This is a genomic window from Kiritimatiellia bacterium (assembly GCA_018001225.1).
Taxonomy (GTDB): Bacteria; Verrucomicrobiota; Kiritimatiellia; order CAIQIC01; family JAGNIJ01; genus JAGNIJ01.
Window position 1 is genome coordinate 1 of the sequence record JAGNIJ010000025.1, and the last position, 57,671, is coordinate 57,671.

The 57,671-nt window shown below is 67.6% G+C and carries 36 protein-coding genes (1 of these 36 running past the window's edge); 8 read left to right on the forward strand and 28 right to left on the reverse strand.

The annotated features are described in order from the left end of the window. The coding region (locus tag KA248_09625; protein ID MBP7830162.1) for an SGNH/GDSL hydrolase family protein at positions 1 to 489 on the forward strand (489 nt) is incomplete at its 5' end. Here the strand turns inward: KA248_09625 and KA248_09630 are convergent. From KA248_09630 to KA248_09705, 16 genes are all read right to left on the reverse strand, one after another. After that, on the reverse strand, positions 459 to 1,622 hold the full coding sequence (locus tag KA248_09630) for a glycosyltransferase family 4 protein (GenBank protein ID MBP7830163.1): 1,164 nt from the start codon (positions 1,620 to 1,622) through the stop codon (positions 459 to 461). The two genes, KA248_09625 and KA248_09630, sit on opposite strands and share 31 nt — an antisense overlap. Before the next feature lie 15 nt (positions 1,623 to 1,637). Continuing rightward, positions 1,638 to 3,167, reverse strand: coding sequence for a hypothetical protein (locus KA248_09635; GenBank protein ID MBP7830164.1), 1,530 nt, complete (start codon positions 3,165 to 3,167; stop codon positions 1,638 to 1,640). Positions 3,168 to 3,187: 20 nt separating this feature from the next. Continuing rightward, entirely contained in the window at positions 3,188 to 5,113 is a 1,926-nt protein-coding gene (gene asnB / locus KA248_09640) for an asparagine synthase (glutamine-hydrolyzing) (protein ID MBP7830165.1), read from the reverse strand. 41 nt (positions 5,114 to 5,154) lie between these two features. After that, on the reverse strand, positions 5,155 to 6,636 hold the full coding sequence (locus KA248_09645) for an oligosaccharide flippase family protein (GenBank protein MBP7830166.1): 1,482 nt from the start codon (positions 6,634 to 6,636) through the stop codon (positions 5,155 to 5,157). Then, on the reverse strand, positions 6,633 to 7,907 hold the full coding sequence (locus KA248_09650; protein MBP7830167.1) for a glycosyltransferase: 1,275 nt from the start codon (positions 7,905 to 7,907) through the stop codon (positions 6,633 to 6,635). The genes KA248_09645 and KA248_09650 overlap by 4 nt, the downstream gene beginning before the upstream one ends. A 1-nt stretch (position 7,908) precedes the next feature. Continuing rightward, entirely contained in the window at positions 7,909 to 8,778 is an 870-nt protein-coding gene (locus tag KA248_09655) for an NAD(P)-dependent oxidoreductase (protein MBP7830168.1), read from the reverse strand. Further along, entirely contained in the window at positions 8,775 to 10,649 is a 1,875-nt protein-coding gene (gene asnB, locus KA248_09660) for an asparagine synthase (glutamine-hydrolyzing) (protein MBP7830169.1), read from the reverse strand. The genes KA248_09655 and asnB (KA248_09660) overlap by 4 nt, the downstream gene beginning before the upstream one ends. Before the next feature lie 17 nt (positions 10,650 to 10,666). Then, a complete protein-coding gene (locus KA248_09665; protein MBP7830170.1) occupies positions 10,667 to 11,662 on the reverse strand; it encodes an NAD-dependent epimerase/dehydratase family protein in 996 nt (331 codons plus the stop codon). Positions 11,663 to 11,692: 30 nt separating this feature from the next. Next, positions 11,693 to 12,805, reverse strand: coding sequence for a DegT/DnrJ/EryC1/StrS family aminotransferase (locus tag KA248_09670; protein ID MBP7830171.1), 1,113 nt, complete (start codon positions 12,803 to 12,805; stop codon positions 11,693 to 11,695). A gap of 2 nt (positions 12,806 to 12,807) precedes the next feature. Further along, the gene (locus KA248_09675; GenBank protein ID MBP7830172.1) at positions 12,808 to 14,460 is read right to left on the reverse strand and encodes a Gfo/Idh/MocA family oxidoreductase; all 1,653 of its coding nucleotides are present in this window, start codon (positions 14,458 to 14,460) and stop codon (positions 12,808 to 12,810) included. Between the two features lie 107 nt (positions 14,461 to 14,567). Continuing rightward, on the reverse strand, positions 14,568 to 15,071 hold the full coding sequence (locus KA248_09680; GenBank protein MBP7830173.1) for a hypothetical protein: 504 nt from the start codon (positions 15,069 to 15,071) through the stop codon (positions 14,568 to 14,570). Positions 15,072 to 15,312: 241 nt separating this feature from the next. After that, the gene (locus tag KA248_09685; GenBank protein MBP7830174.1) at positions 15,313 to 16,290 is read right to left on the reverse strand and encodes a hypothetical protein; all 978 of its coding nucleotides are present in this window, start codon (positions 16,288 to 16,290) and stop codon (positions 15,313 to 15,315) included. A gap of 65 nt (positions 16,291 to 16,355) precedes the next feature. Further along, entirely contained in the window at positions 16,356 to 20,495 is a 4,140-nt protein-coding gene (locus tag KA248_09690) for a hypothetical protein (GenBank protein MBP7830175.1), read from the reverse strand. A 180-nt stretch (positions 20,496 to 20,675) separates the two neighbouring features. Next, entirely contained in the window at positions 20,676 to 24,860 is a 4,185-nt protein-coding gene (locus KA248_09695) for a hypothetical protein (protein ID MBP7830176.1), read from the reverse strand. A 200-nt stretch (positions 24,861 to 25,060) separates the two neighbouring features. Further along, entirely contained in the window at positions 25,061 to 25,948 is an 888-nt protein-coding gene (locus KA248_09700; protein MBP7830177.1) for a hypothetical protein, read from the reverse strand. Positions 25,949 to 26,075: 127 nt separating this feature from the next. Continuing rightward, entirely contained in the window at positions 26,076 to 28,598 is a 2,523-nt protein-coding gene (locus tag KA248_09705; protein ID MBP7830178.1) for a hypothetical protein, read from the reverse strand. A gap of 131 nt (positions 28,599 to 28,729) precedes the next feature. On the opposite strand from KA248_09705, the gene KA248_09710 reads away from it, so the two are divergent. Next, positions 28,730 to 30,739 (forward strand): hypothetical protein, encoded by a 2,010-nt coding sequence (locus KA248_09710; GenBank protein ID MBP7830179.1) that lies wholly within the window; start codon positions 28,730 to 28,732, stop codon positions 30,737 to 30,739. A gap of 107 nt (positions 30,740 to 30,846) precedes the next feature. Here the strand turns inward: KA248_09710 and argS are convergent, their stop codons facing one another. After that, complete coding sequence (argS, locus tag KA248_09715; GenBank protein MBP7830180.1) at positions 30,847 to 32,577, reverse strand: arginine--tRNA ligase; 1,731 nt, start codon at positions 32,575 to 32,577, stop codon at positions 30,847 to 30,849. Positions 32,578 to 32,743: 166 nt separating this feature from the next. Between argS and KA248_09720 the strand changes: the two genes are divergently transcribed. Both KA248_09720 and KA248_09725 read left to right on the forward strand, forming a co-directional pair. Beyond that, a complete protein-coding gene (locus KA248_09720) occupies positions 32,744 to 33,034 on the forward strand; it encodes a DUF2934 domain-containing protein (GenBank protein MBP7830181.1) in 291 nt (96 codons plus the stop codon). A 172-nt stretch (positions 33,035 to 33,206) separates the two neighbouring features. Further along, entirely contained in the window at positions 33,207 to 34,463 is a 1,257-nt protein-coding gene (locus KA248_09725; protein ID MBP7830182.1) for a hypothetical protein, read from the forward strand. On the opposite strand, the gene KA248_09730 is transcribed toward KA248_09725, so the two are convergent. The 4 genes from KA248_09730 to KA248_09745 all read right to left on the reverse strand — a co-directional run bounded on the left by KA248_09730 (position 34,464) and on the right by KA248_09745 (position 45,230). Then, positions 34,464 to 35,372, reverse strand: a complete 909-nt coding sequence (locus KA248_09730; protein ID MBP7830183.1) for a class I SAM-dependent methyltransferase — start codon at positions 35,370 to 35,372, stop codon at positions 34,464 to 34,466. Positions 35,373 to 35,439: 67 nt separating this feature from the next. Beyond that, positions 35,440 to 39,624 carry a hypothetical protein gene (locus tag KA248_09735; GenBank protein MBP7830184.1) on the reverse strand — a complete coding sequence of 1,395 codons (4,185 nt, stop codon included), beginning with the start codon at positions 39,622 to 39,624 and terminating at the stop codon, positions 35,440 to 35,442. Positions 39,625 to 39,910: 286 nt separating this feature from the next. Then, a complete protein-coding gene (locus KA248_09740; GenBank protein ID MBP7830185.1) occupies positions 39,911 to 40,369 on the reverse strand; it encodes a transposase in 459 nt (152 codons plus the stop codon). A 157-nt stretch (positions 40,370 to 40,526) separates the two neighbouring features. Continuing rightward, positions 40,527 to 45,230: a hypothetical protein gene (locus tag KA248_09745; GenBank protein ID MBP7830186.1), complete on the reverse strand. Its 4,704-nt coding sequence runs from the start codon at positions 45,228 to 45,230 to the stop codon at positions 40,527 to 40,529. A gap of 250 nt (positions 45,231 to 45,480) precedes the next feature. Between KA248_09745 and KA248_09750 the strand changes: the two genes are divergently transcribed. The 3 genes from KA248_09750 to KA248_09760 all read left to right on the forward strand — a co-directional run bounded on the left by KA248_09750 (position 45,481) and on the right by KA248_09760 (position 48,365). Next, positions 45,481 to 47,154, forward strand: coding sequence for a nucleoside kinase (locus KA248_09750; GenBank protein MBP7830187.1), 1,674 nt, complete (start codon positions 45,481 to 45,483; stop codon positions 47,152 to 47,154). Positions 47,155 to 47,287: 133 nt separating this feature from the next. Continuing rightward, a complete protein-coding gene (locus KA248_09755) occupies positions 47,288 to 47,926 on the forward strand; it encodes an HAD-IA family hydrolase (protein MBP7830188.1) in 639 nt (212 codons plus the stop codon). A gap of 13 nt (positions 47,927 to 47,939) precedes the next feature. Then, positions 47,940 to 48,365, forward strand: coding sequence for a protease inhibitor I42 family protein (locus tag KA248_09760; GenBank protein MBP7830189.1), 426 nt, complete (start codon positions 47,940 to 47,942; stop codon positions 48,363 to 48,365). 10 nt (positions 48,366 to 48,375) lie between these two features. Here the strand turns inward: KA248_09760 and KA248_09765 are convergent, their stop codons facing one another. From KA248_09765 to KA248_09795, 7 genes are all read right to left on the reverse strand, one after another. Then, positions 48,376 to 50,001 carry an Rne/Rng family ribonuclease gene (locus tag KA248_09765; protein MBP7830190.1) on the reverse strand — a complete coding sequence of 542 codons (1,626 nt, stop codon included), beginning with the start codon at positions 49,999 to 50,001 and terminating at the stop codon, positions 48,376 to 48,378. A 12-nt stretch (positions 50,002 to 50,013) separates the two neighbouring features. Then, positions 50,014 to 51,126 (reverse strand): rod shape-determining protein RodA, encoded by a 1,113-nt coding sequence (rodA, locus tag KA248_09770; protein MBP7830191.1) that lies wholly within the window; start codon positions 51,124 to 51,126, stop codon positions 50,014 to 50,016. Positions 51,127 to 51,131: 5 nt separating this feature from the next. Next, positions 51,132 to 52,946, reverse strand: a complete 1,815-nt coding sequence (mrdA, locus tag KA248_09775) for a penicillin-binding protein 2 (GenBank protein ID MBP7830192.1) — start codon at positions 52,944 to 52,946, stop codon at positions 51,132 to 51,134. Next, positions 52,946 to 53,449 carry a rod shape-determining protein MreD gene (mreD, locus tag KA248_09780; protein MBP7830193.1) on the reverse strand — a complete coding sequence of 168 codons (504 nt, stop codon included), beginning with the start codon at positions 53,447 to 53,449 and terminating at the stop codon, positions 52,946 to 52,948. The genes mrdA and mreD overlap by 1 nt, the downstream gene beginning before the upstream one ends. Further along, complete coding sequence (gene mreC / locus KA248_09785; GenBank protein ID MBP7830194.1) at positions 53,446 to 54,261, reverse strand: rod shape-determining protein MreC; 816 nt, start codon at positions 54,259 to 54,261, stop codon at positions 53,446 to 53,448. Before mreC ends, mreD begins: the two co-directional genes overlap by 4 nt. Positions 54,262 to 54,389: 128 nt before the next feature. Beyond that, complete coding sequence (locus KA248_09790; GenBank protein MBP7830195.1) at positions 54,390 to 55,424, reverse strand: rod shape-determining protein; 1,035 nt, start codon at positions 55,422 to 55,424, stop codon at positions 54,390 to 54,392. 160 nt (positions 55,425 to 55,584) lie between these two features. After that, positions 55,585 to 56,343 (reverse strand): PIG-L family deacetylase, encoded by a 759-nt coding sequence (locus KA248_09795; GenBank protein MBP7830196.1) that lies wholly within the window; start codon positions 56,341 to 56,343, stop codon positions 55,585 to 55,587. A 99-nt stretch (positions 56,344 to 56,442) separates the two neighbouring features. On the opposite strand from KA248_09795, the gene KA248_09800 reads away from it, so the two are divergent. Further along, positions 56,443 to 57,671 carry the 5' portion of a hypothetical protein gene (locus KA248_09800; protein ID MBP7830197.1) on the forward strand. Its footprint extends 46 nt past the window's final position, so only the first 1,229 of its 1,275 coding nucleotides appear in the window; the start codon lies at positions 56,443 to 56,445; its stop codon lies beyond the right edge, outside the window.

Here is a 57,671-nt window from a genome sequence, read left to right on the forward strand (position 1 = left end):
GCGGCCGCGGCCCCGGCGGGCGGCGGGGGGACGCGGGAAGAGGGAGCGGGCGGAACGACCGTGTTCGAGGGGACGATCGACGAGCGCGAGGCTCGCTGGCTGGCGCAACTGGCGTGGTCCTTCAGCCCGGACTGGAGCGGGCTGGACCGGATCGCCGCGCGGGCGCGGCGGGAGGGGTTCCGGCCGGTGCTGGTCTGGCTGCCCGTCACGCCCGAGTACCGCCGGTTCCATGACGAGCGGTATCCCGAACAGACGCACGCCGACCTGCAGCGCCGGGCGGCGGAACGCGGCCGGGCCCTGGGATTCGAGGTGGTGGACCTTACGGAGAGCCTGGCCGCGCCGGGCCTGTTCCGGGATCCCTACCACCTCAACGATGCGGGCCGGGCGGAGGCCACGCCGGCGCTGGCCGGGCGGTTGCGCGCCCTGCTCCCGGCCACGACGGGGGAGGCCGCCGCCGGTCAGCCGCGCGCGGCTTCCATCTCGCGGTAGATCCGGAGCATCTGCTCCACGTAGGACTCCTGCGAGAACAGTCGGCGGGCCCGCTCGCGGGCGAGCCGGCCCATCTCCGCGCGGCGGGCGGGATCGCGGGCCAGGGCTTCCAGCGCGTCCACGGCCGCCTCCGGGTGATGCAGATCGAAGATGAAGCCGGTCCGGCCGGACTCGATCATTTCCGGGATGCCGCCGGCATCGGACGCGATCACCGGCCTCCCGTAGGCCATGGCCTCCATCACCGCGCGCGGCAGGGCCTCGGTGTGCGAGGGAAACAGCAGCACGTCCGACGCCGCGTAGAGCGGCGCCATGTCGGTGACGTAGCCGGGCAGGAGGAGCCGGTCTTCGAGCCCGTCTTCCCGGATGCGGCGCCGGTAGTCCTCGACGTAGGGCGCGGGGCCCTCCCCCGCGTAGGTGGCGACCAGGTCCACGCCGCGCCGCGAAGCGGCGCGGCAAATAGCCAGGAACTCCTCGGCGCCCTTCTCGATCGTCACCCGGCCGGCATGGAGGACGCGCAGCGGGCCGCCCGCCGGCCGGGGCGGCGGCTCGGACGGCATGCGGATGAAATTATAGACCACGTCGGAGCGTTTCTCCGGCAGGCCGTATTTCTTCTGCACGGCGTGCGACACGTAGACCACCCGGTCGGCCCACCGGCGCGCGTTCCGGCGGCGCATTTCCACCCACAGCTGGCTGACCCACAGCCGCGGACTCGGCGCCCGCTTTTCCACCGAGCGATGGCGCTCCTCGCGCACGTGCCAGAGGATCGGGCAGCGCGCCGCCCGCGCCGCCAGCGCCGCATGGCCGCAGAACGTGGAATGGAGGTGGACGATCGGCCGGCCCAGTTCCTCCATCGCGCGGGAGGCGCCGCGGAAGAACCGCCAGCGCGAGGCCGCGGCGCGCGCGAGTTTGCCCGGCCCGCCCTTCTGCAGCGGGGCCTTCTTTAGTCCGAAGTGCTCCAGGGGAAACACGTAGCGGGGAATACCCTGCGCCTCGAGCACCTCCTCCAGCGGCCCGTGCTGGGGCAGCAGGACGGCAAACTCGACGCCGTGCTCGCGCAGCGCCAGGGCATGGTTGAGCATGCTCCGGGCCGCGCCGTAGAGCAGGGCATTGTGCATGGCCAGGAGAACACGCATCGGAAAGCGCCGGGTTCAGACCCGGCCCGAGTAGGAGATGAACCCGCGCCGGGCGCGCCGATCTTCCAAGGTCGGCGTCAGGGACGGCTCCGGGGCGGGCGGCGGAGGGGGCTCGGGCCAGAACATACCCGCGAGGCTCCACAAGGGCAGCATCAACACCCCGATGTAGAAGGCCTCCACCAGCATCCCCGCCATGATAATGACCACCAGGCCGGCGATGATCGCCAACTGCTGGCCGGCGTCGAAGTCGCCCGGGGGGCGCCGGATGCTGTCCCGCCACAACGAACGTATGACGAAGGCCCAGAAGGCAAAGTAGATGAGCCCGCTAAGGGGGCCGAACTCGCCCCAGAGCGTGAACAGGGAGCTCTGCGGCTTGCCCACGGCGGACGAGTCCGCACGGAAGCCGCCCGTGCGGTGGGCCTGGATCACGTACGGCAGGACATACTTGTTGGCCAGGGGCCGGAAGCTCAACAGGCCGACCGCGCTGCAGAAATTGCCCGGCCCGGCGCCGAGGACGGCCAGCGGCACCTCCTCCGGGAGCCGGAAGAGCAGGGTCCGCACCATCTCCCCCTTCCCGGAGTACTTGACGGAACGCCAGACCGAGGAGGCCTTGATTTCGCTGACGCCGATCATCGCCATGTACGACCAGCTGGCCAGGCCGAACAGCAGCATCGTCGCGCCGAGCCCGATGCGCAGGCGGGCGGGATACTTCGGGTAGAAGAAGAACGGGATCGCCGCGAAGGGCACGAAGAAAAGCGCGTGCTTGGTGTCGGTGAGGAAAATCAGGTTGTACGCGATCAGCAGGGCCGCCCCCGCCGCCAGGCTCATCCGGCGCAGCGGCAGCGGCCTCCGCTTCGACCCGAACCATCCGACGATCATGAAAAGGATCATCACCGAAAGGTAGCCGACGTAGTGCGCGTTGCCGACGGTGCCGGTGGAGTTGTCCGGGTGGAAGCGAAGCCCCAAGCCCTTCTGCCAGTAGATGTTGATGAAGAACTGCGCCAGGGCAAACAGGACCAGCATGGCGAACCACCGCCGCTTCTCGCGATCGCTCCAGGGCCCGATGGCGCGCGTGTAGTACCAGAAGATGTAGAACTTGCCGTAGGTCAGCGTCGCCCGGATCGCGTTCATCGTCGGCACATGGTTGATCCGCCAGCTCAACACGGCCAGGGACACGTACAGGAGGGGGAAGAGCGTGGCCCGCTTCGGCAACTGGCGGTGGACGGCCTTCATGACGATGATGGCCAGCGGCACCGCCAGGATGATCTCGTCCAGCATGCCCACCATCGGGACGGGCAGCGGGTAGAAGCCCAGCAGGATGCCGTTGGCCATCAGCCCGTAGTACAGGAACATGACCACGAGGAACTGCTTGGGGTGCTCCAGGAAATAGACCCCCGTCAGGAACAGGAGGACAAGGACGGCCCAGAACAGCGCGGGCGGAAAACCCAGGATGCCGGACACCCAGATCGAGGCCAGCAGGCCGATCACGAAGCCGACGACGGCCATGAACGCCAGCGGTATTCGAAGCGTGGTATCGCGAGCCATGATGTAATTCCGCCGGGATATTATGCGACCGCGCCGGCGGCCACAAGCCTGCCGGTGCCGCCGCCGTCCGGGCGCCCGGGCGCCCGGAACGGGTCGGAGGCCAGCCAGCTTTTCAACACGCACAGGAGCCACAGGCGCTCGCCGTGGTCGCCCTGCCCGCTGTCATGGGCCGCCAGCATGGCGCGTACGGCCTCCGGGCGAACCAGTTCGTCGAACGCCGCCAGCGGCGCCTGGAGCACGGGTCTCGCAAAGGAGCGGTCCTCCCGGATCCACCGCGAGAGGGGCACGCTGAACCCGCCCTTCGGGCGCCGGAGAATCTCCGGGGGCAGCAGCTTCTCCGCGGCCTTCCGGAGCACCCGCTTCCCCACACCCTCGCTCCAGTGCACCGAGGGGTGAAGAGTCCAGGCCTGCTCGGCGACCGCGCGGTCCAGGTACGGGACGCGGCCCTCCAGGCTGAACGCGCTGGTCGCCCGGTCCACCTTGGTCAGCATCTCGTCCGGCAGCAGGGTCATCATCTCGAAACGCAGCTTGCGATCCAGTTCCGTGGGCAGGCCGGCGTCGTACGCGGCCGCGAGGCCCGCGCCCCACGCCGCATCCGCCGCGCCGAGCAGCGCCGGCTGCAGCAGTGCGCGTTTCTCGAAATCCCGGAAGCGGCTGCAACTGGTCAGGAACCGGTCGAACTCCGCGCGGCGGGCCAGGTCGGCGCGCCGCCAGGCCCGCTGCCGCCGACCGCGGTTCCGCCAGATCGCGTCCTCCCCGCCGCCGCGCAGCACCCGCTCCGCCCGCCCCAGCCACCGGCGGTACCCGTCCTCGATATAGCGCGTGTTGTACCCCGCGAAGAGCTCATCCGCGCCGTCGCCGGACAGCACGACCTTCACGTGCTGCCGGGTGAGCCGGGAAAGGTGGTACAGCGGCATGAAGGAGGCGATCGCGAAGGGCTCGTCGGTGGCCTTCACCATGGCGGGCACCCATTCGGCCATGTCCGTGCGCGCCCGGACCGTGTGATGCTCCGTCCCGAGCCGCTCGACCATCAGTTTCTGGTACGGGGATTCGTCCACCTCCGGCGAATCCTCGAACGTGACGGAGAACGTCTGCAGCCGGCCGCCGGTGTGCCGCGCCGCCAGGGTGGCGATCACGCTGGAGTCCACGCCGCCGCTCAAGAAACACCCGACGGGCACGTCGGCCACCAGGTGCGTGCGCACCGCGGCCTCGAGGCGCTGCAGGACCTCCTCCGCCGCCTCTTCCACCGGCCGCACGACCGGCCGTTCGCGCGGCAGCTCGTAGTAGCGGCGCACGGCGACCTGCCCGTGGCGCGCCGTCAGCGCATGCCCCGGCGGCAGCTTGCGGATCTCCCGGTAGATCGTTTCCGGCGCGGGCACCTTGGCCAGCGACAGGTAGTTCCACAGGGCCCCGGCGTCCAGCCGGCGGGGCACGTCCGGGCAGGCCAGCACGGCCTTGAGTTCCGATCCGAAGACCAGGCCGTGCGGGAGCACGGCATAGTGCAGCGGCTTGATGCCGAACCGGTCCCGGGCGAGCAGCATCTGCCGGCGCGGCCCGTCCCAGAGCGCGAAGGCGAACATCCCGTCCAGCCGGTCCAGCACCGCCTCGCCCCACTCCTCGTAGCCGTGCAGGATCGTCTCCACGTCCGTGCCGGACTTGAACACGTGCCCGCGCCGGCGCAGGTCCTCGCGCAGGGCCGTGAAGTTGTAGATCTCCCCGTTGCACACGAGCCACAGGGTGCCGTCCTCGTTGGACATCGGCTGGTGCCCCGCCGGAGAGAGGTCGATGATGCTCAACCGGCGGAAGCCGAGGCCCGCCGGCCCGTCGAGGTGCAGGCCGGAGTCGTCCGGCCCGCGGTGGGCCAGCGTGCCGGTCATCCGCGACAGCACGTCCCGGCCCGGGACCCGGGCGGGATCAAAGTAGAGAAGGCCGGCGATGCCGCACATGCGATAACCTGTCGAAAGGGATGGGAGGGGTCCGCCTGCGTTCACGCCGGGCGCGCCGCGGCGGCCTGCCGCTCGGCGCGGCCGGCCGCCAGCCACCGGCAGGCCACGAGCGCCAGCACGACGGCCAAAAGCACGCGCACGGCGATGGGGCCCGGGCTCCACGAGAACGGCAGGTAGCGATCGGTCAGCAGATTCATGCCGAACGACGCGAGGATCAGCCCCGCCGGCCGGGCGTAGTGGAACGCGAGGGGGTAAAGCCGGTGGGCCAGGAAGGTCTTGGTGACGGTCAGGATCAGGCGGCCGATCACCATGGCGTACGCGGCGCCCATCAGGCCGAAGGGCCGGACGAGCAGCGCCATGGCCGCCACGGTGCCCGCCACGCCCGCCGCGTAACTGATCACGGCCATCGGGGTCTTCTTGGAAATGTCGATGCCGATGCCCGTGATCCAGGACAGGGAGTCGATGATCAGCGCAAGGACCATCGGCAACACCAGGAACTGCGATTCCAGATACTTCGCGGAGACCAGCACCAGCAACAGGGGGCGGGCCAGGGCCACCAGCAGGTAGCCGGCCAGGCACAGGCCCGCCGTGTAGCAGAGCAGCACGGCGTCATAGGTCTGCGACGCCTTGGCGTCCTTGTAGATCGCGAACGCGAACGGGCCCCAGGCCGTCTGGAATCCCTGGATGGGAAGCTGGATGAGCATGGCCAGTTTCGCCCCCGCCGCGTACAGGCCCATGGCCTCCAGGCTCAACCGGTTGACGATGAAATAGCGGTCGATCATCGGCATGAGGCAGCCCGACACGCCCAGCAGCATGTAGGGCCAGCCGAACTGAAACATGGGAAAGAGGTGGCGATAGTGGGCCGGCCGGACGAACCAAGAGCGGCAGAAGAAAAGGCCGACCGCCGCGAAAATGACCCGGCTGGCGAGCTGGGCGTAAAACACGCCCAGGATCCCCCGCCGCAGGATCACCACGAACACGAGCGTCAGTGCCACGGTCAGCGCCACCGAGCCGATCGACACGAAGAGAAAACGCCAGCGGTTGAACGTCCACTTCAGGATGTTCTGCCCGTAGTTGAGCAGCACCTGGAACGGGAGGGACAGCGCGACGACGCGAAACGCCGGGGCCTGATCCCCGGAGGAAAACAGCGCCTGCATCAGCGGGCCGGCGAACAGGTACAGGCCCGCCGTGCAGGCCGCGATCAGGGCCAGTTCGAACAATAGGGACTGCGAGATGACCTCCCGCCGCTCGCGCTCATCCTCCTGCTCGTAGAAGAAGCGGGCGACGGCGCTGTCCTGCCCCATCGTCATCAGGGGGACGAACACCGTGCCCAGGACGGCGAGGGCGTCCACGACGCCGAATTCCGTGCGGGAAAAAAGCCGCGCGAGGATGGGGACCGTGAAGATCGAGAGAAGCCGGGCCACGGCCGTCGCGCCGCCGTACAGGACCGAGTCCTTCAACAGGAACTGCAGGCGCCCGCGAAGGGACGACTGCAAGACGAGGCCGGCACCGCGCCGCGTCATGGCGCGGCCTCCCCGGCGCCGGGCTCCAGGAGTTTCAGCCAGTAGGCTTCGGTCTCGGCCAGGAAATGCTCCACGCTGTGTTCCTCGGTGGCCAGGCGGCGGCTTTCCGCCTGCATGCGGTCATGCTGTTCCGGCAGGGACAGGTAGCGGGCGATGGCCCGGGCCACGCCCTCGGCCGAGTCGGGCCGGGCCAGGAACCCGTTCACGCCGTCTTCCACGAAGCGGGCGGTCTGCCCGACGTCGCGAGCGACGACCGCGTTGCCGCAGGCCATCGCCTCCAGCATGGCCAGCGATGTGAAGTTCTCGTAATCCTGGGTCGAGACGAACAGCCGGCTTTTCGCGAAGACCGCGGGCATGTTCCCGGACGAGGCCAGCGCCACGCGATCCCGGAGGCCGGTTTCCTCCAGGCGCACGCGCACCGCGGGCTCCAGGTCCCCCCGGCCGTACATCGCAAACGTCCAGCCTCGCGCCAGGTCGCCGTGCTGCTCCAGGAGAAGGCGCACCGCCTCGATGAACAGGAGGGGCTGCTTCACCCCGGTCAGGCGCCCCGCGAAGATCACGAGCCGATCCTTCCGCTCCGCCGCCGCGCAGCGAGACAGGTCCACGAAGCAATAGCGCGACGCATGGATCCGCGTGCGCCCCGGAAACAGCTTCAACCGCTCCGCCACGCTCTTGAACAGCTCGTACCAGGACAGCACCCCGTCCGGCCGGAGCCCTCGCAGCAGCGGCATGTAGCACGCGATATCCTCCTCCGCGCCGCGCGGGTCCATCAGGCTGTGCGCCAGGCGGCAGTCCACGATCGACAGGCTGATGCGGGGCCGGAGCGCGGCCGGCAGGCGGGCCAGGGCGCGGAGAAACGGCGGGTGAAACCGGCGGAGCAGGGCGATATGAATCAGGTCGAAGCGCAACGCGGCCCGGAAGCACTGGACGATCAGCAGCAGGTGCTCGATCCGGCGCGCGCACTTGAACGCGAATTCGAGGAGCCACGCGCCCGGCCGGCGCCATAGCGAGCGCAGGCTCCGGGCCGGACGGCCGCGGACGCCGCCCAGGGAGCGCAGCACCAGGAGCCGCGCCGCGGAGCGCGGGCGGCCGACGGCCTGCAGGTGTCCCAGGGTGAACCGGTCGGTCACCAGCCAGACGTCCAGCGGGCCCGATCTCTGCTGGAACGCGTCGTACGTGTCGGAGAACTGCCGCTCGGCCCCGCCCCCGCCGGTCATGTCCCCGGCCATCAGAAAGAGGCCTACGCGCGGCTTCTGGTCCCGCGCCCGCATGTCAGTCCGCGGCCTTTCGGGCCGCCACCGTGCGGGCCAGGCCTTCCGCCAGGGGAACGAACGGCCGCGAACCGAGCCGGCCGCGGAGCCGCGCCCCGTCCCCCAGGAGACGGGCCGGCGCGCCCTCGGCGGCCCGCACGTTCGGGGCCCGGCCCATCAGCCGGCCCAGGTGGGACACGATCTCGGCCAGGGTCGCCTCGTCCTCCCCGCACAGGTTGAAGCATTCGTCTCCCGCGCCGTCCTCCAGGGCCACCAGGCCCCGGATCCGGTCCACGGCATCGTCCACGTACAACGGCGTCAGGCGCAGGCCCTCGCCCCCGGCCAGAACGATCTCCCGGCCCTCGTCGAGGCGGGCCATCATGTCCGGCACCAGCATGCGCCGCTGGCCGGGGCCGTACACCGAGAACAGCCGCATCCGGATGACATGGAAAAAGGAAGCGTAGCGGGACGCCAGCAGTTCGGCGCTGTACTTCGTGGCGGCATAGAAGGAATCCGGGCAGCAGGGATACTGCTCGTCGACCCGCCCCGCGGCGGGGGCGTACACGTTGCCCGTGGAGGCCAGCAGGAAACGCCGCGCGCCATGAAGGCGCGCCCATTCCAGCAGTTCGGCGGCCGCCGCGACGTTGACGGCGAAGAGATCCCGCGCCCCGTCGGGAAAGTCCCGGTATCGGAAGGATTGCGCCAGGTGGACGACCGTATCGGCCCGTTCGCGCGGGAGCCGCTCCGTCCAGCCGGGCCGGGCCAGGTCGAACCCGGCCTCCAGCGTAACCGCGACCACCGGCCGCTCCCCCCGCGCGCGCAGGTCGGCCACCAGGCGGGTCCCGATGAACCCGTCGGCGCCGGTGACCACGATGGCTTCCGGCCCGCTCATTTCGGAAGAAAACAATCCAGCCAAGCCTCGAAACACAGCAACGACCAGATGAGCAGCCGGCGGTTCTGCCGGCCCTCCAGGTGCTCCGTCACCAGCGCCTGCACCTTGTCGCGGGCCAGGTAGTCGTAAACCCGCGTGCCCGGCGAGAACAGGCGGCGCCGCACGTAGTCCATGCTCTCCCCCTTGAACCAGCTGGCATCCGGCGCCGAGAAGCCCTGCTTGACGCCCTCGGCGGTCGAATCCGGCACGTAGCGCTTCATCACGTCGCGCAGCAGGAGCTTGCCGTCGCGCGTCTTGTCGAAGTAGCGCGCCGTCTTGTACCCGGGTTCGTTTTCGTTCAGCCGCACGACTTCGCGCAGGTTGCCCAGCTTCAGGTTCACGGGCAGGCGCATCGCGAAATCCACCAGGTCGTTGTCCAGGAAGGGAAGCCGCGTCTCCAGCCCGTGCGCCATGCTCAACTTGTCCTCCACGAGCAGCAGGCCGTGCAGGAACGTCTTGATCTCGAAGTACATGGAACAATTGACGTAGTCCTCGGGCCGGGCCAGCGCGGACGGGCGCCGGCTGAAGACATCGCGGAAGATGTCCCGTGTCCACACGTGCTGCACGTCGGGCCAGACCGGATCGAATACCTCGCGGATGTCCTTGTTGGGGATCAGCCGCTGCCAGTACCGGTAGTACTTGTCGATGTAGTGCTCGAAGTCGTCGTTGACGGCGGCCCGGTAATAGCGCCACGGGTAGCCGCCGAAGAGCTCGTCCCCGCCCCCCCCGGAAAGGACCACCTTGACGAACCGGCCCGCCAGCTTGGCGGCATAGTAGTTGGGATAGCTCTGGCCCACGCGGGGGTCTTCCAGGTGCCACATCAGCTTCGGGAAGATGCGCTCCATGTCGCCCGCCTTCAGGACCATCTCGTAGTGCTCGGTGCGCAACAGGTAGGACAGGTGTTCCGCCTTCGCCCGCTCGTCGAAGGACAGCTCGATGCCGGAGGCCGACCGGAGATCGAACCCGCACGTGAACGTCTTCAGGTACGGGAGCTGCTCCGCGGCGATGGCCGTGACCGAACCCGAATCCATGCCCCCGCTAAGATAGGAGCCCACGTCCACGTCGCTGACGAGTTGGCGACGCACGGCCTGCCGGAACAGGCGGTCCAACTCCTCCTCGTACGCCCGCTTGTCGGCCGGGCGTTCCGGCTCCTCGAAGGAGAAATCCCAGTAGCGCCGCGGCCGGCCGGCGCCCCCCGCCGTCACCCGCAGGCTCATGCCCGGCGGCAACAGGCGGACCCCGGCGAACCACGTCCGGTCCGTGAACAGGTTCTGAAAAGTGAAATACTCCAGCAGCGCTTCGCGATCGAGCTCCGTCCGGCAGGCGGGATGGGCCAGAAGCGGCTTCACCTCCGAGCCGAACAGGAACACGCCGGGCCGGAGGCTGTAGTAGAGCGGCTTGATGCCGAAGCGGTCGCGCGCCAGGAACAGCTCCCGCCGCACCCGGTCCCAGATCGCCAGCGCAAACATGCCGTTGAACTTCAGCAGGGCGTCCTCGCCCCACTCCGCGTACGCCTGCAAGGCCACTTCCGCATCGGTGCGCGATTGGAAAGTCCGCCCCGCGGCCTGCAGTTCCCGGCGCAAGGCCTCAAAGTTATAGATCTCGCCGTTGTATGTCAGGGTGTAGCGGCCGTCCGCCGTGGTCATCGGCTCCCGGCCCGCGTCCGTCAGGTCGATGATCGCGAGGCGGCGGTGCCCCAGGCCCGCCGGCCCGTCGGTATAGACCCCCTCCCCGTCCGGACCGCGGTGCGCCATGCGCGCCACCATCCGGGCCAAAACCTCCGGCGAGGCCGGCGCGCCGTCCAGATTGCAGAATCCCGTTATACCGCACATGCTCTTGCCGCCCCCGCCTACCGGCCGGCCGCGCCGCGCCGCGCCTCGACCTCGGCCATGTGGGCCTGGCGCCACTCGATGAGCGACTGGAGGCCCTCCTCCAGGTCGATCTTCCACTCGAAGCCCAGCTTCTCGCGCGCGGCTTTCTCACAGCCGACCCGGTTGGTCACGAAGTACTCCGTCGCCGGCTTGAAGTTGATCCCCAGCGACTCCTTGCCCGTCAGCTTCAGCAACACCTCGATCAGTTCCTTCACCGAGGTCTTCACGCCCCGCCCAACGTTGAAGAACCCGATCGGGCACTCGGACGCCATCGCGCACAGGTTCGCCCGCGCCACGTCCGCGACGTGGATGAAATCGTAGGCCTGCGACCCGTCGCCGAACACCAGCGGCGGCTCGTTGCGGTCGATGCAGTCCAGCGCCTTCATCATCACCGCGATGTACGCGCCCTTGTAGTCCTGGCGCGGCCCGTAGACGTTCATGTAGCGCAGCCCCACGCCCTTGACCCCGTAGCGCTTGTGGTGGGCCTTCAGCATCGCCTCGCCGGCGATCTTCGTCGCGCCGTAGAAGGTCCAGCAGTTGAACGGGTGGCTCTCCGTCATCGGCTCCTCGAGGGCGTCCCCGTACACGCTCGCGCTGGAGGAGTAGACCAGCCGCTGGATAGTATGCCGGCGACAGGCCTCGATCACGTTGAACGTCCCGCGGATGTTCACGTCGAAGGCCGACTGCGGATACTCGTGGCAGTGCAGCAGCCACAGGGCCGCCAGGTGGAACACGCCGTCCACGCCCTTCATCGCCGTGTCCAGGATGTCCGGCTGACAGATGTCCCCGCCGAGCGGAAACACGCTGCAGCGCGGGTCCTTCAGCGCCCCGGCCAGGTTCTCCATCCGGCCGCGCACGAAGTTGTCGTACACGACTACTTCCTTCACGTCGGTCTGCAGGAGCTGGTCCACGATGTGGCTGCCGATCAGCCCCGCCCCGCCGATCACCATGATCTTCTTGCCCTTGATGTCCATGCTGTCCTCCGATCTTCTTTCCGGCGCGGCCTAGGCCGACAGGAATTCCTTGATGCTGTCCACCACGTACGCCGCCTGGGCGTCCGCCAGTTCGGGATAGATGGGCAGCGCCACGGTCTCGAGCGCGGCCTTTTCGCTTTCGGGGAAATCGCCCTTCTTGTGTCCGAGATACGCGAAGCACTCCTGAAGATGCATCGGAACAGGGTAGTAGACCTCCGTGCCGATCCCCTTGTCCTTCAAGAAGTTCTGCAAATCGTCGCGGCGAGGCACGCGGAGGACGTACTGGTTGAAGATGTGACGGTTGGCGACGACCTTCGGCAGCTTGACCTTGGCCGCTAGGCCCGCGGCGGCGAACAGTTTGTCGTACCGCTTCGCGTTGGCCTGCCGGCCCGCCGTCCACGCGTCGAGGTGGCGCAGCTTGACCAGTACGACCGCCGCCTGCAGGGCGTCCAGCCGGAAGTTGCCGCCGATGATCTTGTGGAAGTACTTCGGCTTCGAGCCGTGCGCCCGAAGGATCCCGAGCTTGTCCGCCCGCGCCGCGTCGTTCGTCGTCACGATGCCGCCGTCGCCGAAGCAGCCCAGGTTCTTCGAGGGAAAGAACGAGAAGCAGCCGTAGTGCCCGATCGAGCCCGCGCGCCGGCCCTTGTTCTCCGAGCCGATCGCCTGCGCAGCGTCCTCGATGACGACCAGGTGGCGGCGGGCGGCGATCTCCATGATCGGGTCCATGTCCGCCATCTGCCCGTACAGATGCACCGGCATGATCGCGCGCGTCTTCGCGGTGATCTTCGCCTCGATCTGCGCCGGGTCGATGTTATACGTCTCGGGATCGATGTCCACGAACACCGGCCGCGCACCCGTCCGGGCGATCGAGCCCGCGGTGGCGAAGAAGGTGTAGGGCGTTGTGATCACCTCGTCGCCCGACCCGATGCCCTCGGCCATCAGGGCGATGAGCAGCGCGTCCGTGCCCGAGGTCACGCCGACCGCGCGGGCGCAGGCGCAGTAGGCCGCGATGGCCTTCTCGCATTCCTGGACCTTCGGCCCGAGGATGAAATACTGCGACTCGACGACTTCGCGCAGGACAGGCTCGATCTCGGCCTTGATCCCGGCGTACTGCGCTTTGAGGTCCAACAGGGGAACGTTCATCGTCATTTTCCTTTCTTGAACTCGTCGTACGTTTTTTCGCCCTTGGCCAACTCCGCCGGCAACGGGGCTTCTTCATCCAGGTCGAGGCACTTCAGCACGCCGGGCTCGACTTCCTTGTAGCGATAGCCGCTCTCGGGGCAGCGCATCACGCCGTCCTGATCCGGCGCGCCGAGCCGGTGGCCGTGGCGGCTCATCCAGCTCTTCTGCCGCGCGGGATTGCCCATGACGAGCGCGTAGTCCGGCACGTCCTTCGTCACCACCGAACCCGCGGCGACGAAGGCGTAGCGGCCGACGGTCACGCCGCAGACGATCGTCGCGTTGGCGCCGACGCTGCAGCCGCGCCGGAAGTGCGTCTTCTCGTAGAGGGCGTGGCGGTTGACCTGCGAGCGGGGGTTGGTGACGTTCGTCAGCACGCAGGACGGGCCGAGAAACACGTCGTCCTCGATCACCGTGCCGGTGTAGACCGACACGTTGTTCTGGATCTTGACGTTGTTCCCCATGACCACGCCGTCCGCGATGTGGACGTTCTGGCCCAGGATGCAGCGCTGGCCGATCTTGACCCTCGGCAGGACGTGGCTGAAGTGCCAGATCTTCGTGCCCGCCCCGATCTCGCAGGGCGGGTCCACGCAGGCGGTCTCGTGAACGAAGTACTCGCGCGCGGGGCCGGCCGCGGCGGCCTGGGCCACCGTCCCGCCGCCGGAGGCCAGCGACCGCTGGCAGGCGTCCAGCACGGTCAGCACGCGTAACCCCTCCGCCCCGTCCGTCACCGGCGCGGCGCGGGAGTCGAGGCAGGCGATGAACTGGCGGCACTCCTCCTTCAGCGGCTCGGAGGCGTCGAGGGGAACCACCTCGGCCTCGGCCTTGACCGCCGTCGGCACGCGGTCCTTCCACTCGACCTTGTGCGGGTACAGGACCAGCTTGTTCTTGGCCGTGTCGTCGAAGACGGCCATCTTCTGCGAGCCGACGACGACCAGCCGCTGCTCCTTGAAGGGGTGCAGCCAGTTGACGAAGATGTGCGCGCGCACGCCGCTCGGGAACGCGAACTCGCTGGTCGTGACGTCCATCACCAGCGGGTTCAGATAGCCCCCGCCCTGGCAGGCGACGGACATCGGCATCTCGCCGAGCAGCGCGAGCATCACCGAGATGTCGTGGGGCGCAAAGCTCCACAGGATGTTCTCCTCCGTGCGGATCTTCCCGATGTTCAACCGGTTCGAGTAGAGGTACTGGATCTGGCCGAGGTCGCCCGACGAGATCAGCCGGCCCAGCGCGATCACGGCGGGGTGATAGCGCAGGATGTGGCCGACCATCAGCACGCGGCCGAGCCGGCCCGCGAGGTCCACCAGCGCGCGGCCCTCTTCCACCTTGATGGCGAGCGGCTTCTCCACGAAGACATCCTTGCCGGCCTCCAGCGCGGTCCGGGCCATGCCGTAGTGCGTCACCGCCGGCGTGGCCAGGGCCACGGCCCGGATTCCGGGATCGGCGAGAACATGGCCGAAATCCTGCGTGAACCGCACGTCCGGGAACTTGGCCTTCCACTCCTTCTCCACCGCCGGGCTGGTGTCGCAGATCGTATGCAACGCCCCCAGTTCGTGGAAGTTGCGGGCCAGGTTCTTACCCCAGTACCCCATGCCGACTACCGCGATGTGCTTGTTCATGTCATCTCCCCGGACCGACGGTTCTTGTCTGTCCATTCCTGTAGCGACGTTTCTGCTAAACGCCGGGCGGCTCGCAGAGCCGCCGCTACAATTTTCGCCCGCTGTAGTTACTTCAGAAGCATCTTCAATATCGAGCTGTCCCACAGCCTTTGCGCCCGGCCGCGGAAGGCGCGGATCTTCGCGACCCGTTCGCGCAGGAAGGTCCAGTCGGTCGCATCCTCCGCCGAGCCGGCCGCGGCCTCCCGCATTTCCTCCTCGGCCTCGGCGAGCACATGGTCGCCGCTTTCCATCTTCCTCCCGATCACGTCCAGCAGGGCCCGGCGGATGATGTGGCCGAAATGCGGCAGCGCCTCGTAGAAATCCTTGCGCTCGCCCTTGATCCAGACCTTGCGCAGCGCGCCCCACTGCTCGAGCTGGCGGACGGTCATGCTCGCGCTGCCCTTGCTGATGCCGAGGGACTGCGTGAGGTCGTCGAGCGACTGCGGCTGGCGGCTGAAATAGATGTGGGTGAAGACCTGGCCCAGGGCGCGCCCGACGCCGAGCGTCTGGGTCATCTGCCCCGCCGCCTCGATGAAGCGCCGGCGCAGCTGCTGTGGAGTGGAAGCGCTCATGAAGAAAAGAATTGAACCGCAGCGGACAAGGAGGTTCGCAGGGGAATTGAAAACGAACTTGGAGGAAAAGGCGCCAAGCCCGGCCATCCGGTTTTTGCCCTCCGTGATCCTCCGCGACCTCTGCGGTTACACTTTCCGGGCGGACTTCGTCCCGGTCACGTCCCGGGGCGAACGTTCAATATGTATTGAACGTATCAAAACGGCGGGAGGGCGCAAGCGTTATTTTCCGCGGCCGCCGCGGCTACTCCGCGTGCAGGAATGACACCAGGATATCCGGTTGCGCGGCGACATCGGTGCGGATACGCAGGAAGGCGTCCCCGGAAACGACGGCGCCCGCGACCGGCCGGAGCGTAATCACATAGGCCGCATCCCCATCCGGCGCCGCGGAGGCCTCCAGGGGCGGCGGGGCGATCACCTCCAGCACGCGGAACGCCCGGTACGACGATTGCACGACCACCCTCAACTCCCCCGTGATCACCCCGTCGGCGGGCAGCGCCAGTTCACGGGGCTCGACACGCAGCGGAAGCTCCACGTCCGCGGAGACGGGAATCTCGAGCTCCCGCTGCATGGGGTCGTCCGTTTGCACCCGCACGGTCCCGCTCAACGCGCCGGCCGGGAGCGGCGGCACGGTGCTCACGACGATCCGGTAGCCCGGTCCGGACTCGTTGGGGCCGGCCGCGGCCTGGAGCCAGGCGTCGGAGCTCTGCGCGCCGTGCACCTGGAGAGGCCAGCTCGTGTTGAACGTCAGGACCACGCTCTGCGTGACGGCGGCGTCCACGGGGATCGTCCCGAACGCCACTCGCTCGGGTTCCAGTTGAAGGGCCTGGCGCGCCTCGCCCCGGAAGCGCAGCGTCAGCGCCTCCCCGGGAAAGTCGGGCAGCTCCGCCGCAAAATCCCTCGTCACCTCGTCCTTCAAGCCGGCGGGCGAGAAGCCGAGATTCACCTGGGCCCTCGCCCCCGGCGCCACGACCAGTTCCTGCACGAGGGTCGGGCCCGCCGCCCTACCCGAATCCACGATGCGGACACTCACCGGCTCGTTGGTCCGGTTTTCCAGGGTGAAGACGTGATAGACCGTCGACCGGTTGTCCACCCACCCGAAGAAGTACTCCGGCGCCGCGCAGCCCAGGGGGCCGGCCGAGGTCGCGAGGGGCTCGGCGCCGACGGAAGGAGCCGCCAGGATCGCGAGAAATAACAGCGATGCGACGCGAAGAGCTTTCATGGCGCGGCTCCCGGGCGGGCCATCCCGGGGCGCGCACGGGCGCCCCGGGATCCTTCTACTCCGCCCTACGGCGCGATTTCCGCCTGGACCCGGTAGAAGTACGGCGTCGGGTTCGTGGCGGTGGTGTCGTTGTACGTGTTCACCGGCGGATCGGCGTCGATGCCGCTGTCCAGCTCGGAGAACCCGGCGACCAGGTCGGTGGCACGGTCCAGCCGGTAGACGCGGCCCGCCAGCGACGGCCAACTGACCTGCAGGCCCACGGCCGGCACGCCGGCGGGACTGACCTTCCAGAAGGCCTCCGGGTTGTTCGGATCAAGGCCGGCGATGTAGGTCTCCATGACCGTGTTGACCCCGTTGGCGGACATGGCCCCGGCGTTGGCGTTGGTCGGCCCGAGGAAATGCTCGGTCTCCCAATCGTTCGGGATGCCGTCGCCGTCGATGTCCGGATCGTCCGGGTTGCCCTCGCGCGTGATGGTGACCGAGTCGCTGATCGGCGTCGTGCCGGTCGACGCGCGGGTCACCCGCATGTCGCCCAGGTAGAGGTTGTATTCCCAACCCCCGCCGGATCGCCAGTTCCAGGATTTGAACTTGCTGATGGACGTCCCGGCGTGAGCCAGCACGCCGGTCCGCACCGTGGCGCCCACCGTGAGGCGGTACGTGTCGGCGCCGGTCAACTCGAACGTGATATTCAAGCCGTCGCCGGTCCACGGGATGGCGGTATGACGGCTGGCTATGCTGTCGTTGATGACATAGTTCGTCCCGCCGCCTATGAACATGAATTCGAACCGGTTTCCGTTGGTGGAGTTCTGCAGGGCAAAGCCCACGGAGCCCTCGGGGCTGGAGCTGATCCAGTTGTTGTCCCAGCGCAGGCTGAACGAATCGCCCACGGCCAATGCGCTGTTGAAGTTCCGGATGGCGTCCGACGCCGAGTCGGTGTGCGCCCACATGCCCCAGCCCACGGCGTCCACGCTCATATTGGTCCCGTCGGCCAGCGTCGAGCGGAAGTGGCCGGCGTTGGCGCCGGCGGTCAGCGACCAGGCCCCGAGGCCCGAGCCGCCGTTCGAGTTGTTGGTCCAGCCGGCGTTGTAGGACGCGTTGGTCGGGTTGTCCCAGGCCACGGTCTCCAGCGCGGAGGAGGTGTAGGCCCCGCTGACGGCGATGACGTTGGCGCCGGTGGCCAGCGGAATGTCCGCGATGCTCCACGCGCCGGCCGTGGGAACGCTGCCCGTGGCGCCGGTCGCCTGGTTGGTCCAACTCAACTGGCCGGCCAGGTTGCCGTACGCCTTGCCCTTGAGCGTGTAGGTGGTCACGCCATTCGTCACCTGGAGGTCCGCCGGCGGATTGGTGATGGCCAGGTCGTAGCAGTTCACGTAGGCCCAGTAATCGGCCGTGTTGTTGTTGGCCCAGAACTCGTTGGTGGCCGCATCGAACGCCACGACGGCATAGCGGACGGTCGAGCAGGCCGGGTACGCGCCGAGGTTGCAGGTCCACCAGTTGCGGTTGTTGGCCGGCCCGGCGTTGCTGCCGCCGTACGTCAGGCCCTTGTTGGTCCACGCGCCGCCGTTGACCTGGTACGCCACGGAGCCGGTGACCGCCAGGAAGAGCGGGGCGGTTTCCACGTACACCACGATGGCGTCGCTGGGCGTGATGTACCCGTTGCCCGGGGTGTGGTTCACGTTATGCAGGGTCACGCTGGGGCAGTTCACTTCCGCCAGGTAGTTGGCGTCGTTATTGCTGTCCCACTCCTCCCGGCTTTCCGAATCGCGCACGACGACGGAATACCGGATCGTCTTGCAGGCGGCGAACTGGCCGAGGTTGCAGGTCCAGGTGTCGTTGTTGCCGGCCGCGGCACCCTTGACCAGGGCCTTGTTGCTCCAGGTCACGCCGCCGTCGGCGGAGTAGACCACGTCGCCCGTCACGCCCACGTTGGTGGGATAGGACTCGGTGTAGACCACGATGCTCGAGGAGGACTCGATCGCCCCATTGGTCGGGCTGTGGCTCGTGTTGCCCACCCACTGGACATCCGACTCGTCGTCGTCCTGCCCGTGTTCCTCCAGCTTGAGCATCTGGACGAACGCCGTCGCGGGGTTGGCGTTGCCGTCGGCCGGCATGTTGATGTAGATGCCGTTGTTGATCAGCTCCTGGCCCGTCTTGCCCGGAGCGGCCCAGAGGTAGGCGTCGGGATCGTCGGCGCAGAGGTTCTTGATGTTGTAGTAGCGGGTCGGGTCCAGGTAGATCGCCGTCACCTCGGCGAGGTTGAACGTGCCGGACTGTCCCGTCCACGGCGTCAGGTTGACGAACGAGAGCACGACGTTCTGGTGCGCGGGATCCCAGCCGCGCTTCGTTCCCTCGTACTTCAGCACGGAGAAGATCTGCTCGTGAGTGCCCGCCCCGCCGGTGCGGTTGAGGTACCACTGGTCGTGCAGGCGGGAGGCGATGTTGCGCTGGCGGCCCTTGTTCACGCGGCTGTAGGCGCCCTGCAGGACGTTGTCCCGGTTGTGCCACAGCGTCAGCATATTGTGCCAGATCAGGATATTGGGGATCCACCGGTCGAACTGGTTGCGGAACTGCGAGAAGCCCCAGTGGTCCGTGTAGCCCAGTTCCTGGCCCTGGTACATCTGCGGCGCCCCGTCCACCACCGCGCCCACCGCGTAACGCGAAAACGCGTACCACTTGTCGGCCGGAGCGCTCTGGTCGTGGTTGATCAGCCCGCGCATGATGCCCGCATAGCCGTAGTCGGTCTTGTTGCCGTCAATGACCCCCCGCATGCCGGACGTGTTGCCGCCGCTGCCCAGCACCTGCCAGACCCAGTTCTGGTTGATGATGTCCACGTGCCGCCCGGCGCGCTTGGACACATTGCCGCCGTCCAGCGACTCGGCCATGAAGATGAAGTCCCACTTGCTCTGCCGGGTCTTGTTGATGATGTACTCCCACGCCTGCGGAGGCAGCCCCTGCGCGTAGTCGCAGCGGAAGCCGCCCAGCGCGCCGCCGGATTTCTCGATCCAGTACTTCCCGAAGTAGGCGAAGTACTCCACCATGCGCTTGACGTCCGCACCGGACTGGTTGGCGTCCCACCCCAGGTCCGTGTCCGTCTGCGGGTTGTACAGGGCGGGATACGTGCCCCAGAACAGGTCCGCCACGTCCGGCCACTTGCCGAAATCGCTTCGCTCCGCGGGCGCCGGGCCGATCTGGCTCGAGGAGGTCGCCGGCAGCCAGTACTGGAACAGGCTCTGATTATAGGAATATTCGCCGCACGGCAGGTCGGTGGACACGTAGCGAGAATACCACTGCGGCAGCGTGTCCTTGATCTTGGCCGCCGGATTGCCCGCCGGGTTGGCGGGATTGGCGGGGTCGCGGCCGATCTCGGCGTCCCACGAGGTATGGTTGAAGATCGTGTCGAAGAAGAAATCAAGGCCCTGGGCCTTGGCCGCCGCCGCGAAATTCGAGAAGGCCACCATCGAGGCGGCGCGGGTGTTGCCCCGGCTATGATGAGGCGCCACTTCCCACATATTCTGGATCGAGTACGGGCTGCCGGGCTCGCTGGACACGCAGTAGTGGTCGCCGATGGGGTGGATCGGCTGGATCCACAGCGTGTTCACGCCGATCGCGGTGAAGTGGCTCAAGTTGGCATAGTTGGTCGGATTGAGGAAGTCCTCGAACGTGCTGCGGGTCCCCTCACTGTCGCCGGAGGCGTTGATGACGTTCGCCTGCAGTTCGTAGAGGATGACGTCGCGCGCCTTCTTCGGGGAGGCCACGACGGCCGTGTCCCGCACGCCGGCCCAGCGCCAGTTCGCGTCGCCGGAAACCTTGTAGCGGCAGTTCAGGCGGTAAGCGCCGGTCTTGTTGACGGTCAGCGAGGCGTACCACTTGCCGCCCTCGCCCGCGGTCATGGAGGTCGCGACGAAGTAATTGGTACCGGCCGGATCGGGCCCGGGATCGCTCACGGAATCCTGGTCGCCCATCGACGCGCGGTCGCGGCGACTGACGTTGTGCCAGATCTGCGCCTTGGTCACGTTGGCCTCGTTCGGCCAGAAGTCCACGTACACCGTCTCCGAGTCCGTCGGCTCGTTGATGTAATAGTGCAGCGTCAGGTAATCGCCGTTGGCGCCGTTGACGGACATGTACGGCGCGGCCAGCGCGCCCGAGGCGATGCAGAGGATCGCCGCGACCAGGATCCACGGAATTCGTTTTGCACTTCTACTCATTGCGGTCTCCTTGATTGTAAGATCGCGATATAGTTAACCGTTTTACCAAAATCTGTATAGAGCTTTTTTTCCTCCGCCGACAGAGCGGCGGAACTACCACAGTCCATCGGTTGCGTTGCTGTAGCTCCGGCGCTCCGCCGCCGGAGATGTTGAGCATATTACATTCTAATTAACAAGTGGTTACGGCGAAAGCAACTTAACCCGATAGTGCCGCCCCCCGCTCGCCGGCAGCGGCAGGTTATGCGTGGCCGACCGGTTGGTCTCCACGCCCTCCGCCGCCGTCTCGGTCACTTCCTGGAATTGCACGAACCCGCCTTCCGCGTCCAGCAGGTTGGTCGAAACCTGCAGGCTGTACACCCGGCCGCCCACGCTGATCCAGTTGATCTGCGGATACTGGCCGTTGAGCACAAGGCCATTGCGGAGGATGAGGCCGGAGTCCGGGTCCGTCGGATCGGTCCCCAACCGGTACTCCTGCTCGTTGGTGAACCCGTCCTCGTCATCGTCATACCCCGGCGCCGCCTCGGGATCGCCGGCCGACGGCCAGTACTGCTCCTGCCACCAGTCCGGCAGCCCGTCGCCGTTGCCGTCCGACGCGCGCACGATCCGCACCGTGTCGCCGGTGACGACCACCAGGGACTGCACCTCCTGCACCCGCAGGTCGGTCACGTAGAAGTTGCGGCCCTCGTTGTTCTCGCCGTTCACCCCGGAATTGTAGTTCCACATCCGGAACCGCCGGATCACGCTGTCCGCCTGGCTGATCAGCGTCCCGGTGAACGTGCTCGTCGCGCTCCCGTACGGATGCACGGTAAGGACATAGCCGGTGGTGTTGGTCATCCGCAAGACGACATCCAAGCCGTTCGAGGTCCACCCCAGGCCCGTGTTCCGGTCGCCCGAGCCGTCGGCCAGCGTGTAGTTGGCCTGCCCGCCCGCGAAGAGGAACCGCAGCAGATCGTTGCCCGCGTTGTTCTGGAACGCGATACCCACGCTCGAGCCGTACGGCCCCGTGCCGTCCACGCCGCCGTTCTGAAAGCGAACGGAGAAGGCCTCCCCCACGGCCACGGCGTTGCTCAAGAGACGCGCACCTTCGGCCATCTGCTGGCTGTTGGCCCAGAGGCCCCACGCGTAATTGCCGATCGCCAGCGTCGGGTTGCCCGTCTTCGTGGCGCGGAAGTGCCCGGCATTCGCGCCCTCGGTGTAGTTTGTCCAGAACCCGAAGCCCGCACCCCCGTTGTCCCCCGTTTCCCACGAGGGATCGTAAGCCGGCGCGTCCGCCGCATCCGAGGCCTTCGTCACGACCTGGCCGGAGACGTTGCTGCCGATAACGGCGATCAGGTTCGTCCCTTCGCCCACCGGGATGGAGGCGATCGTCCAGTACGTCGCGGCCGCCAGGGTTCCCGTGCCGCCGGTCAGGGCGTTGGTCCAGCGCAGGTGCCCGGCGATCCCGTCGCCCGCCGTGCCGGAGAGGCTGGCCACGGCCGTCGTGACCGTGAGCGAATCGCCCGGCGGATTGGTGATCACGACGCCCGACGGTAGGCCGGGGCAATCGTTGACGTTGAAGTGCCAGTCGGACTTGCTGTTGTTGTCCCAGGTTCCCGCGCCGTCGTTGAACGCCACGTCGATCTGGTACGTCCCCGCCGGCGGGTTGTACGTGTACACCCAGGTGTTGGCGTTGGACTGCGTCATGGCCGGGTTGGGCAGGATCACGCCCTGCCAACCGTTGTACCCGATGTGAATCTTGACGCTCGCCGCGTCCTTCAATTCGCCCGCGTTGGGATGGTACACGATCCGGACCGGGTTGCAGCCCGTCGGGGTCGGCGGCGCGGTCTCGGCCGTGCCCGGTCCCGTCGGCGCGTCGCAGTCGCGGATCGCCGTGTACCAGTTCGCGCCGCCGTTGCTGTCCGTCACCGTGCCGGCGGTATTCTGGAACCACACGAGGGCGCTGGGGGCATTGTCCGGCACGCCGTTGGTGTATACCCAGAGATCGTTCCCGGCGCTGGTCATCAGCCGGTTGCTCCAGGTCGCGCCGCCGTCAAAGCTGATCTGCTGGTACACGGGGCTGACGCCCTGCAGCACGCCGCCCGTGGCGTTGTACGTCACCGCCAGCGGCGCGCAGTCCCGCGGATCGGCCGAGAACGACGCGGAGGACACCGGCCCGCCCTGCCCGTCGTCCTCGACGAACACCTGCTGGATCTCGGACTTGTGGACGTTGCCGCGGCCATCGTACGCCTCGATGTAGTAGTCCAGCAATTTGCCCCGGAAGTTCGGCACGCTGGCGGAGGTGATCTTGGCGAAATAGTAGTCCGCGATATGCGGCGCGGTGATGAAGTAATCGATCTGCCCGTTGGCCGCCGCCGCGTTGAGCGCCTCGCGTGTGTTGGGCAGCACGCGCTTGGTCATCGGCACGGTGATCCACGAGCCGACGTCGGCTCCGCCCGCGTACGTCTCGTTCTGGTTGTTGGCCATCGAGTTCGCGCCGTCGTTGTCCAGGCGCACCTTGACCGCGATGTTGGTGATGCCGGAGACGTCGTAGGCGTGCGTCCAGATGTAGAACTCGGAGCCCATCTTCTTGAGGGACCGGGTGTCGCTCGGGATGCTGTTGAACCAGCCGAAGGTGTACCAGCCGGGATTGTAGGGGAACCGCTGCGGCTTCAGCACCGTCGGCGCCGTGAGGTCGTTGGTCAGCCGCGCGTTGACGTAGGTCTGCAGCAGGGCGATCGCGCGCGCCGAGGCCAGCGACTGCTTGACCTCGTCGTCGTTGCCGAGCCCGCCGTAGTAGTTGAACCCCGAGTCCAGCCCGCCCAGGTACGCGTGCCACGCGCGCTCGACGATGTTCGGCGACGTGTAGGAACCGTCCCAGTCGTAGATGCACTGGATCTTCCACGGCTCGACCGTCCCGCCCTCGCCCTCCCAGATCTGCTCCGCCGTCTCGCACCAGTTCGCGCCGGACATCACCGGCGCCCAGCTCCAGAACTTCAGCGCGAAGCCCGGCGTCTCTATGTCGATCTTCGTGCCCGGAACGCAGGCCGCGAGGTTGGCGTCGTTCACCGGCGGCTCGATCCACTTCAGGAAATACGGCGAGCCGTAGTCGCTCTCCGGGAAGATCCACGCGCCGTCCTCGACGTGCACGGTGTCCGCCGCCGCGCCGTGCGCGTTGACGAAGTCCTGCGGCGTGCTCTGGTGATACCCCGAGCTGCCGGACTCGTTGAAAAACTGCGGCGTCGCCTCCATCCAGGAAGAGTTTCCGCCGCCCCACGCGTTGTCGCCGTCCGTGGACGGCATGACGATCACCGGCCGGTTCGGGTCCGTGGCATGGGGCGAAATATACGACTGGATCTTGCCGATGCCCTCGTTGGCGTAGCCGTACCGGTAACTCAACTCGTCGTCCGACGGCACCACGATCAGGCTTTTCTCTGCGCCGGTCGAGGGATTGACGTACTTGACCTTGTGAAGCTGGTAGGCGAACGGCGAGACGTTCAGCGATTTCTCGCCCACGTTGCCCCCGCCGAACCACCAGCCGGTGGCCGGCGACGGGCCGAGGCGGTCCGCCCGGTTGGGCGGGCTGGAATAGATGTTGTAGGCGCCTTCCGGGTTGCCTTTCTGCGAACCGTCCACGGTCACCGTCAGGTACGTGGGGCACGTCCGGCTCAAGTGGTGGCTGGCCACGATGGACCACTCGTAGCCCTCGTCCACCAGCACGTCCACGATGTGGCGCGAGAAGGCCATCTCGGTCGGGAAAAAGCCCTTGGAGTGATCGCTCAAGTTGCTGTTCTTGTTCCAGGCCTTCCACCAGGCCTGCTTGAAAATCTGGAGCTCCTTGCGAAACACCTCCTTGGGCATCAGCGGCGCGAGGGAGTGATGGTAGGTGAAGCCGACGAGATCGAGCCGGCGGGAACCGGCGGGCGTGTACCACCCGCTGGCCTGGCGGTTGCCGTCCCACCAGCCGCTGCCGTACCCGAGCTGCCCGGCCGCGCCGAGGTTGCGCACGTTGTCGATCAGCGAGCCCGAATAGCTGATCGCAAAGCCGCCCGCGCTGTTGATATTCGCCAGCGAGTCTCGAGGCCGGCCCTGGTAGGCCGCCTTGCGGTCGTCCCATCCGAAGATATCGGTGAGATTGTTCTCGGGATGCCCGACGCTCGTGCCGTACTTCTGGCCGTCCTTCAGCACGATCGAGTCCCACGCGTACTGGATGCGCTCCGTCTGCGAGCCGTTGCCGTTCCACTCCGGCCAGTAGATCGGCTGGTGGTTGTGCCAGAAGCGGCTGACGTACACGTTGCCGTTCCCGAGGGCCGGCGCGGCCACGACCAGTAAAAGGGCCGCCATGGACCAGCAGAGAGTAATCTGTTTCGCGGCGCGCATGCTCTTCATTGTACCTCCGGCAGCAACTAGTTAAAACGGACGGCCAGAAAGTTCCTTCCCCGGCTACACAAGTAAAGCGTTACACCGGGGCGAGGAACTTGTTAAGGGCGGGTGCTGATATTGCGACGCCGAAAGTGCACGCATGCAAGTACAGCGGGGGCTACGACCCCGCTGCTGACCAGCAGGCTCGTAGCGCCTGCTGTACCCACTTATTGCCGGCGCACCCGCCAGACTTGGAAATCGCCGGCCGGCGCGTTGGTGTGGAAATTCTCCGGCGGCGTGGACGGCAGATTGCCGGCCACGGCCGCGAACTCGCCGGTGCGCAGGCTCCCGGACGCCGACAACTCGTAGAGCGGCGCGGCGACGTTCAGCCAGCGGCTCGCCACGCTCGGCCAGGCCAGTCGCAGCTTCCCGCCGTCCATCGACTGGAGCCGGGTTACGCGCAGGTACGAGGCGCCGTCCGTGGGATCGGTCCCGGCGCGGTACTCGTCAAGGTTGGGCACGTCATCGTCGTCGTTGTGCGCGTCCGGGTCGAGCGCCGTGCGGCTGCCGGTATAGGCCAGTTCATACCAATCCGGCTGGCCGTCGCTGTCCGTGTCCCCGTTCAGGCTGGTCAGCGCCAGGTCCTCGATCGGCAACTCGCGCAGCCCCCAGCCCGCGTCGGCGGTGAATCCGGCGTAATCCGTGGCGTTCGCGGCGTCCACGATCACCTGGTCCACGGGAATGAAGCCGCCCGGGTTGGACACCTCCACGCCGCCGCTGCCCGCGGCGGCGCCCTGAACGACGGCGCGGTCCAGCGATTCGGCCCCGCTCACGTCGCAGGCATACTTCCCGCCCGGCTCGAACTCCAGGTCGCCGGCGAACGCCAGCGCGCCCACCGCGCCGGGCGCCGCGCCCGGCGCCAGCGTGCCGGTCACCGTGGTTTGCGGGGACCGCACCGTGCCGGCCCCGCCCAGCGCGGCCGGGGCCGCGACCGTCACGCCGTCCGCCTGCCATTCCCCGTTGACCCACAACTGGCCGCCCTGGATTTGCGTTTCGGAGGCCAGGGCGGTTGTCGTCGCTACCAGCACGGCCACCATCAAGGATTGCTTTTTCATATTCGTCGCCCCTTTTTGGAGTGCGGCGGGAAGTCCCGATCGCGAAGCGTATCGGGACGTCACGCCGCTCTCACAGCGGGGTCGCGCACCGACGCGGCGTCGGTACTTGCCCCCGCACTCCCAAGGTTCACAGTCCCGTGTTCAGCGCCCGGTTTTCTTCCGTCCTCTGCTCCTCGGAAACCTCACTCCGAAGCTGCTCCACCGGCCGGCGTTGCAGATCCTCCAGGCAAGCCGGATCGTTGCGCCGGACCTTGATCGTCCAGGAAACCTTGAGGTCCGCGTCGCCGCCGATCGCGAACCGGTTGCCGGCCGCCTCCTGGGCGATCCACACCGAAGCGCGGCCACCCACCGGCGTCAGGCTGTAGATCTCCGAACCGGCGAGGTTGAGCGCCGCATAATAGTCCGGTAACTCGACCACGGCCTCGCCGTTCACCAACTGCGTGTTGCCGGCATACACGTTCCAGACCTCGGGCCCCTCCAGACAGAAGTGCCGCAGGATCTTGTTCTCCGGATCGAGGGGATGCGGGATCGTGAAGGCTTTCACACCCCAGGAAGTGTTGTCCCCAAAAAGCGCATTCGTAAAAATCTGAATTCCTCCATCCAGATAGAGATTGCCACGAACACGCGTGCTGTTTGCATAAACATTGGTGACATTGTATCCGATCGCCACCGCATGCGCGGGGGAGCCCGCATTGGCGCCCGCACCGATCGCCACGCACTCCCAATACCCGTTGGCTCCCGCGCCGACCGCCACACCCCGGGTGTCGCCCCGGGCGCCATACCCCACAACCGCGCCGTAATTGGCGGCATTGGCAAAGGCGCCCAGCGTGGCGCCGCAATTGTTGCCGGCGGCCCCGGCGCCGACCACGGCGCCCGTCTGGCCGGCGAAAGCGTCGTACCCGACGGCGGCCCCGTAGTCGCCGCCGTTGGCCTGGTAGCCCACCGCGGCGCCCCGGGAAAGGGCGTTGGCCGTATAGCCCACGGCGGCGCCATTCGTGAAGCCCTTGGCATTAAAACCCATGGCCGCACCGCCGTTATGTCCGTTCGCTTCGTAGCCCAGCGCCGCACCGGTGTCGGCGCCATCAGCCTGGTAGCCCACCGCCACCCCCTCATTGTACCCCATGGCTCCAAGCCCCACCGCCACGCCGTATCCTTCGGCATGGGTCGTATCTCCCACCGCCACCCCGTTCGTCATGGCCACGGCAAACTGGCCCACCGCCGTGCCATAGCTGATCGCGTTGGCCTGGTGTCCCACCGCGACACTGTAGTGGGATCGGGCAGCATATCCGATCGCGACACCGTTCTCGCTGGACGCGTTTTCCCCCACCGCGACACCGAAATACCAGCCGGTTGCATTGTTGCCCACCGCGACGCCGCTCCAGTAGCCGTTGGCCGCGTTTCCCAGCGCCGAACCCAGGTACCCGTTGGCGTCGGCACCGATCTCCACGTCCGTGCCGCCGCGTATCGTCAGCATGGAACGAACTCCGCTGCCCCGGTTTTCGTTCGTCGCCACACTCAACGTGGCATTGTTCATGGCCAGCGAACCGCTCATCGTGTCGCCGGTTTTGCGCACGAAACTCGTCGCGCCGTTCAGGCTTCCCGCGCCCAGCAGGTTGTTCCAGCCCCCGCTGCCGAAGGTGGCGCGGTACAGCACGGCCGTGCCGCCGTCGAGATAGAGCTTCCCGCGGAGAGCCGCGGAGTTGTCCACCTCGTTGGTGATCCGGTTGCCGACCGCGATGCGGTTCCTTCCGTTCAGCGTGTCGGCATGGACCCCGATGGCGATGTTGGTGTTGAAGCCTTTGGCGACATAGCCGACGGCGATGCCGCTGGCATGGCCGCGCGCCATGTTTCCAACGGCTACGCCATCTTCCTGTCCCAAGGCGGCGCCTCCAACGGCCACGCCTTGTGAATAAGCATTGGCATTGTTTCCGACGGCGGCTCCGCCCACTTCAGCGTGGGCGGCCCCGCCGAGGGCCGCGCCGAAGTGACTGGCGTCCGCGTTGGAACCCACGGCGACGCCTTCGTTGGTGCCTTGGGCGTTGTTTCCGATGGCCACGCTGTACGCACTGCCTTGGGCGTTCCGGCCGATGGCCACCCCGTACCGGCTGCCGTTGGCCGAGTAGCCCAGCGCCGCGCCGTAATCGGATGCATGGGCGGCACTGCCGACGGCCGCGCCCCAGTTGGTGCCCTTGGCGCCGTTGCCTACAGCCGTGCCGTAGTAGTTGCCGTTGGCCGTCCACCCCACCGCCGCGCCTTGGTTGGCGCCGTCGGCCTGATAGCCCATCCCCGCGCCGCTCCACTGGCCCTTGGCCTGGACGCCGACCGCCGCGCCTTCGTAGGCGCCGTTGGCCGAGCCGCCCAGCGCCGCGCCGGAGGAATATCCATCGGCCCCCGTGCCGATCTGTACGTCCTGTCCGCCGACGACGGTGATCGCGGGCCGCAAACCCGAAATCCCGTCGACCGTGTTGCTGACCACGACGACGCCGTCCGACCGGACGCTCGCTTTCTGGTTGGTCTGCGAATCCGTCACGACGAATCCGCTGGTCCCGTCGTCACTGTCCAGCACGGCCCGGATGTCCGCCCCGAGGGCGGAGAGCACCGGAAGAAAAAGACACACGGGCAGTAAATGCCTTCGGTTGGTCGCATGCATGAGATCCTCCTTTGTTCCTCCAAGCAGAATGCGCGTCGTTCCCCCGTGCCGGTCAGGCTATCCCGTTTACCCGTCCCCCGCAATCTCTTTCGGCTGGATTCTCCGGGCCTTTTGGAAGAACGTCGGGCAGGATGAAATGGACCTTCGGCACCCGCCCGCTTGTCGCCTGGATCGCGCTGGCCGGAACGCTGGCCGCGATGATCCTGCTGGCCTGGACGCCGGGCATCAGCTTCCAGGAGGACCTCGGCCGCCACCTCCTGCTGGGCCGGATCATCCTCGAACAGCGCGCCGTGCCCCGGGCCAACCTGCTGACCTACACGCACCCCGACTTCCCGTTCGTCAATCACCACTGGCTCTCGGAAGTCCTTTTCCACCTCGGCCACCGCGCCGTCGGCTTGAACGGCCTGATCGTGCTCAAGATGATCCTGATGGCCGCCGCGCTGGCCCTGGCCTTCGGCGCCGTGCCGCCCGACGACCGGCGGCCGGGGGAAGGGCTGTCCTGGCGCTGGGCCCTGTACTGGCTGGCGGGCCTGCTGGCCGCGGTGATCCTGGGCTTCCGCGCGCACATCCGGCCGGAACTGGTCTCGTTCCTGTTGGTCGCCCTGTATCTACGGCTCTTCGAGCGCCTGCGGAAAAGCGGCGGAACCTGGCCGCGCGTGGCGCTCGTCGGGCTGATGCTGATCTGGGCCAATGCGCACATCTACTTCATGTTCGGCCTGGGCATGGCCGCCGCATTCGCCGTCGAGCGGGGCCTGCTGGAACGCCACGCGCGCGGCTGGGCGCGCGAGGGGGCCTGGCTGGCGGCGCTGGTCGCGGCCGCCTGCATCAATCCGAACGGCCCGCGCGGTCTGCTCTATCCCCTGCACATCTTCGCCAACTACGGGCTGCCGGTCACCGAGAACGCCGCTCCGCTGGAATACTGGCAGAGCGTGCTGAATCCCATGCTGATGGCCCTGCCCGTGTTCAGCGCGTTCGTGCTGGCCGCGCTTCCCTCCACGGCCTGGCGCTCCCGGGAGCAGGCGGCGCAGCGGCGGGCCAACCGCTGGATCGCCCTCGCCGCGCTGGCCGGGGCGTGGGCCATGGCCCGCAACACGCCCCTGCTGGCCCTGGCCGGCCTGCCCGTGATCGGCGAGGCGCTGCGCCGGAAACCCGACCCGGAGGCCGCCCTGGCGAGCCCCGGCGGACGCATGGCCTGGGCGCGGATCATCCTCGGCGCGGCCGCGGCCGTCCCGGCGCTTCTGCTGAACCTCGGCCTGCTGCACGGCGTGGTCAACGGCTGGTATGCCCGGATATTCCCCTCGCCCATCGCCCCGACGCCGTTCGGGTTCGACGACGAATCGCGGTACGCGCGATTGCGCCAACGGCACGACGCCGGCGCGCTGCCCGGCCCGGTCTTCACGGACTACAACATCGGGAGTCTCGTGGAGTACCAGATCCATCCCGAGCCCGGCTACGTGGACAACCGGCCGGAGGCCTTTCCCGCCGCCTTCTGGCGCGCGGAATACCTGCCCGCGCTGGCCCTCGGCCCGGACTGGGATCGCATCGCCGCCGCGCGCGGATTCAACAGCGTGATCGTCTCGCCCGCGGGGGTGAAGGATCCGTTCATCCGGGAACTCCTGCGCCGGGGCAGCGAATGGCGGCTGACGCACCTGGACGAGCTCTGCGCGGTCTTCGTGCGAACCGATCGCGCGGGCGACGCCGCGTTCGACCCCGCGGCGTTCGATCGCGAAATCGCGCGGAGCCTGGAGAGCCTGCCGGATCTTCCCTGGTGGCGCCGGCCCGCGGAAACCGACGCCCTCGTGTACCGGCTGTACGGCTTGCTCTGCATCGGCGAAGGAAGCCGCGCCTGGCCGCACCTGCGGGAACTGCACCGGCTCTATCCGGACTACCAGGTCGTTCACGAATTGATGCGCGTAACCGCTCCGCAATGGGAACAGGCATTGATGGACGACCTCCTCGCCCGCCGCGCCCGCTGGCCCCTCGCGGCCAAGCAGGCGCTGGACTGGGGAACTGTCCTGCTGGCGCGGGACGAGGCGCGACAGGCCGAGCGGGTTTTTCGCCGCGGCCTCCGGTTCTTCCCGCTTTCCCCCGCCCTGCGCGACGCGGTGAAGGCACTGGAGGACCAGCGGTACGAAATGTAGCGCCGCACGGCGTGCGGCGGAGGGCCAAAGGACTCGTCAACGTCCAACAACCAACGCCCAATGATTGGAAGTTGGACGTTGAGCATTGGATGTTGGGCGTTCAGTCGTTAAATCCGTTCCGGCGTCTCGATGCCGAGCAGGGACAGCCCCTGGCGCAGGGTCTTCATGGTCAGCTCGCACAGCCGTACGCGGCTTTCGCGCGCGCCCTCCTCGGCCTTGAGGAAGGGCACATTCTGGTAGAACGTGCTGTAGGTCTGCGCCAGGTCGTAGAGGTAGTCCGCCAACAGGTTCGGCTTGAAAACCTCGGCCGCGTGGATCACGGCCTCCGGGAACCGCAACAGGCGCACGGCCAGCCGCCGCTCGATCGGCTCGGTCAACCGTATCGGGTGCGCCGCCGGATCCTGGCCCGGGAACCGCTCGCGGTATTTGTCCAGCACGCTCGCGATGCGCGCGCAGGCGTACTGGAGGTACGGCGCCGAGTTGCCGTCCAGCGCGAGCGCCTTCTCCCACGTGAAGGTCACGAGGCTCTGCGGGTTCTGGCTCAAGTCCGCGTACTTCACCGCGCCGATCCCGACCGCGCGCGCGACCTCCCACTGCTGCTCGACCGGCATCTCGGGACTCGCGACCCTGACCACCGCCAGCGCCCGCGTCTGCGCCTCGTCCAGCAGCCGCTCGAGCTTGATGACGTTCCCCTGCCGCGTGGAGAACGTCCCCTCCGGCAGCCGCATCAGCCCGAACCAGACATGGACCAGCCGCGTCGCGACTCCCATTTTTTTTGCGACGGTGAAGATCTGGCGAAAATGAAGCTGCTGGCGCTCGTCCGTCACGTAGATGACCGCGTCGGGGGCGAATTCCTCCGCGCGCGCGAGGACCGTGGCCAGGTCCGTCGTGGCGTAGTTGTAGGCCCCGTCGCTTTTCCGGACGATGCACACGGGCATTTTTTCTTCGTCCAGGAACACGACGAGCGCTCCCTCGCTCTCGCGGGCCAGGCCCATCTGCTGTAACCGCTCGATGACGCCCGGCAGCCGGTCGTTGTAATGGCTCTCGCCGCGCACGAGGTCGAAGGACACGCCCAGCCGCTCGTAGATCCGGTTGAACTCCCGCAGGCTGTGCTCGACGAATGACTGCCAGAGCTTCCGGTTCTCCGGGTCGCCCTGCTGGAGCTTCACCAGTTCCGCGCGCGCGGCATCGAGCCAGGCCGGCTCCTCCTTCGACCGCTCATAGCTCTTCACGTAAATCCGCTCGAGTTCCTCGATCGGCGAGGATTCGTAGGCCGCCGGGTCGGCGAAGTGCCGGAAGCCCATGATCAGCAGTCCGAACTGCGTACCCCAGTCGCCGAGGTGGTTGTCGGCGATCACGCGCCAGCCGAGGAACCGGTGCAGCCGGTCGAGCGCGTTGCCGATCACCGTGGACCGGATGTGCCCGATGTGCATCGGCTTGGCCACGTTGGGGCTGGAGTAGTCGATCACGACCGTCCGCCCGCGGCCCGGCCCGGGAACGCCGAGGCGGGGATCGCCCGCGAGCTGCTCCAGCCGGCGGGCCATCCAGTCCGTGTTCAGGAAAAGGTTCACGAACCCGGGGCCGGCGACCTCGGTCTTCTCCACGGCTTCCGGCCGGGTAGCGGCGGCCAGGACGGCGGCGATCTCGCGGGGCGGCTTCTTCAGCGCCTTGGCCAGCGACATGGCGGCGTTGCACTGGTAGTCCCCGAACTGCTCGTCGGCGGTCGGGACAACCCCCAGCGAAAGGCCTTCCGGCAACGCTCCGGGGAAGGCCGCCCCGAAGGCGTTCCGCGCCCAGTCCGACAGCAACTGTTCGATTGTCAGGGGATCATTTTGCATGAGGGTACCCGTTGCCGCGCGGAAGGCCGCATCGGAACTGCGAATCCATCAAAAGGTTGCGCCTTTCCGCGAAAAAAACGTTTGATTCCTTCTTGCATTCCCTTTTCATCGCGCTACAGTCCGCCGCGAATCCGGTATCAAACCTTAAAAAACAGGAGGAGTTAAAATGGCACCGGCGAAGAAGAAAAGCGAGAAAGAAGCGACCCCGAAGGCCCCCCGGGCCCGCAAGGCGGCGGTTCCGACGGCGAGCAAAGTGGCCGCCGGCGTGGCAGCCCCCCGCACAAAGCGCGCGGCGGCAAAGTCCGCGGCCCCCGCCGTCACGGCGGAAGAGCGCCAGAGAATGATCGAGCTGGAGGCCTATTTCGTGGCGGAAAAAGACGGCTTCCGCGGCGATTCCAAGAACTACTGGATCACCGCCGAGGCGATCGTCACCGCGCGCTTGGCCGGGAAGAAGTAAACCCTCCGCCCAGTCGGCAGCGCGAACGGCCCCGACCCGCGTCGGGGCCGTTTTTTTCTGCAAAAAAAATGTGTTTACAGCACGGGCTGAAACGTGTAAGCCTTCCACTCATGAGGTAATGCTGCAGGAGAGGCGGCACTTCCATTCAACCATCCAAGAGGAGGAGCGTGTGATGAAGAGTCTGTTTGGACCGGTTCGCGTGACCGTCAGCATCGTGGCTATGCTGCTTTGCCTGGGCGCGTTTTCCGCCGCGGGTCTGACCCTTTACCCGATCCCCACGCCGATCCTTCTCCTGGGCTACAGCAACGTCGAGGCCCCGCTCCAATACGTGCAGTACACCCCGCGCGATACCCGGACGTGGACCTTCCGCCACCCCGGCGCCATGTCCATGCGAGTCCGTTTCGCCTCCATCAATTTCTCCACGCCCGACGAGGGCAGCTATCCCGAGAAGCGGTCGACCATCGAAATCCTCAACGGCCAGGGGGCCGTGGTTCAAACGCTGACCGCCGACGCCAACGCGTCCTTCTATAGCGCGTCCGTCCCCGGCGACATAATCCAGGTGCGCTACACCAACAAGTCCAACGGCGGACTCGGCAAGTCCCCGGGCTGGACGAACCCCGACACCTTCGCCATCCTGGGCTACTCGTACCTTCGCTTCCTGTCCGCCAAGGAAGGCAGCGGCCCGGTGCTGAATTACTCCGTCTTCACCCCGACGGCCGGCACCGCGTACGACGTCAGCCGGCACAGCCAGTTCCAGGTGCCGGTCACGGTGAAGAAGCCTTACACCTTCAACGACTACTCGACGACCAAGGTGGACCTGTTCCTGAACGGCCAGTTCCTCGGCAGCTCCATGGGATACCGCCCCGCCTGGGATCCCTGGAACATCTACTTCAGCGCCCAGTTGGACATGCAGCAGATGATCCAGCTCGCCGCGGGCGCTTCCACGGCGACCACGGCCAGCGCGTCCACGCTGATCATCCGGGAAACCCGCTATGACGCCAACGATGCCGCCACCCCGTGGAAGACCCAGTACCAGTACATGAACTTCCCGCTGACCTTCTCCGACCCGCGGGCCACCCATTACGCCAACATCACCGGCCAGGGCGTCTCCGGCGTCGGCAACTTCGCCCGCAAGGTGGTCAATCTCCCGGTGGCCGGCATGGTATCCGTCTGGGTGTACTCGCAATCCGGCGGCGGCAGCCCGTTCGTGGACTGCGACTTCCAGGTGATGGACATCAACGGCGTCATCCTGGCCTCGGGCAACGAGGGCCAGGTCAACCATCATTCCGAAGGGGTGAGCCTGATGCTCCGTCCGGGGATCTACATCTTCGATCTCTGGCGCAACACCGGCTCCTGCGTGGGGTACGCCGGCGGCAACGGGCACATGTACATCAAGTGCGACCCGGCGGCGACGGTCACGAACTACTGATCAGAACGGCGCGGCGGTCCCGATCTTGCCGCCGAGGGCGGCCTCGGCGATCGAGCGGCCATCCGCGAGGACGGGGGTGCGCCGCGGACGCCAGGGGCGGCGGCGCGCCCGGACGATGAGGTTGTAGCCCTTGGTGAACCCGAGGAGCGTGTCCATCCCGGCGGCGAACTGGAAGACCGGGTAGAGCCGCGAGTACCGGCGAAAGGCCTTCTCCATCTTGCGGAAATCCTGCTCGTCGATCACGTTGCCTTTCCGCCCGGGATCCTGCCCGCGGTTCATCCGCCGCACGGCCAACTGGATCCCCGTGTCGAGCGACTCGACGAAGAATCGGCTGTACGTGCGCGCCTCCTGCACGTCGAAGCCGTCCTTGAGCAGGTCGAACAGGGCGGGCTCGCTGTAGCCGGGCCGAAGATGGCCGTGGGCCTCGTCCGTCAGGCCCAGCAGGCGGCGGACGGGGCGGAGGATCGAGCGCTTTTTCAGGTGGGGCACGTTGACCAGGAGCCGGCCCGCGGGCTTGAGCACGCGGTGGCACTCGGCGATGAGCCCGGCGTCGTCCGGCACGTGCTCCAGCATGTCGATGATCACGACGCCGTCGAACTGGCCGTCCCCGTACGGCAGCTTGCCGTCCTGGAGCAGGCTGACGCGGTCGCCGACGAGGCGGCGGATCGACTCCACGGTTTTCTCGTCAAGGTCCGCGCTGTGCCAGGTTCCGCCGAGGCGGCGGAGGTGGTAGCTGATGACCCCGTTGTCGCCGCCGAGGTCCAGCCAGGTCTGGTTGACCGGCACCTTGGCGCCGATCATCTGGGCGATCTCGGCCAGCTTGGCCTGTTTCAGCAGCGACTTTTCGAACAGCTTGAGATGCCAGTCGTCCGGGGCCGGGGCTTCGGGTTCTGGCGTCGGATCGTTCATGTCGCTTTTATACCGGGCCGGGCCGCCGCGGTCCAGCCGGCTTTCCCGCCCGCGCCGGGTCCGGCGCCTACTCCGTCTCCACCCGGTACAACCACGGCCCGGCGCCGGCGGCCGTCTGGTCCGTGTGCACGTTCAACGGGGGCGTGGCGGGCAGATTGGTGAACACGCCCTCGAATACCCCCTGCAAATTGGCGGACCGGGAAAGGTCGTACTGCTTGCCGGCGACGCTGGACCACCGGACCACGGATCCCGAAACCTGAACCCGGACCCCTACCAGTTCGAACACCGAGAGCGCGTCGAGCGGGTCGGTGCCGGCCCGGATTTCCTCGCCGTCGCTCGACCGGTCCCCGTCGCTGTCGGCCCGGACCGGGCTGGTGCCGATCGCCAGTTCGTTGGTGTCCTTCAACCCGTCGCCGTCGCTGTCGGCGTCCGGATGGGCCCGCTCGTAGGCGCCCATGTCCCAGGCGGCCGCCCCGTCGTGGTTGCCGTCGAGCGGGCGCGGCACACCGTCGAGGTCCACGGCCACGGCCGGCAGGTTGGTGCCGGTGTCCACGCAAGGCGATCCGGCTTGCAAATGATAATCACCCGCGTCCGCGGCGGCGAACAGGGGATCGAGATCTATGTTGCCCGCGCCGGGCGGCAACGGATCCGCGCAGGTGAACAGGAAAGTTCCGCTGTTCCAGTTGCTGGAGCTGGTCGTGCCGATGTTGCCGAACACGATGGAATTCCGCACGCTAGCGACCCCATCCCAGTACATCCCTCCCCCGTAGACCGCGCGATTGCTGACGATCGTGCACTGCTCCACCACCGTGTTCCAGCCGTACACGCCGCCGCCGAAGGCATTGCCGCAGGTTACGGAGTTATCGCGAATCAGGCAGTTTCGGATAATGGCATTCAACGCATAAATGCCGCCGCCGCGCGACGCGCTGCCCGAGCAGGCGGTGTTGCTGACGACGATGCAGTTCTGAAGCAGGCCGGCGGTCATCTTGACCCCGGCGCCCTCGCCCAGGGCGTCGGTCTTCCCGCGCATGATGGTGAACCCGTCCACCACGGCCTGCGCGTGAGTGATCAACACGCACTGCACCTTGTTCGACGCGTCCATGATGGTGACCTCCGGCCCGTTCACGCCGCGCAGCGTGACGGAGTTTGTGACGCGCACGCTGTTCGTGATCACGTAGATTCCGTTGGTCACGAGGACCAGGGTTCCGGTACCGGCGACGCTCAACGCCGCGTGGATGCTGGTGGCCGCCATCGCCCACGTGGAATACGGCGGGGTGTGGCTGCCGCCCGGCGAAACGTACAACACCAGGGGCTCCACGCGGATGTATTGCGGCCGCGTGAAGACGGCGGTCTCGCCGGCCGTGTTGCTCACGGCCAGTTGCACGGTGTAGTACTGCGCCGAGGAGTAGGTCGTGGTGGCCGAGTGGCGCCCCGCCCCGGAAAGATCCGCGACTCCGTCCCCGTCGAAGTCCCAGCCGTAATAGTTGATGTTGGTTTCCAGGCCATCGGCAAAGCCGTTGAAAACAACCGTCAGCGGCGCGCGTCCGGCGGTGGGCGCGCCCTGGAATGTGCAGGTCAGCGCGTCGCTGCGGTACTCGTAGCAGCCGACGTCCACGAGGGTGTTGAACAGGCGCGGGCTCCCGTCGAGATCGGCCGCCCCCGCCATCCACGCCAAGTTGGTCCCCGCATCGCGGCAGGGCGAGGCGGCCGTCAGCCGGTAGTCGTTGGTGGCGACAAACTGCGGGTTGTTGGTGAAGTTCCCGGTCCCGCCGGGCAGGGGCGTGGAGCAGGTGTGCGTCGCGGCGATGGACAGGTAGTTCGGGTCGAAGCTGGCGGTGTTGAAGAGCACGATGCAGTTGACGACCGTGCCGCCCTGGATCCCGCCGGCGTTGCTGTAGGCGCTGTTGCGGACCACGGTGCAGTTCTCGATCACGGCGCCGGACGCGGCGCTGACGCCGCCGCCCTGCGCGGCGCTTGTGCTTGGCGCCCGGTTTCCGACGACGAGGCAGTTGCGCAGCGTGCCGCCGGTCATCCGCACGCCGCCCCCGGCCGAACCCCCGGCCGTCGCGCGGTTGCTGATGACCCAACAGTTCTGGACCAGGCCGGCGGACATGTACACCCCGCCGCCGGAGGTGGCCACGCTGTTGGTGATCATGAACCCCGAGACCACCGCGCCCGTGCTGGACAGGCTAAAGGCCCGTACGGCCCCGTTCCCGTTGAAGACGGTCACCGTCGGCCCGTTCACCGACTGGAACAAAACACTGTTGGAGATGACCACTTGCGCGGTCAGCACGTACACCCCGTTGGAAACCAGCACGGTGCTGCCGTCCCGCGTCGCCGCCGTCGTGTCGGCCGGGTTCGTCGCCGCCGTCGCCCACGTGGCGTACGGAAATACCGGCGTGCCGCCGGGCGCCACGTGGACCACGGAGGGATAGACGCGGATGTAGTCCGCCTGCCGGAAGGCCGCGCGCGCGCCCGAGCCGTTGCTGACCACCAGCGAAACATCATAGAACCCGGGATCGTACACGTTGGTCACGACGGCCAGCCCGGGCCCTTCCAGGTCCGGCGCGCCGTCGTCGTCGAAATCCCAGCCGTAGTACGTGATCGCCGCATCCGCGCCCCCGACGAAGCCGGTGAATACCACGGCGAGCTGGTCCCAGCCCGACCGCGGGCCGCCCAGCAGGGTGCATTGCAGCGCGGTCGGGTAGTGCTCGAACGCGCCCATGTCCACGATGCCCACCCGGATGCGCGGGTTGCCGTCCAGGTCCGTCTCGCCGCCCATCCAGGGGTCGTTCAGCCCCGTGTTCACGCACGGCGAGGAATCGGTCAGCCGGAAATTGGCTGCCCCGGGATCCGCGAAGAGCGGGTCGGCGTCGGTGTTGCCGACCCCGGCGACGAGCGACGTGGTGCAGGAGTATCGCCACGCCCCGTTGGCCGTGCCCAGGTGGTTCTGCAGGAACGCGTCGTCATAGTTGTACTGGACCACGCAGTTCTCCACGACGCCGCGGGAGGTGTGATGGATCCCGCCCCCGCCGCCCAGGCCGATCAACTGGTTGCTGACCACCGTGCAGTTCTGGAGGATACCTCCGTCGTAGAACAGCACGCCCGCGCCGTAGGCGTACGACGCGGAGGTGTACCCGGTGACCACGTTCCCGGCGACCAGGCAATTGCGCGCGTAACTGTCGTCGGCGGTGGTAAAAAACAGCCCCCCGCCGCCGTAGTTGCCGCTGCTGCGGGCCTCGTTGTTGACGATCCGGCAGTTCAGCACCAGGTTGTCGTCGTTTTCGACGGACACCCCGGCGCCGCGGGAGGAGTTTCCCCACACGACATTGCCGGTCACCACGCAGTTTTCCAGCGTCGCGGAACCGCGCAGCCGGGCCCCGCCGCCGGCGGCGTTGTTGTTGGTCACCAGGTTGAACCCGATGAAGCAATCGCGGACCACGCTGTCCCGATCGATTTGGATGCCGCCGCCCCCGCACGAGGTGAAGGAAATCGTGAAATTGGAGTTGCTGACAATCGTGCAGGATTCGACCAGTCCCTCCTCCACGTTGATGCCCCCGCCGAAGCGGGCGGCGTTCCAATAGACCTGGCAATGGCGGGCGGTGCCCCCGTCCGTGATATGCATCCCGCCGCCCCAGCCGTACGCGAGGTTTTCGTGGATGGTGGAGTTGACCACCTCGCCGCCCGCCCGGCAGAGCACGCCCCCGCCATCGTTGCCCGTCCAGTTGTACCAGATGTTGCAGTTGCTCACCACGCCGCCTTCGTACAGGTACACGCCGGCGCCGCCGCTGAAGGCGTAGTTCTCGTACACCCAGCAATCGCGCAGCGTGCCGGCGTACTCGATGTAGGCGCCCCCGCCCTCCTCGAATCCGCCGCCGGTCAGCGACAGCCGCTCCACGACGGCGTTGGAATGGCTGATCCAGAAACACCCCTCGTCGTCGCCCTGCCGGTCCACGATGGTCACGGCCGGGCCGTTGACGCTGGTCACCGTGACGGCATTGGTCACCCAGGTCCAGTCGGGCGTGTAGTACGTGCCGTTGGTGAGCAGCACCGTGTCGCCCGGCGCGCAGGCGTCCACCGCGTCCTGGATATTCGTCGCCGCCGTCGCCCAGCTCGTGAACGGCGGCGCGGCGCCGGGATTGACCGGCACGACGTAATGCGTGGTCTGCGCCGGGGCCGCGCCGGCGAAGAGGAGGTTTCCAATGATTGGAAAAACAAACGCCCCTGTTTTCCAAGGCTTGGAACTTTTCATGGCTCGCTCCTTTTTCAAGTCGTCTTGTCTGTAAAGCCGCCGCCGGAGATCCCGCGCTTTTCCGCCGACAGAGCGGCGGAACTACAACGAACGATCCCGTAGCTCCAGCCCTCCGTTGTAGCTCCGGCGCTCCGTCGCCGGAGCTTCCACACGCTTGTCGCCATTTCCTTTCCGCCGACAGAGCGGCGGAACTACAAACTCCTTTCAATCGCCATGCTTTTCCGCCGGCGGAGCGGCGGAACTACAAGGCGCTGTACCTCCGGCGCTCCGTCGCCGGAGAGATTCGTCAAAAAGCTATCCGTTCGATCTCCCCCTGATACGGCCAATCCTCGGCCCGATCTGCCAACCCGGCGCGCACGGGATTTTGAGCCACGTACTCCCATTTCTCCGAGTAGTTTTCTCCCGAACGCAGGAGATGGTCGAAAAAACCCTCCTGCCAATGGGGTTTCGAATGGCCCAGCGCCAGCAGTCTCTTCCCCATGTTGGATCGAAGCGACTGTACCCAGCGAGCCAAGATGATGCCCTCCGCCGGCATGGCCACAAACAGATGCGTGTGATCCGGCATGATGACATACCGGCCCACAGCGACATCGTAATCCGCGGCCTTTGCGCAGAAGCCTTGAAACGCTTCATGAACCGGCGCACAGGCCAGCATCGGCCGGCGGGCATGGGTATTGAATGTGACCAGGTAGAACGGCCGTGCGCAGGCGAAGACCTGGCTCAACCTTGGCGGTCGATGACGCATAAGCCCAGCCTCTCGCTTTTTTTCCGCCGACGGAGCGGCGGAACTACAAGGCGTTGTAGCTTCGGCCCTCCATTGTAGCTCCGGCGCTCTGCCGCCGGAGCTTCCACACGCTTGTCGCCATTTCCTTTCCGCCGACAGAGCGGCGGAACTACAAACCTTATTCCAATTCAATCCGGTAATTCCACGGCCCGGTCCCGACCGCCGTGGTGTCCGTCACGGTGTTCATCGGGGCGGCGCCGGGGATGCCCGTGAAGACCGGCGTCCAGACGTGCTGCGGCAGGTTCGTCGCGCGCGAAAGCATGTACGACTTGCCGTTCACACTCGACCAGTTCACCACGTTCCCCGAACCCCGAACCCTGAACCCTGCCACCTCAAACACCGACATCGCGTCCAGCGGATCGGTCCCGGCCAGGATTTCCGCCCCATCACTCATCCGGTCGACATCCGTGTCGGCGAGCACCGGGCTGGTGCCGATCGCCAGCTCGTTGGTGTCGCGCAGGTTGTCGCCGTCGCTGTCGGCTTCGGGATGGATCAACTCGTAGGCGCCCATGTCTTGAAGCGCGATCCCATCGTTGTTGCCGTCCAGGGGGCGGGGATTTCCGTCCATATCCGCCTCCGGCAGGTTCGTCGGCGACCCCGCGTCCACGCAGGGCGAGTTGGTGGGAAGACGGAAATCAAAAGCATCCGGATTCACGAACAGCGGGTCGCTTGAAAGGTTGCCCGTTCCGGCGGGCAGGGGCGCGGCGCAGGAGTACGTCCACACGCCGCCGGAGTAATTCGAGTAGGTGGCCGGGCCGGTGTTGCCGTAGACGATCGTGTTGACGAGGTTCGCGGCCGTGGAGGCGTAATAGCCTCCGCCCCAGAGGGTGCCATACGTACGATTGCGCGCGATGGTGCAGTGGCGGATCTGGCCGCCCCGGCTGTAGACGCCGCCCCCGTTGCCCCCGCAGGAGTTGCTGTAGATCAGGCAGTTTTCCAGCACTTGAGCGCCGATATTCGCCCCGCCGCCGCCGGCCAGCGCGTAATTGGCTTGAATCCGGGTGTCGCGCACCACGCCGCCGGCCAGGTTCAGGTACACCCCGCCGCCCTGGTCCCCCGTGTTGCACATCAGGACGCACCGGGTCACCAGGCCGGTCGAGTTCACGTACACGCCGCCCCCGCGGTTGGTCGCGTAGCTGGAGGAGACGATGCAGTTCGAGAGGGTTCCGCTGTAGAGGTACACCCCGCCGCCCTGGTAGGCCCGGCCCCGGGTCAGGGTCAGGCCCTCGACCAGGGCCTCGGGATGGTTCAGCGTCAGGCAACGCCCCGTGTTCTGGGCGTCCACCACCGTGGATGTCGGGCCGTTGACCGAGCGCAGGGCCGCAGCCACCGAGAGATCGAGGGGCGACCGAATCGCATAAACTCCATCGGTGACGAGCACCTGCGACCCATGCCACGCCGCGCCGACGGCGGCGACCAGGTCCGTCGCGGCGCCGGCCCAGTTGGTGTAGGGATACTGGTGCGCGCCGCCGGGCGCGGCGTAGGCGACGAGCGGCGCGACGGTGACCAGGTTCGTGCGCGTCCGTTGGCTGACTTCGCCGGCGGCGTTGCTGACCGCGAGCGCCACGGTATAGCGGCCGGCGGCCTCGTACAGCTGGGTCACCACGCCGAGCCCATAGCCCTGGGCATCCCAAATCGAGTCCCCATTGCAGTCCCACTGATAGTATAGCCCGCTCGTGTTCGTGCCGGTGACATAGCCGGTAAACACCACCCACAGGGGCTGCAACCCGACGAGCGGGTCGGCGGACGGATTACAGGCCAACGCGCCGTAAGCGTATTCGTAGGCGCCCATGTCGGTGACTTCATTAAGAATGCGCGGTGAGCCGGCGAGGTCCGTCGCGTTGGTCATCCAGGTTTGGTTGGTGCCGCGATCGAGGCCGGGGGAGCCCGGCAGCAGGCGGTAATCGCCGGCGCCGGCCTCGGCGAATTCCGGATCGCGGTCCGTGTTGCCCGTCCCCGCCGGCAGGGGCGAGGCGCACGTATGCTGATAAACGCCGCCGAGATAATCGGGCGAGACGGGCGCGGAGTTGAAGCGCACGATGCTGTTGCGCACCGTGCTGTTACCCGAGACGTGCGCCAGGCCGCCGCCCGACGTGCCGGCCGAGTTGTCGCAGACGGTCGAACTCTCCAGCGTCGATGAACCGCCGGAAAGATACAGGCCGCCGCCTTGCGTGGTGGCCTGGTTGCGATGGACCAGGCAGTTGCGGACGGCCCCCCCCAGGGCCCAGACGCCGCCGCCGGAGCTGGCCCGGTTGGAATAGACCTGGCAGGCCTGGAGCGTTCCCGCGCCGGAGATGCGCACGCCCCCGTTCGTGTGGCTGTGAATCCGCGAGCGCTGGAGCACGCCGCCTTCCATGCAGGCGCCGCCGCCCCAGCTTTCGCCGGAGCGCGTCGAGTTGCTCCAGATCTCGCAGTCGGTGGCCTCGCCGCCGTTCTCAAAGTACAAGCCCCCGCCGGTATTATCGCTGCGGTTGCCCGTCACGACGCAGTTGGAGACCAACCCATAGCGCTCGAAGAACACGCCCCCTCCGTAGTCCGCCCGCCCGCCGCGGATGGTCAGGGCGCTGACCCGGGCGCCGGGATGGCAGAGGTAGAAACAGCGCGAGGTGTTGCCGCCGTGCACGATCACGTCCGTCACGCCGCCCTGGCCTTCGAAGGCGACCGCGCGATCCACGAAGAGTTCGGTGCGAAGGCGATGGGTGCCCGTCCCGACGAAGATGCGCGTGCCGGCCACCGCCGCCGCGTACGCCGCGTGCGGATTGGTCGCCGCCGTGACCCAGTTCGTGAACGGGAAGCTGTGCGCGCCGTTCGTCGCCACGTAGGCATTCTCCGGCCCGACGCTGACGCCGCCGGCTTGCAGGGTCGTGACCGACCCGGAGGCGTTGCTGACGGCCAGCGAGACATTGAAGAGGCCGAAGCCGGCATACAGATTGGTCACCACGGACAAGCCATACCCTTCGATTTCAACGGCCCCGTCGCCGTTGAAATCCCACTGGTAGTACAAGCCCGCCGTGTCCGCGCCGGCCACGGCGGCGGTGAACACCACCTGCAATGGGAAAAAGCCCTCCGCCGGATTCGCCACCGGGTTGCACGCGAGCGGGCCGCTCGCGGGATCGAGTTCGAAAGCCCCCCGGTCCACCGTGCCGTTCAGGATGCGCGCCTGGCCGGCCAGGTCCACGGCGTTGGTCATCCAGTCCTCGTTGAACCCGTCGTCCACGCCCGGCGAGCCGGGCAGGAGGGCATAGTTTCCGGCGGCGGCATTGACGAACTGCGGGCGGCGCTCGTCGTTGCCCTCGCCCGGCAGCGGCGGGGTGGAACAGGAATACGCGGTATCCCCGCCCGTCACGTAGTGGTTGGGGTTGGCGTCCAGCGTAGTGTTGTCCACAAGGATGCTGTTGAGCAGCAAGCCCGCCGACTGGCGAAGCCCGCCGCCGTAGTAGGCCTCGTTGCTGACCACGGTGCAGTTGAGCACCCGGGCCGCCGCGTTGACGAGGCAGACGCCGCCGCCCTGCACGGCGAAGTTGCCGGCCAGGAAGCCGCTTAGGACGTCCGATACGCCGGACACATACACGCCGCCGCCGAAGCTGCCGCCGGCCGCCGAAATATCCAGGTTGCCCGTGATGCGGCACACCGAAACCGTCGAATTGACGCAATACACGCCGACCCCGTACACGGTGTCGTCCTCCAGTTCGACCCGATTGCCGGACACCGTGCACGATTCCATCCGGCTGCCGGAGGACATGCACACGCCGCCTCCGTAGGCGTTGTTGTTCACGGTTTCCAGGTAATTGCCGCGCACCTCACTGTCCGTCAGCCGTCCCGCCGACAGATACACGCCGCCGCCGTATCCCTGGTCATCCGCGGCGTACAACGAATTGGAATAGACCGTGCATCCGGCGATTTCCGCGTTGATGCCCATGATGCCGCCGCCGTATCCGTTGGCAGAGGCTCCCGCAGTGGCGTAATTCACGGCCACCACGGTGCCTGTAATGACGCTCGCGTAGGCGGCGATGCCGCCGCCGGACGCTTCGTCATCCGCGGAAGCCAGCCGGTTGGAGGCCACGAGACAGTCGATCACCCGGCTGCCGGCGTCGGCCCAGATGCCGCCGCCCTCGGCAAAATATCCGCTGGAATACCCGTTGTTCGCGCACACGCTGCAGCGCTCCGCCGCGGAGGTTTCCATGTACAGTCCGACCCCATAGAGGCTGCCCCCGCCGGCCTCGCGCAGCACGTTGGTGGCGATGCGGCAAGCCCGGACGAGCGCGCCGCTGACGGCGTACACGCCGCCGCCCATCAACATGTCGCCGGTGGCCGACTCGATCCGGTTGCTGCTGACGTCGCTGTCGGTCAGGAGTCCCCCTTCCATGTACACCCCGGCGGCGGAATTGGACGCGCGGCAGGTGTACACCGCGCAATTGGTGATCGTCGCGCCGAGCGAGTAGACGCCCGCGCCCTGCGCGGCGGCGCCCCTGATGATCACCAACCCGTCGAGGTGCGCGGCCGACGAGCCCAGATCGAAACAGCGGCACTGGCCTTGGCCGTCCACGACGACCGGGCCCCGCCCGTGGACGCTGCGGATCGCGATGCCGTTGGTCACCTGGATCGGCGCGGTGACCGCGAAGACGCCATCCGTCACCAGCACCGAGTCGCCTGCCGTTGATGCATCCACCGCGTCCTGGATGTTCGTCGCCGCCGTCGCCCAGCTGGTGTACGGCGGCGCCGCGCCGGGATTGACCGGCACGACGTAGCGCGTGGTCTGCGCCCGGGCGGAACACGAGACGAAAAGGCCGAGAACCCCCAGCGTGAAACGGCTTCTGAACATGCGCCCCTCCCTGATTCTGAAGCCATCCTACCGGCCCCGACCGCCAAGACAAGCCCTCATTGCCCCGGGCGGCCAACAGCCCGCCGGAGTGTTCCGCGAAGGGCAAGAGAAAAGAGCTTCCAACACCCGGGAATCCGGGGTATGATGCATTTCGATCATTGGAAAAGAAGGAATGTGTTTTTCCAGGGTTTGGAAAAGGTGTTTTCCCGCCCTGGAATCCTTTTTTTAGAAGAAACGAAGGAGAGAAGTCATGGATTCGAACATCAACACCATCACCGTCACGCTCGAGGACGGATCGCAAGTCCGCTGCGCCGCCGGCACCCCCGTCGCCGCCATCCTGCCCCAGCGCCGCTCGAAGGAGGGCCTGGAATACCTCGGCGCGCTCGTCAACAACGACGCCGTCTCGCTGTCCTACCCGCTGGAAGTGGACAGCCGCGTCTCGCTGCTCACCCGGGCGGACTCGCACGGGTTCCGCATCTACCGCCGCTCGGTCTGCTTCCTGCTCGGCAAGGCCGTGAAAGCCCTGTTCCCGGACGCGCGCTTCGCGGTGGAGCACTCGATGAGCGACGGGTTCTATTGCAGCTTCGAGCTGGACGGCAAGACGATCTCGAAGGAGCAGCTCGCCGCGCTCGACCGCCACATGCGCGAGACGGTGGAGCGCGACGTGCCCGTCGAGCGGCGCAAGATCGCCTTCACGGAGGCCGTCGAGCAGTTCGAGCGCGAAAAGCAATGGGACAAGTACAATCTGCTCCGCTACCGCAACCCGCCCAAGATCGTGACCTACTGGTGCGAGGGCTTCTCCGACCTGGCCCACGGCCCCCTGGCCGGCAGCACGGGCGTCCTGTCGCTGTTCAAGCTGATCCCCTACACGCCCGGCTTTGTCCTCCAGTTCCCGGAGCGCGAGACACCCAAGGACCTGTCCGAGTTCGTGCCGCAGCCCCAACTGTTCCAGATCTTCAAGGAGCACAAGGAGTGGGGCCGGATCCTCGGGGTCAACACCGTGGGCCGCCTGAACGAGATCATCGCCAACAAGGAGATCGGCGACTTCATCAAGATCGCCGAGGCCTTCCACGAGAAGAAGATCGCGCGCATCGCGGACCACATCCACCAGCACAAGGACGAGATCAAGTGGATCCTGATCGCCGGCCCGTCGTCCTCGGGCAAGACCACGTTCGCCAAGCGGCTGGCCGTCCAGCTCCGGGTGAACGGGCTGCGCCCGGTGACGATCTCGGTGGACAATTACTTCGTCAGCCGGGACCGGACGCCGAAGGACGAGAACGGCGAGCCGGACTTCGAGAACATCGAGACCCTGGACCTGCCCCTGCTCAACGAGCACCTGGCCACGCTGGACCGCGGGGAGCAGGTGGAGATGCCCTATTTCAACTTCGAGAAGGGCGACCGCGAGTTCCGGGGCGAGACCATGAAGATCGAGCCGGACCAGATGGTGATCGTCGAGGGCATCCACGGCCTGAACCCGCGGATGACCGAGGCCGTCCCGCCGGCGCACAAGTTCAAGATCTACATCAGCGCCCTGACCCAGCTGAACCTCGACTCGAACAACCGGGTGTCCACGACCGACAACCGGCTCGTGCGCCGGCTGGTGCGCGACCACAACTTCCGGGGGAACCCGGCGCTGATGACGCTCGGCATGTGGCCCAGCGTGCGGCGCGGGGAGAAGAAATGGATCTTCCCGTTCCAGCACGAGGCCAACATCGCGTTCAACTCGGCGCTGGATTACGAGCTCGCGGTGCTCAAGCCCTTTGTCGAGCCCCTGCTGGCCGAGGTCAAGCCCGTCCACCCGCAGTACGCCGAGGCGCGCCGGATGCAGGACTTCCTGTCGAGTTTCCTGGGCGTGTCGGCCGGGCTCGTGCCCCCGACCTCGCTGTTGAGGGAATTCATTGGCCGCAGCAGCTTCAGCTACTAAAGGGCGCCGCGCCGTTGTAGCTCCGGCGCTCCGCCGCCGGAGAAGGGGAGCCGTCTTTCCCGCCGCAGGCCAGGCGAAACATCCGGAATCTTTCCGCCGACGGAGCGGCGGAACTACAGGCGGCCGGCTGCTGATGTTCGACCTGGACGGGACGCTCCTCGACACCCGCCACGACCTGGCGACCGCGGTCAACGCCGTGCGCGCCGGCTACGGTCTCCGCCCCCTGGCGGTCTCGACCGTCACCCGCTTCGTCGGCGACGGCCTGGTCGAACTCGTGCGCCGGGCCCTGCCGGGGCGCGACCAGGACATCCCCGAGGCCGTCGAGCGCTGCCGCCGTCTCTATCACCGGCACATGCTCGACCGCACCGCGCCCTACCCCGGCGTGGTCTCCGGACTGCGCCGCCTGAAGAAGGCCGGGTACCGGCTGGCCCTGGTCAGCAACAAGCCCGCCGCGGGCTGCCGGCGGCTGCTCCGCCACTTCGGCCTCGCGCGGCTGTTCGACCGGGTCTCGGGCGGCGATTCCACCGAGCGGCGGAAGCCGCACCCCGAGCCGTTGCGAATCACGATGCGCGCGCTGGGCTTCCGGCCGGACGAGTCGTGGATGATCGGCGATCACAAGACCGACCTGGAGACCGCGCGCCGCGCCGGCGTGCGCAGCGTCTTCCTGACCCGCGGCATGGGCCGGCGCGGGGGCCACCGGTCCCACCGGACCTTCGCGCGCTTTTCCGAGTTGACGGCTTTTTTCCTGCGCCCGTATGCTGGAACCCGATGACAAGGAGACTGCCATGCTCAAACGGATAATCGCCCTCGCCGCCGTCGCCGCCCTTCCCGCCATGGGGGAAACCCCGGACGCCGAAGAAACGCCCGCCCCGGGGCCCGCGACGGTCTCCGTCACGTTCGCCGAGAACGGCGGGGAACAGTCCGTGCGCCTGGCGCCCGGCCAGGTCGTGGAGATCGCGCTGCCCGGCAACCCGACCACCGGCTACGGCTGGACCCTGGAGAAGTTCGACGCGCAGGACATCCTGGCCCGGCCCATGGAAGAGGACTTCCAGGCCGCGGCGCCCCAGCGGCTCGGGGCCGGGGGCGTCTTCCGGTTCCGCTTCACCGCGGCCCGGGCGGGCTCGACCACGATCCGCTTCCTCTACCGCCGCGCCTGGGAGAAGGACGTCGCGCCGCTGTACATCGCCGACTTGAGCGTGACGGTGGAATAGCCACCGCGTCCTATTCCGGCCGGTGGTTCTCCGGCGGCCGCGCGGACGGCTTCGGGGCGGGCCGCTCGACGTTGGAGTAGAGCTCCGCGCCGTTCTCCGCGTGGACGATGGTGAACTCCTCCATGTGCCGCGCGGGATCGGAGACGAACGTCAGGCGCCCGCCGTGCTTCTGCTCGATCTCCACGAGCGTCGCCTCGTCCTCCTTGCGCAGCCGGTCCATGACGACGGGGTTGACGCTGACCTTCAACGGCACGCCGTGGTGCCGCCGGAGGGCCTCGACGATATGCCGCTGGATCTCGACGCTCATGCTCAAGGTGGACTTCACCTTGCCGCGCCCCTCGCAGTAGGGGCAGTCCATGTAGGTGGTCGCCCGGATGCTTTCCTCCATGCGCTGGCGGGTCATCTCGAGCAGGCCGAGCTGCGAGATCGCCAGCACGTTCGTGCGGGCGCGGTCGTTGCGCAGGGCCTCCTTGAGGGTCTTGTGCACGGCGTTCTGGTGGCGGCGGTGCTTCATGTCGATGAAGTCGATGACCACCAGGCCGCCGATGTTGCGCAGGCGCAGCTGGCGGGACACCTCGCGGGCGGCCTCGGTGTTGACCTGGAGGATGGCCTCCTCCTGCGTGTTGCCGCCCTTGTGGCGGCCGGTGTTGACGTCGATGGCCACGAGGGCCTCGGTCTCGTCGATGACGATGTACCCGCCGGACTTGAGCCAGACCTTGCGGCGGAAGGCGTTCTCGAGCTGGCGCTCGACCTCGAAGTGCTCGAAGATCGGCACGGCGCCGTCGTAGAGCTTGATGCGGCCGCGGGCGCGGCGCGAGACGCGGGCGACCAGGTCGCGGATGTGGTCGTAGGCCTCGCGGGAGTCGATGACGATCCGGTCGACGTCCTCGGTCAGGGAGTCGCGGACGACGCGCTCGACGAGGTCGGGCTCGTGGTAGACGCAGCACGGCGCCGGCAGGGTGCGGATGCGCTCCTCGACTTCCTTCCAGGTCTCCAGCAGCACGCGCACGTCCCGGACGAAGCTGACCTTGCGCGCGCCCTCGCCGGCGGTGCGGACGATCAGCCCGATGTTCGGGAGCTGCGGCAGGCGGGCGAGGACCTTCTTCAGCCGATCGCGCTCCTTGCCGTCGTCGATCTTGCGCGAGACCCCCTTGAGGTTGCTGCCGGGCATCATGACCAGGTAGCGGCCCGGGATGCTCAAGTTGGCTGTCACGCGCGGGCCCTTGGTGCCGATGGCCGCCTTGGTGACCTGGATGACGATTTCGGACCCGATCGGGAACCGCTTGGCCATCTCGCCGGGCGCGAAGCGTTTCTGCCGGTCGGAGCGCTGGCGCTGGATGCCCTCCTCGGCTTCCAGCCGCACGGAGTCCTCCGGGATCATGTCCCAGTAGTGGACGAAGGCGTTCTTCTTCATGCCGATGTCCACGAAGGCGGCCTGGAGGCTGTCCTCGATGTTCTGGATGCGCCCCTTGAAGATGCTGCCGACGATATGCTCCTCGCCGGAGCGCTCGATGTAGAACTCCTCCAGGTTGCCCTCTTCCATGACGGCGACCCGCGTCTCGAGGCTCTCGACGTTGACGATGATCTCTTTATGAATCGTTTTCTTTCCCATCAGCTTGGCCATGAAGGACCACATGTTCTTTTCTCCTTACAGTGCATACCGGCGCGCGTAGACGCTCTGGGTCAGGCCCAGGCCCGCCATCATGGTCAGCATGGAGGATCCCCCGTAGCTGATCAGCGGCAACGGCAGGCCGGTGATGGGCAAGAGCCCGATGGTCATCGCGATGTTCACAAACACCTGGCTGAACAGCAGTCCGGTCACGCCCACGGCCATGAGCCGGCCCGCCCGGTCCCGGGCCTCGACGGCGGCCCGGATGCCTCCTCCCAATACGACGGCGTACAACGACAGCAGGATCGCCGACCCCACGAACCCCTTCTCCTCGGCGATCACGGAATACACGAAATCGGTGGGCGCGACGGTGCGGGGCAGGAAGCCCAGCACGTTCTGCTTGCCCTCCAGGTAGCCCTTGCCCCACAGCTTGCCGGAGCCGACGGCGATCTCCGACTGGATCTTGTTCCAGCCGGCGCCCAGCGGGTCGCGGCCGGGGTTGAGGAACACGTGGACGCGCTCCTTCTGGTAGTCGTCCATGGCCAGCCAGCCGAGCGGGGCCATCAGCAGGCCGATCAGCCCCAGCACGAACAGGTGGCGCAGGGGCGTGCCCGCCACGAAGAGCATCAGCGCGGTCACGGGGACCAGGACCATCGCCGTGCCGAGGTCCGGCTCCTTGACGATGAGCAGGAACGGCAGGCCCATCAGGACCAGGGCGCGCACGAGCGTGCCGGAGTGCTGCACGTCGCGGCCCGGGCGGCCGAGGAAGCGCGCCAGCATGACGATCAGCGCCAGCTTGGCGAACTCCGAGGGCTGGATACGGACGCCGAACACGGAAAGCCACCGGTAGGCGCCGTAGACCTTGGTGCCCATGACCAGCACGAGGATCAGCAGCACGAGGCTCGCGCCGTAGAGCCAGCCCGCGGCGGCGCGCAGGCGGCGGTAATCGGTCAGCGCGCACAGCAGGAACGCCGCGATCCCGAGCCCGGCCCAGAGAATCTGCCGGCGGTAAAAGCCCGGCACGGGCAGGTCGTCGCCGCGGTACGAGGCGCTGTACACGAACGCCACGCCGGCGCCCAGCAGGAGCAGGACGGCGAGCACGAGGAACCAGTCCATCCTCTTCAGCAGCCATCTGGCGGTGGTCCAGTCCATGGGCGTCATCCCCGCGCCGGCGCGGCGGTCTCGAACAGTCCTTTCAGCACGTGCTGCATGACGGGCGCGGTCGTCCGCCCGCCGGTGTCGGCCTCCTCGAGCACGAGGGCAATGGCGTAACGCGGCGAATCGAAGGGCGCGAAGCAGATCATCCAGCCCAGCTTCAGGCCGCTGCCCTTCTTCCCGTATTCCGCGGTGCCGGTCTTGCCGGCGGCGTCCGTCTCCGGGATCTGCGCGAGCCGGCCGGTGCCGTGGGGCGACATGACCACGTCGCGCATGCCCTGGCGCACGAGCCGGATCGCGTCCGGCGGCAGGGCGACGCGGACGGAGGGCGCGGGCGGCAGCCGCTCGAAGGCCTCCGCGCCGGGCGCGCGGCTGCCCAGGACCAGCCGCGGCGCGTGCAGCGTGCCGCCGTTGGCCAGCGTCGCCGTCAGCAGCGCCATCTGCAGCGGCGTCACGGAGAGGAAGCCCTGCCCGATGGAGAGGTTGCAGGTGTCGCCGTTGCGCCAGCCGTCGCGGAACGTTTCGCGCTTCCACTCGTCGCTGGGCAGCAGGCCGGCGTACTCGCCCTCGAGCCCGATGCCGGTCGCCCGGCCCAGGCCCAGCGCCGCGGCCGCCCCGCGGATGGCGTCCAGCCCGCACTGGAGGCCCAGCTGGAAGAAGTAGACGTTGCAGGAGCGCTCGATCGCCTGGCGCAGGTCCAGCGCCCCGTGCCCGGGCGTGAACCAGCAGGCGAAGCGCGCGCGGCCCAGGTTGAAATAGCCCGGGCAGGAAAACGTCGTGCGCGGCGTTCCCTTCCCCGAGGCGAGCGCCGCCAGCGCGACGACCGGCTTGAACGTGCTGCCGGGCGAGTAGCGCGAGGCGATGGCGCGGTTCAGCAGCGGGCGGTGCTCGTCCTCGTTGATGAGCTTCCAGTCCTCCGCGGGCAGGACGGGCGTGAAGCGGTTGGGATCGAAGCCCGGCGAACTGGCCATGGCCAGGACGTCGCCCGTGGACGGGTCCACGATGACGCCGGCGCCGACGTGCCCCGCGAGCGCGCGGTCGAGGACCTGCTGGGCGCGCATGTCGAGCGACAGCAGCAGGTCGCGGCCGGCGGCGGCCTTCTGCGTGCCGAGGTCCTTGAAGCGGAACCCGGACACGTCGACGAGCAGCAACTGGCCGCCGGCCCGCCCGCGCAGGGCCTCGTCGTAGCGCTTCTCCAGGCCCGCGCGGCCGACCAGCTCGGGGATGTAATAGTGGAAAGCCTCCTCTTCCGTCGGCGGGTCCGCGCGGCCGCAGTACCCCAGGACGTGGCAGGCCGCCGCCCCGAACGGGTACTCGCGCACGGCCTCCGCGCTGATCTCCACGGCGGACAGGCCGAGGCCCTGCTCGGAGAGCCGGGCCAGCGCGGTCTCGCTCACGTCGCGCCAGACCGGCAGCGGCAGCGGCAGGCGGTAGCGGATGTGGTTGCGGATTTCCTCCGCGGTGACCTGCCGCGGGAGGCCGAGTTTCCGCGACAGGTCGTCGAGGAGGGCCTCGACGCGAACGATGGTGTTGCTCCACTTGCCCGGGCGGCGCAGTTCCTCGAGGTAGAGGGAGATCGTGTAGCCCGAGCGGTTGTCGGCGACGCAGCGGCCGCGGCGGTCGAACATCCGGCCGCGCAGGCCGGGCAGGCGCACGCGGCGCACGCTCTGCCTTTCCAGGCCGGCCTCGTAGGTCGCCCCGCGCGCGACCTGCATCTGCCAGAGCGCGTAGAGCAGGCCGCCGAACGCGGCCAGCATGAGCCAGAGCGCCACCCGCGCGCGCCACTGTTCCTCGTCGAGCAGGTCGCGGAGGGCCATCAGGCGGCCTCCTCGGGAAGGTGGCCCAGCATCCGGTCCGCGCCCTCGATCGCGCGAAAGACGACGGGCACGACGACCGCGCCCAGCAGGAGGGAGCCGAGGGCCTTGAGCGCCAGGCGGCCGGCGGAGAGCACGACCGAGCCGTCGTGGGTCAGCAGGACGCTCAACGCCAGCGTCACCGCGCCCGCCGAGAGCGCCCCGGAGACCGCGTGCATGAGGACGTCGCCCGCGAACACGTCCTCGCGGAAGCGGCTGACCACGAGGGCGACCAGGCAGAAGCAGAACGAGGAATAACCGAGCGGGATCTGGCCGAGCGCGTCCTGCAGGAAGCCCGCGAGCACCGCGGCCAGCCACATCCGCGCGCGGTCCGGGGACAGGCTGTAGTAGAGGACGATGCCCAGCAGCACCGGGACGTGGGCCTGGCCCATGACGCGCCAGTTGGGCATGAGCGCCTGGACCACCGCGCCGACGATCAGCGCGAAGAGCAGCACCATGGTCTTCACGGCGTCCTCCCGGGGCGCACGACGAACACGTAGGTCGCCGCGCCGACGTCCGCCTGCGCCACCACCGTGGCGCGCTGGTACAGCCCGCTGTCGTCCGCCTCGACCTTCTCCACGTAGCCGACCAGCAGCCCGGCCGGGAACACGCCGCCCAGGCCGGCCGTCACCACGGGGTTCCCGGCCTGCACCGGCTGGTTGCGGTTGATGAACTGCATGCGGCAGATCGCCTGCCCCGCCGGCGACGGCCCCGTGCCCTCGACGATGCCGAACGCGCCGGCCGGCGCGATGCGCGCCGAGACACGGCAGAGGGGATCGGAAATCAGCAGCACGTCCGCCGTGTGGGCGGACACCTCAACCGTCCGGCCGATCAGGCCGTCCTGCGTCACCACCGCCATGTCCGGGCCGATGCCGTGGTCCGTCCCCTTGTTCAGGCGGAGCGTGTGCCACCAGCCGGTCATATCCCGCGCGATGACCTCGCAGGGCACGAGTTCGCGCTCCGAGACGCGGCCGTAGTCCAACTGCCGGCGCAGCTCCTGGTTTTCCCATTCGAGGGCGCGGAGTTCTTGGACGCGGTTGCGGAGGTGGATCAACTCGGCGGACATCGCCTGGTGCTCGCGGACCAGGCCGCCGAAGCCCCGGACCGTGCGCGCGCCCTCGACGAGCTTGCGCCAGGACCGGGTCGCCAGTTCCTGGAGGGGCGCCACGGCGTCGCGCAGCGCGGACTTGGTCCGGCGGGAGATCGGCCCGGGGAGGTTGAGCAGGGCCAGCAGCACCGCCGCCAGCACGAGCCAGGTCGCGATACCCCGCTCCCTCATGCCCGGCCCCCCTGGCTCTGCGGCGCGGTGATGACGCTCTGCATAAAGTAAAACACGTACATCCCGTCATGTTCCGGGAGAAGAGTTCCGCCCGTCGGGGCGGAGCGTGATCGGACATCCGGAGAGGATCAGTAACTGCGGCTGACGCTGGCCACCTTGCGCAGGAAGGCCAGTTCGTGCAGGACGACGCCGGTCCCCTCGGCGACGGCGCTCAAGGGGTCCTCGGCCACATGGACCGGCAGGCCGGTTTGCTCGGCCACCAGCTTGTCCATGCCCCGCAACAGCGCGCCGCCGCCGGCCAGCACCACCCCCCGGTCCACCAGGTCCGCCGACAGTTCCGGCGGACAGCGTTCCAGGGTCATGCGCACGGCCTCGACGATGGCGGTGATCGGTTCCTGCAAAGCGTTTCGAACTTCCTCGGATGTCACGGTCAGGGTCTTGGGCAGACCGGCCACCAGGTCGCGGCCCTTGACCTCCATGCTCGTTTCTTCTCCCTGGGGGTAGGCGGAGCCGATGGCGATCTTGATTTCCTCGGCGGTGCGCTCCCCAATCATCAAATTATAGACCCGTTTCATGTACTGGACGATCGCCTCGTCCATTTCATCGCCGCCCACCCGGACGCTCCGGGAGAGGACGATGCCGGCGAGCGAGATGAGCGCCACTTCGGTGGTGCCGCCGCCGATATCCACGATCATGTTGCCCGCCGGCTCCTGGACCGGCAGTCCGACGCCGATGGCGGCCGCCATCGGCTCCTCAATCAGGTATACCTCCCGCGCGCCGGCGTGGGTGGCCGAATCCTTGACGGCGCGTTTTTCCACTTCCGTAATGCCGCTGGGGACCGCGCAGATCACGCGCGGCCGGACCAACATGCGGCGGTTGTGCACCTTGCGAATGAAGTAACGCAGCATGGCCTCGGTGATCTCGAAGTCCGCGATCACGCCGGCCTTCAGGGGGCGGATGGCGACGATATTGCCCGGGGTGCGGCCGAGCATCCGCTTGGCCTCCTCGCCGACGGCCAGCACGCGGTTGGTGCCGGCCTGGATGGCCACGACGGACGGCTCCCGGATCACGATCCCGCGGTCCTTGACGTAGACCAGCGTGTTGGCCGTGCCCAGGTCGATGCCGATATCGCTGGAAAAAAGCCCTAAAAACCTGTCAAACATGAATGGTCCCGATCCCCTGCTTTGCTTCGTTTCGGCGCGTACTTTGCGCCAATCCCGAGTAAAACGTCAAGCGGTAAAACCGCCGTCCTCCTCCCTCGTCCTCCCGGCCCGGATCCACGCGAACAAAACACTTCACGGCCGTAAAGAGTTTTGTTCGCGTTTACGGGGCGGCGGCGTGGCGCCAGATCCGCTCGCCGCCCCGCCGCCAGAGATACCAGCGGTCCTTCCAGCGCAACCCCGCGCGGGTCCGGAAGAGCATCGGCCACTGCGACGCGTACTCCAGGATCGCCGCCTCGCGCGCCGCCCGCGCCCCGGCGTCGAGCCGGATCGCCGCGACGGACCACTCGCGTCGCGGCCGCGTCAACCGCCGCACGACGCCCGGTCGGGCGGCGTAAGGATAGTCCTCGTAGTACGCCACCCTCGCGCCGAAGACCTGCTCCGCCGCGCGGCGGACCAGGACGTGGTCCACGTGCCCGCCCGCGCCGAGCGGCGCGAAGACGGTCTTCGCGGGCGGCAGGGCGGCGAAGCTCCGCGCCAGCTGGTCCACGAGCCCTTCGTCCTCGGGGCGGATGGCTTCGAACAGCGATTCGTGCGTCGGATACAGCTCGCGGCCCGCGGCGTCATAGCGGCAGATCGCTTCCTGCAGGTCGCCATGGAGAGGCTCCGCCCCGAGCCGGGCCCAGGCGCGCGCGTCCTCCGCGCGCCGCACGCGGCCCGCGTCGGCGCCCAACCCGCACAACTTGAAAAAACGCAACGCGTTCGGCTGCAGCGGATCGGGCAGGACCTCCGCCGCCATCGCGGTGAAAACCAGAACCCCGCGGCCCTCGCGCGTCCGCAAGCTGATCTGCCCCGCGCAGGACAGGACCGCGTCATCCAGGTGCGGCGACAGGTAGATGTAATCGTAAGCCCCGGCACGCATGCCGGCATCCTAACAAGACCGGCGGCAAACACAACAGGTTCAAGCGCTCCGGGCGAGACCTTCTTAACAATATCGCCCGGCCGGGTACGTACTAGGAACATGAAGGGGGCGATCGCCTTACTCCTCATGGGGCTGGCTGTTCCGCTGTTCGCCGTGCCCCCGCCGATCTACGTCCACATCGTCATGCACAACGAGGAAGGCGGCGATTACCACGTCAACCCGGCGCTGTTTTTGCGCGAGCGCTCGAACCTGGTGGTGTTCGCCGACATGCTCTCCTCGCACGGCGTGATGTTCAACTGGCAATCCGACTGGTCCTTCCTGCGCGCGGTGACCAACTTCGATCACGGGACGCCGGAAACGGACGGCACCAACGTCGTGGTCTGGCTGAAGAACAAGGGGTTCGAGGTGGACCCGCACGCGCACGAGTCGGACGCGGGCCAGCACAGCTACGCGGACGTGGCCTCCCTGATGGGACAGTGCGGCGTGACGCCTTCCGACATCGCCGGCGGGTTCATCGCCTGGCCGCCGACCAGTTCCTTGCTGACCCATTTGAGCGGGACGGTCACGGGCTGGCAGTACACGGCCGAGACGTGGACGCCGGCCGTGCTCTGGGGCGGCGGCACGGCCTCGCACCGCGACGAAACGAACCTCTGGGTGTCCGGCATCTGGCGGCCGAAGGACACGAACTATTTCACGCGGCACGACGACGCGGCGCCCGTTCCGCACATCGGCAACTTCGGCGGCAAGACCTGGCGCTGGCTCAACCTGGACCGGTTGGTCGAACTGCGCGGGCGCGGGTTGCTGGCCACGAACCGCCTCTACACCTGCGCCATCTTCGCGGGCCAGTCCGAGTTGCTGCCCGCCTTCATCACGGAATTCGAGACCAACCTGCTCCTGCGCATGACCAACAGCGACCTCGTCTGGGCGGGCTTGAACGAGACCTTCCAGGCCTGGCAGACCGCGTACGGGAGCGAGCCCAACATCTTTCCGTTCGACGGCCGGCTCGATTCCGACGCGGACAGCCTGCCGGACGGCTGGGAGGCGAGCAATTTCTGGGACATGATCGCCAGCGACGGGACCAACGACTGCGACGGCGACACCTTCAGCGACCTGGACGAGTTCATCACCGGCACCCTGCCGGCGGACACGTCCAGCTATTTCAAGGCGGCCATCCATTCCGCCACGGGTGCCCCCTGCGTGATTTCGTGGACCTCCCGGACGGGCAACTCGTATTTCCTGACCAGCACCACCAACCTGATGGCCGGGCGCTGGCTCACCAATCATCTGGCCGCCGGGATCGACGGCGCGCAGGTTTACACGGACACGCC

Bases quoted from the DNA above. Each gene is read 5' to 3' on its own strand.
- KA248_09735 (MBP7830184.1), bottom strand. From the start codon at position 39,624: ATGAAAAGTTCCAAGCCTTGGAAAACAGGGGCGTTTGTTTTTCCAATC.
- KA248_09635 (MBP7830164.1), bottom strand. From the start codon at position 3,167: ATGGCTCGCGATACCACGCTTCGAATACCGCTGGCGTTCATGGCCGTC.
- KA248_09710 (MBP7830179.1), top strand. From the start codon at position 28,730: ATGAAATGGACCTTCGGCACCCGCCCGCTTGTCGCCTGGATCGCGCTG.
- KA248_09650 (MBP7830167.1), bottom strand. From the start codon at position 7,907: ATGCGGGCGCGGGACCAGAAGCCGCGCGTAGGCCTCTTTCTGATGGCC.
- KA248_09645 (MBP7830166.1), bottom strand. From the start codon at position 6,636: ATGACGCGGCGCGGTGCCGGCCTCGTCTTGCAGTCGTCCCTTCGCGGG.
- KA248_09705 (MBP7830178.1), bottom strand. From the start codon at position 28,598: ATGCATGCGACCAACCGAAGGCATTTACTGCCCGTGTGTCTTTTTCTT.
- KA248_09665 (MBP7830170.1), bottom strand. From the start codon at position 11,662: ATGGACATCAAGGGCAAGAAGATCATGGTGATCGGCGGGGCGGGGCTG.
- KA248_09720 (MBP7830181.1), top strand. From the start codon at position 32,744: ATGGCACCGGCGAAGAAGAAAAGCGAGAAAGAAGCGACCCCGAAGGCC.
- KA248_09630 (MBP7830163.1), bottom strand. From the start codon at position 1,622: ATGCGTGTTCTCCTGGCCATGCACAATGCCCTGCTCTACGGCGCGGCC.
- argS (MBP7830180.1), bottom strand. From the start codon at position 32,577: ATGCAAAATGATCCCCTGACAATCGAACAGTTGCTGTCGGACTGGGCG.
- KA248_09755 (MBP7830188.1), top strand. From the start codon at position 47,288: ATGTTCGACCTGGACGGGACGCTCCTCGACACCCGCCACGACCTGGCG.
- KA248_09670 (MBP7830171.1), bottom strand. From the start codon at position 12,805: ATGAACGTTCCCCTGTTGGACCTCAAAGCGCAGTACGCCGGGATCAAG.
- KA248_09760 (MBP7830189.1), top strand. From the start codon at position 47,940: ATGCTCAAACGGATAATCGCCCTCGCCGCCGTCGCCGCCCTTCCCGCC.
- KA248_09680 (MBP7830173.1), bottom strand. From the start codon at position 15,071: ATGAGCGCTTCCACTCCACAGCAGCTGCGCCGGCGCTTCATCGAGGCG.
- KA248_09695 (MBP7830176.1), bottom strand. From the start codon at position 24,860: ATGAAGAGCATGCGCGCCGCGAAACAGATTACTCTCTGCTGGTCCATG.
- KA248_09655 (MBP7830168.1), bottom strand. From the start codon at position 8,778: ATGAGCGGGCCGGAAGCCATCGTGGTCACCGGCGCCGACGGGTTCATC.
- KA248_09740 (MBP7830185.1), bottom strand. From the start codon at position 40,369: ATGCGTCATCGACCGCCAAGGTTGAGCCAGGTCTTCGCCTGCGCACGG.
- KA248_09675 (MBP7830172.1), bottom strand. From the start codon at position 14,460: ATGAACAAGCACATCGCGGTAGTCGGCATGGGGTACTGGGGTAAGAAC.
- mreC (MBP7830194.1), bottom strand. From the start codon at position 54,261: ATGAGGGAGCGGGGTATCGCGACCTGGCTCGTGCTGGCGGCGGTGCTG.
- KA248_09685 (MBP7830174.1), bottom strand. From the start codon at position 16,290: ATGAAAGCTCTTCGCGTCGCATCGCTGTTATTTCTCGCGATCCTGGCG.
- asnB (MBP7830169.1), bottom strand. From the start codon at position 10,649: ATGTGCGGTATAACGGGATTCTGCAATCTGGACGGCGCGCCGGCCTCG.
- KA248_09765 (MBP7830190.1), bottom strand. From the start codon at position 50,001: ATGTGGTCCTTCATGGCCAAGCTGATGGGAAAGAAAACGATTCATAAA.
- KA248_09795 (MBP7830196.1), bottom strand. From the start codon at position 56,343: ATGCGTGCCGGGGCTTACGATTACATCTACCTGTCGCCGCACCTGGAT.
- rodA (MBP7830191.1), bottom strand. From the start codon at position 51,126: ATGGACTGGACCACCGCCAGATGGCTGCTGAAGAGGATGGACTGGTTC.
- KA248_09725 (MBP7830182.1), top strand. From the start codon at position 33,207: ATGAAGAGTCTGTTTGGACCGGTTCGCGTGACCGTCAGCATCGTGGCT.
- KA248_09745 (MBP7830186.1), bottom strand. From the start codon at position 45,230: ATGTTCAGAAGCCGTTTCACGCTGGGGGTTCTCGGCCTTTTCGTCTCG.
- asnB (MBP7830165.1), bottom strand. From the start codon at position 5,113: ATGTGCGGCATCGCCGGCCTTCTCTACTTTGATCCCGCCCGGGTCCCG.
- KA248_09700 (MBP7830177.1), bottom strand. From the start codon at position 25,948: ATGAAAAAGCAATCCTTGATGGTGGCCGTGCTGGTAGCGACGACAACC.
- KA248_09690 (MBP7830175.1), bottom strand. From the start codon at position 20,495: ATGAGTAGAAGTGCAAAACGAATTCCGTGGATCCTGGTCGCGGCGATC.
- KA248_09730 (MBP7830183.1), bottom strand. From the start codon at position 35,372: ATGAACGATCCGACGCCAGAACCCGAAGCCCCGGCCCCGGACGACTGG.
- KA248_09750 (MBP7830187.1), top strand. From the start codon at position 45,481: ATGGATTCGAACATCAACACCATCACCGTCACGCTCGAGGACGGATCG.
- KA248_09790 (MBP7830195.1), bottom strand. From the start codon at position 55,424: ATGTTTGACAGGTTTTTAGGGCTTTTTTCCAGCGATATCGGCATCGAC.
- mrdA (MBP7830192.1), bottom strand. From the start codon at position 52,946: ATGGCCCTCCGCGACCTGCTCGACGAGGAACAGTGGCGCGCGCGGGTG.